A 56,253-nucleotide genomic window follows, 5' to 3' on the forward strand; every position below is an offset into this window, starting at 1 on the left:
CACCCCCGCACCCCCGCCAGTAGTCCGGCCAGCTAATCCCTTTAACCTCCGCCAACCCCAGCCCTATCGGCCACGCCCATTAAAGTGTGCTTCTTCGTCTACCCTCTCCCTATAATGTTCTAGCAGTTTCCATCTTCCCAACAGGCCTACTACTCACCAGTCTAGAACCGCACACTAAACCCGTTAAACGTATGAATGCCTGTGCCGAAAGAAATCAGATTTTTTTCTCTCAGTGTCTTAGCGGCGAGCTTTACCTCAACCAGGATTTCCGGTTCCAGTCCCAGCGTATTGTGAGAGCCGAAGACTTTAGTGACACCGGGGATGTCCGCGATTCGCTCCCACGAACGGACCAGGTCTGCGGGGCTTGTCGAAGGATAAAAGGCATAGACTGGCGTCTCATCATACAGCAAGTCACCTGTGAACAGATAACCGGAGGCTCCCTCGAAAAAGCACACATGTCCCGGTGAATGCCCCGGCGTATGATATACCTCAAGGCTTCGCCCGCCCAGATCAATGATCTGGCCATCCTCTAGCAGTCCGGCCGGCCTGCCGCAATAAGGGGTATAAGTATCTGCATTAAAGCCCTCCGGCAGCGACTGGCTCAGATCACGCACAAGATCCGCCCTAATGTGCTCAATCGATAAGCCCTGTATCCCGTGGACGAGCCAGTCACAATCGCCTTCATGCACATAAATTTCACTGAACAGCCCATGGCCCCCGATATGGTCGGTATGGACATGGGTGGTGAGGACAAAGACCGGGAGTGTAGTCAGCCGGGTGGTTACCTCCCGGATATTACCGATACCGAGTCCGGTATCAATCAGGGCGGCCTTCTGCTGCCCGAGCAGCAGGAAGGAGTGGACCTTCTCCCAGTGCCCGTATTCACTAATGGCAAAAGTGGATTCGTCTATGCGCTGCACCGTAAACCAAGGATTATTCATCATTTATGTCTCCCTTGAATAATGTTTGTCCTAAGCCGCATCTTCACAGTAGCATAACCGGACGCACTGCGAAATTCCAAGATTTTCATAAAAAACTATTGACGGTGGAAAAAACAGGACATATACTGTGTATATAGATATACACAGTAAGCACACAGTAATCACAATGTGCTGTATATCTGCTGAATTAAAGTGAGGTTAAAGCAAAATGACAAACTTAAGACAGGCTTGGATCATTGTAAGAAGCGATTTCAACGGCGACAGGCTAAAGTTATTATGGTCACTGCTGTGGGCTTTGCTGTTCATGGGTTATATGGGTGGGCTGACCAGCATGATCATTCAGGATACGCTGGGTAACGGAGACGGTAAATTTCTTGCCGACATCATGTTCATGACAGTCATTCCGATGCTCGGCTTCACCTTTTCCAAGCGGACGATGAAATACCTGACGGAGGATTCCTACACCCGGATGCTGGCCTATATGCGAACCTTGCCTATTCCCGCTGCTGTGATTCTCTGCAAAAGAAAGCTGCATGCAGTCTTTTCCATCGGACTGAACGGAGTGGTCTTTTTCGGACTTATCTATGCAATCAGCAGTAATCTGCGCCATGAGCTGCCGTTTCCGGATTATCTGGCGTTTACGCTAACCTGGATGGGTCTGGCACTTGTTATTTCAGGGCTTTATATTTTTATCGAGCTGCTGGCAAGCGGGAGAGCTTACTTTTTCTACGTGCTGCTCTTTACGCTCATTTACATCGGGACAGCACTGCTGACCTGGCTGGCTGGCGGAAATCTTATTTTGTACACTGTCAGCTGCTCCAGGGAGTGGGGGCTGCTCTCCCCGCTGATGTGGGGAACGCTGATACTCGGAACCCTGTCGGTTCAGCTCTTCTCCGCATGGACGATACACCGGCTGAAGAGCCGCGATCTCGTATGAGAGGGCGGGGGTAAGGATGTGGATACCCATTCAAATTAATGAAAACAGCGCCGAGCCGCTCTACTCGCAGATTGAGACACAGCTGCGGTCACTCATCATAGGGGGCAGTATTACTGAAGGAACGCTGCTTCCCTCCATCCGTGAATTTGCGGGAGAGCTGAAGTGCAGCGTCATTACAGTCCGCCGGGTCTATCAGGATCTGGAGAATGAAGGGCTGCTGCGGACAAGGCAGGGCACAGGCACATTTGTCTCTCATGTCGGAGCAGGTGCGATGGAGGAATATAAGCGGGAAGCGATCCGCAAAGCGCTTGAAGGTGCGGTCGATGTAGGATTGTCTGTCCAGTGCACTGCAGAAGAGCTGACCCGGATGTTCACAGAAATTGTAGAGAGTAAATACAACACACAGTCATGAAAGGTGGGGGCGTTTCATGGTACAGCAGGCCATAGAACTGCGGAATGTAAGCAAGAAGCGGCATAAGCGGACGGTCGGGCCGCTTAATCTCAGCCTTCCGCAAGGCTATATTACCGCACTGGTCGGACAGAACGGCTCCGGTAAAAGCACACTGCTGCATATGCTGCTGCAGCTGAGCTTTCCGGAGAAGGGGGAAATCCGCTGGTTCGAACAGCCGCATGCCGGAGGGCTGCCGCTTGCGCTCCGTCAGGGAATAGCCTATGTGCCGGAGACTTCACAGGCGGAAGAGAATTACTGGACGGCAGAGGAGGCGGCGGATTTCCGTCGGCAGTGGTATCCTTCCTGGGACCAGAAGTACTTTGAAGAGCTGGTCCGGAAATTCGAGATTCCGCAGGATGCCCGGCTGGGCAAAATGTCCAAGGGGGAACGGCGCAAATTCGAGATTGCTGCTGCGCTGGCCGCACGGCCCCGCCTGCTGCTGCTGGATGAGCCTTCTTCCGGACTTGATCCGTTTGCCTGGAAGATCATGATTGAAACGCTGCGCAAATTTATGGATGATACAGACGCAACTGTGCTGATCTGTACTCATATTGTTGAAGAAGTGCGGCGGCTTGCCGACTACATTGTGCTTATGCACCAGGGACAGCTGCTGGGCATGGCTGAGAAAGACAGCCTGTTCGGCTTATGGAACGAGGTCTGGGTGAATACGGCGGATGAAGAGGAGCTGCAGGAGCTGGCGGCGGAGCTTCCGGAAGCGTTGCATTTTGGCTGGGAGCAGCCTGGCGTAGCCTCTTTTATAATCCGGGAATTTTCCCGGAATGAGAAACGCATCCTGGATCTGGGCGTAAAGGTAATCAAGAGCCGGGCACTGGAGCTGGATGAAATACTTAGCCTATGGACACAAGGACATCGTCCGGTCCTGTTAGACCAGAAGAGAGGGGATTAACCAATGGAAGCTTTGAAGCTGGAACAGGTAGTGAAGCAGTACGGTGAAAAGACAGCGGTTAACGGTATTAATCTGAAGGTGGAGCAAGGCGAGATTTACGGGCTGCTTGGTGCGAACGGAGCCGGAAAAACAACAACAATGCGTATGGTGCTTGGCCTGATTTATCCCGATGAGGGGAAAATTCTCTACAACGGCAAGCCGTTCAGCAACGAGTTGCAGCATCTGATGGGTTATCTTCCCGAAGAACGCGGCCTGTATCCGAAGGTGAAGGTCAGCGATCAGATTATCTATCTTGCCCGGCTGCGCGGGATGGCTGCCGGCGATGCGGAGAAGAGCCTCCGTTACTGGCTGGACCGCTTCGAGGTTCCGGAATACTACAACAAGAAAATTGAAGAGCTGTCAAAAGGAAATCAGCAAAAAATGGGCTTTATTGCCGCCGTCGTCCACAAACCGCAGATTCTAGTGCTGGATGAAGCATTCAGCGGACTGGACCCGGTTAATGTGGAGCTGTTGAAAGATACGGTCAAAGAGCTGCGCGACCAGGGCACAAGTATTCTGTTCTCCACCCACCGGATGGAGCATGTGGAGGAGCTGTGCCGTCATATTACAATTCTCGACCGTTCCAATACAGTGGTGCAGGGTGAAATCCGTGAGATCAAGAAGAGTTACCCGCGTGAAGAGGTTATTCTGCGGACAGCCGGAGAGGTTCCGGGACTTGAGGGAATTGCGGGTGTGACTGCAGTCCAGCGGCAGGAACGCGGTTATGTATTATCAATCAGTGAGATTGGCGCTGCCCAGCAGATTCTGCAGCACGCCATTGTTGCCGGCGAGGTCGAGCACTTCGAGATTAAAGAACCGACACTAAACCAAATCTTTATCAGAGCGGTGGGTGAATCGAATGAATAAGATGGGAACGATTATTGGATTTACTTTTAAAAACAAGGTGAAGACCAAGGCTTTTCTTATAACAACGCTTATTATGGTTATTCTGCTGAGCATCGGAATGAACATTCCTTATTTTATTAAAGTGTTCAAGGGTGAGGATAAGGCTGATGGCGGAAACCGGAGCCAAATCGCAGTCATCGCTGAACCGGGTAATCCGGCGGCTGAGCTGCTATTGTCCTCTGCTGCACCTGCCGCACCTGCTGATCAGGAGGAAGATACGTTCGCAGTAACATTCGCGTCCTATCCTTCTGCCGATGATGCAGCGTTGAAGGAGGGCATGGATAAAGGCGATATTGAAGGTTACCTGACCTTCGGAGAGGCAAGCGGAGAAGGATTGCCGCCTGTAACCTACCACAGTGAGGACGGCGAGCTTGACGGTGAGCTGCAGACCTACCTCCAGAGCGCTTTACAGGCAGTCAACACACAGCTGATTGTCGGTGACAAGCTGACGGACAGCCAGGTTGCCGCCATGTATGCCCCGGTGACGATTGCTACCCAGGAGCTTAGCGCTGGCGGGACCCAAGGCGGGGAAGAGGCTGAGCAGACGGCCGCAACGATCAACTACGTCGTGGTATATGTCCTTCTGATCCTGTTCTTCATGTCCATTATGATGACCGGAAATATGATTTCAGCAGAAGTTACCTCGGAGAAAAGCTCGCGTATCATGGAGATTCTCATCACGAGCGCTTCCCCGCTTACACAGATGTTCGGCAAGGTCATCGGTATCTTCCTGGTCGGACTGATGCAGATTGCAATTATTGCGCTAAGCGTAACCGCCAATCTGATGCTGCCGCACAACTCCGGTATCCTTGCTGATTTTGAACTGGATCTGAGCCAGCTGAGCATCGGGCTGCTGGTCTACGGATTGATCCTGTACATTCTCGGTTACTTCCTTTACGCCCTGATTTATGCGGCAGTCGGTTCAATTGTCAGCCGTACTGAGGACCTCGGCCAGGCAGTAATGCCGATTATGATGATCGGCTTCGTGAACTTCTACGTTCCTTTATTCAGCATATGGTCTCCCGATACAACCTTGATCAAGGTAGCCAGCTTTATTCCGTTTACCTCACCGCTCAGCATGCTGCTGCGCATCGGGGTCGGCCAGGTGGCCTTCTGGGAGATTGCCGTCTCACTGGTTATCCTGCTGGTAACCACATTCGTGTTCGGCTGGCTGGCAGCGAAGATTTACCGCACAGGCGTCCTGATGTACGGCAAACGCCCTAGCATCAAGGAAATCAGAAAAGCAATGAAGGCTTACAAAATCTAATAATATAAAAATTAAAATGTGAGGAGCAACCCAATATGATGAACAAGAAAAATCAGAACATTCTATTTCTTGCAGTATGTGCCTGGAACATGATTATGTTTGGTCTTGTAATCGATACAGGCGGTTCTCCGGTGCGTGACTTCATCCAGGGGCTGACAGTAGGATTAAGCGGTGCAGCAGTCTTGGTTATGCTGTGGGGTCTGGCAAAGGAACGCAGAAGCAGAGCGTAACGTTCATCCTGTATTTATCATAGAAAATTCTATATGAAGCTGAAGGAGACAACGTTGATGAAGAATTGGAAGCAAATGCTATTCTCTCTTACTCTTTCCGCAGGTCTGCTTACCGGAGCGGCAGCTCCAGCTCTGGCTGCTCCGCAGCAGCCGGCAGTAAAAGTGAATAACCAGACCGTAGAATACAAGACAGGATCACCGGTCAACAATCAGGGTACCATGCTTGTTCCGCTTAGGGCTACGCTCGAGGCGATGGAGGCGAAGCTGCAGAATGCGGCTGGTGATACCATCTACGCAATCATTGACGGCAAAGCCATAACATTAAAAAGCAAGCTGACGGTAATCAACGGTGTAACGTATGCACCGGTCCGGGTTCTCGGTGATGCTGCAGGTTACGAGGTCAGCTGGGATGCCCAGACCCGTACAGTCATCCTAAAATCCAAGACTGCTGTAAATACTGCAGGCGGCCGCGGCTTCATGTGGGAAGTGGAAAGCAACGGCAATACCGTGTATCTGGTCGGCTCCATGCATATTGCCGATGACAGCTTCTACCCGCTGAGCCCGGAGTTTGAAGAAGCCTTTGCCGAAGCTGATTATCTTGGTGTAGAAATCGATATCAGCAAAGCAGCTGATGAAGCGCAGCAGAAGCTGGTGCTGGATATGGGGATGTACCAGGATGGCACTACACTGAAGGATCATATCTCCGGTGAGACGTATGCCAAGCTGGGCTTGGTGCTGAAGCAGGCAGGTCTTCAGGCAAATGCGCTGGATCAATTCAAGCCATGGGTAGCCGAATCAACGCTCAGCAGCCTGAAGTCAGCGACGGCCGGCTACGAGGCTTCCTCCGGAATCGACTTGTATTTTATACAGAAGGCGATTGAGCGCAAGCTTCCGATTGTAGAGCTGGAATCCTATGAGTCTCAGCTGGGCATGTTCAACAACTTCTCCAAAGAGCTGCAGGAGGCTAATCTGCTGGCTGCGATCGAAAACTACGATGAGATTGATGACAGCATCGATGTGATGGCCGAGATCTGGAAATCGGGTGATGATGAGCTGCTGCTGCAGCTGACCAACAGCTTTGCCGGGGATGCAGAATACTACAAGGCCATGCTGGTTGACCGCAATATCGGTATGGCCGACAAGATTGACGGATATCTCAAAAACGGCAAAAACGAGGAGTATTTCATCGTGGTCGGCGCTGCACATTATCTGGGTGAGCATGGCATTGTGAAGCTGCTGCAGGATAAGGGATATACAGTAGTCCGGAAATAGATGCAAGAATAGAAACGGGTGTCGTCCTGACGGGACGGATACCCGTTTCTATTTGGTGCAAATGACTTAATCTGCCGGGGGCTGGTGATCCGGCCGGCAATAGTGTACCTTTGTACTAAGGAGTGGTAATCTTGAACATTAATTTAAAAACACCTGTACTGGTCGCTGTTTCCGTCCTGCTGATTATAGCCAGCAGCCTGCTGCAGCCGGAAGGGAGCACACTGCTGGGAGCGCTGCAGACACTACTGCTGGGCCTGGGCATCCTTGGCTGTCTGATGGCTTTTCTGCGGTTTGCCAAGAGCAGTAAAAATAGCAGCAGCAAAGGGAAGGAAACGCAGAAATTTAAAGGACCGAAGAGAAAAGGATGAATGTAAGCGTTATTCGTAGAGTTTCTTCCCTTCCCGGAGGTTATTCCGCCCGGTTTGGCGATTTACAAGCGGATGCTCTTAAAGGTATGATACATCTGTTTAACCCCAATTAAATAGAATATCCGCTTAATTTCCGTCTACGGAAAGCGGGGGAACCAACAACCGGAGTCAGGGTGCAAGCAGGCCGGCCGGTTATGGGGTGAATCCTGGCAGCTGCGTGAGGTGTGAAATCTCAATGCAGCGGACAGGTAGGGCGACTCTCAACGCCCGAATCCGGCAGCTAACCTCGTAAGCGTATTGCAGAGAGGATCAGCGCATTGTGACCGTTAACTGGACCACAAAGGGAATCCTTTGTGGTTTTTTGCTGTGCTTTTATAGATTTGTTCAGATAGAGATGGAGTTGAGGGGAAAGGGGAGACGGAAATGGACGTTCAGGAAGAATATGTGCTCATCTGTGCGCCGACAAAGGCGGGAGAGCAATTTATCAAGCTGCTTAAAATGAAGGGCTGCAGATTTGCAGGGCTTGCCAATAATCCGGCTGAGAAGCAGCGGCTGGCGGAGCTGGGGGTTGAGAAGATTTTTGAGGTGGATACCCGGCATCTGAATACCTGGCTCAGACCGCCGTTTCCGGTAGGCCGGATCTATCTGTTCGAGAGCAGTGTCGCTTTATGCTGCCGTTATGTGCAGATGTGCCGCACGTGGACGAGCGGGCCGATATCCGTAATTACGACCTCCATGAGACCAAGGTTAGTCTATAAAGGGCTGGGGGCAGACAATGTCATCTACAGCCACAGCGGGCAGGTCAGTCATTTGGCTGCAGAGTGTGAATGAGGCGGAGCCTGAATGCCAGCGGCTTAACATTTAGCCCTTGACTTGGACCATACTCCAGCGGATATCATTCACCCTGTAAGCAGCAGACAGCCGTAGAGCCGGCAGAGAAAGGAGGCTTCCTCAGATGGAGTCTGTGTATACTATCGCTGAAGTGGCAGAACGCACAGGGTTAAGCCAGGATACCATCCGCTATTATGAAAAAATAAAGGTACTGCCTCCCCCTGGACGCAGCGGAAACGGCCAGCGCGCGTACAGCAAACCGGAGCTGGACCGGGTGCATTTTGTAGCCATTCTCAAAAGAACACATATGCCTCTGCGCAGTATCCAGGATTATATACAGGCTTCATCAGCAGCTGATTACGACCAGTGCTACAGCGTACTTGAAGAACATCAGCGGCTGATTGAGGACCAGCTTGCCGAGCTGACGACTGCACTGGAGCTTATGAAATATAAGCTGAACAACTTTCAGGAGCTGAAGGACGGCAAATTCCTGGATAAGTGAACAGGGAGGTAATTTCATGGAGACAGTAAGTAATACGGCTTTAAGACGGCAGCAGCCCCTTCTGTCCGGATTCGGCCCGCAATCAACAGCAGAGGAAGTGCTGGAGGGCCGTGACTTGAGCGGTAAAACAGTAATTATTACCGGAGGATATTCCGGACTTGGCCTGGAAACAACACGTGTGCTGGCAGAGGCAGGGGCTTCAGTCATCGTACCGGTGCGGACGCCAAAAAAGGCGGCTGAGGCATTGGCAGGACTGCCTAATGTTACGGCGGCTTCGATGGATCTGCTTGATCCGGGATCTATTGATGCCTTTGCGGAAGGTTTTATGGCGGATGGGCGGCCGCTTGATCTGCTGATTCTCAGCGCAGGCATCATGGCAACACCGCTTGTCCGCGATGTGCGCGGATATGAATCGCAGTTCGCGGTGAATCATCTGGGGCATTTTCAGCTGACAGCAAGGCTCTGGCCGGCCCTCCGCCAGGCGGTTTCAGCGCGGGTAGTTGTTGTTTCCTCACGGGGTCACCGGATCAGCGGCATCGATTTCGCAGACCCGAATTTTGAGCAGAGGGAATATGAGAAATGGGCGGCATACGGGCAGTCCAAGACCGCAAATATCTTATTTGCGGCAGAGCTGGACAAGCGGGGGAAGGAGTATGGCGTCCGGGCTTTCTCGCTGCATCCTGGAAGCATTTTGACGGATCTGTCACGTCATCTGAGTGAAGACGAGCTGCGTGCGATGGGAGCGCTGGATGAAACGGGCAAGCCTATTCCCGCCAGCCGGACAGCAGGGCGGTTGAAGACGGTCCAGCAGGGTGCGGCGACCAGCGTATGGTGTGCGGTCAGTGAATTGCTGGCTGACAAGGGCGGGGTGTACTGCGAGGATGCCGATGTCGCCGGTGTGGCTTCGCCTGAATCACGCCAGTCCCCCGGCGTAGAGCCATATGCGGTTGATCCGGACAACGCCCGGCAGCTGTGGACGCTAAGCGAAGACATGGTTGGTGTAAAGTTTGAATTTTGATCCTACAAAAAAAGGTATTCCCCGGGCTTCGGACCAGGGAATACCTTTTTTTATTTATACTGCAGCCACCAGATTATCTGGCGGCGGCAATCAGTTCCTGAAGCTCAGGCAGATTGAAGCCTTTAACGGCACGGTCGCCGGATACCGTTACCGGGATACCCATAAAACCGAGCTTTTCGACTTCCTCCTGGTATACTGAGCTTGCCATAATATCGCGCACCTCAAAAGGAATGCCCTGATTGGTGAGCAGCTGCTTGACCTGATTGCAGTCACTGCAGCCTGCGGTGGAATAGACAATTACCGGCTGGCTCATTGCTCAACGGCCTCCTTGATGGCACCCCGGGTGATTTTCCAGTGGGAGGTGTTCCAGCTCACTTCGCTGCCGTCCAGCAGGAAAATCTGCGGGGATTCATGCTTGATGCCGAACTCTTCGGCAATCTGATTGGAGACCGGACGGTCCTCAATGACATGGACAATCGCTGCCGGTGTATCCGAGCTTTGGACATAAGCCTGGAACTCCTCATGCGCTTTGGCGCTGATCGGGCAGGTTGTGCTGTGCTTGAAAAGCAGTTTTTTGCCGGGTTGCCCGACATATTGGTGCAATTCGTCAGAAGTATGCAGCTGTTGAATAGACATCGAATATCGACCTCCTGGGATACAAGATTAGTGAGCAGTACTGCCGGTTAAGAATAGCTGTTAACCTGTAACTATGATTGTAGCATAGTTCAAAATTAAAGCAAAAAGGCTTTTTCCCGGGTTGATGTCCGGAACGTTGTAAAAACCCGAGGGCCATGCTAAGGTGAGTGAGACAGGCATAACGGCCAAAACAGACCTGACATGAAAGAGGTGTAATTTCTGATGCCAGAATTGAAAGCCCTTGCACTGGGCAGTTACAGCGAAGTGAAATATCATCCTTTTGCCGGAGTGGATCAGGCATTTCAAGAGATTTTGTCGCCAGCGTTTACGGTCGAGCCTTCAGAGGATTACGGGCTGCTGAATCCGCAGACACTGGCTGACTATTCGCTGGTTGTGTCTTACACTGAGTTTTCTGATCACAAAATTGCTCCGGCCCACAGCGGGGCCCTGCTGTCTTACATCGCCGGAGGCGGCGGCCTGCTGGTGGTTCATAACGGAATCTCCATGCAGCGCAATCAGGAGCTGGGAGTGATGCTGGGCGGGCATTTCACCCATCACCCTGACTATACAGCGCTCGGGATCAATATACCGGCGGCCGTACGGGAGCATCCGATTGTCCAGGGGATGGAGGATTTTGTGATTGAGGACGAGCCGTATTATTTTGACATGCAGCCGTATTTCGAGACTAATGTACTGGCGGAATATCTGCACGGGGGAGCGATGCGGCAGGCGGCCTGGTGCCACGAATTCGGGCTTGGACGGGTTGTCTACCTGATGCCGGGGCATCATCTGCCCTCCTTCTCCGTTGAACCGTTCCGCAGACTGATCAGCAGAAGCGCCCAATGGGCAGCCAAGCTGCTGTAATTCCGACTGGCATGGCCTGAAACAGGGGCTAAGGGTAAAGTAAAAAGCGGGAAGCGGCATGTTAATCATGCGCTTCCCGCTTCTTTTATAAGAGACGGATTATTAAGCTTCACTTGAAGGAGGCTGAAGCTTCCCGGTAACCGGTACAACCTCATTATGATATAGCGCTTCCAGCACTTCGTTCTTCAGGCTGTCGGTGAAGGAGCTCCAGGTTTTTTTGCCTACACCCAGCTCGTCGCGTCCAATGGACTGCAGCGTATCCAGCCAGACCCGTTTATCGTTAATAATGCCAAGCTGCTCCTGAATGTTCTTATAGTATTCCTCATGGGTATGAAATTTCTGATTGAGTGCAAAAGAGGCCGCATTTGCGGTGTAGCGCAGCTCCTTGGCGGCAATTCTCAGGTCATGCAGGGCTTCAAAGGCTTCGGCCGATACGGCATCTGGTCCCTTGAACAATGTCTTGCAGGTTTTTTTCTTCTGATCGAAAGCAACCTCAAGCTCGCGCATAACGACGTTGGCATCCTTTTTCAAGACCAGGGACTCCAGCGGTCCTGCCAAAAAATCGTTCCACAAGCCGTCCAGTTCCTTCCCGGCCAGCTGCGGAAGCTCGGCTTCCAGCTTCTTGCGGTGCTTTTTGCGCTGATCCTTCTGGTGCTTAATGACCGCCTTCAGCAGTCCGGCAGTCTTGTCATCGCCGTCCTTCTTGGCCACCTTGCGCCGTTCCTTGAAGGATTCGATCAGGACATCGGCATCCCGGACCTTGCCGAGCCGCTTCTGGGCTTTTTTGAAGCGGAAATAGAGCTCCGAGGCGGCGGAATGGCCCGGGTCAAGGATGGACAGCAGCGTCAGCAGCTTCCGGCTGTTCACTCTCGCCTGGTGAATATCCTCCTCGCCGAAGCCTTTGAGCGCATCCTTGCTGTAATCTCGGAAATTCACGTACAGCTTGATCATTGCCTGTTCCCACTGCCGGGTTTTATTCGTCTGCTTGTCCTTTGCCAGTTGGTCTACGGTCATGCGGCATCACTCCTATACGTTGTGTATTGCTGTTGCATGAGCTTTGGCACAGCCTCGTTCTAATGCTGGGACCTTCTTCCTTGATATAAGGATAACGGTTGCCGGAGCGGAATTCAAATGACTTCACAGCTCTTTTGTGGGCGCGGACGGGGGGATAGGGTACAATAGAGCAAAACTGGTAAAGGCTGAGGAGTGCCGGGCTTGCAGCGTGCCAAATCACATTATAAACAGGAAAAGGGGAAATCATCAGTGGGTTCATATGAAGAAGCAGGGGAAATTGGCAAACTGTTTGAAGGGCAAAAGCAGAGCTCTGCAAGTGAGCTTCCTTCCCGGCTGGTACTATTCGAGCATCCGGCGGAGGAACTGACAGCCGAAGAAGCCGGTGATATGCTGATTCCGTTCGCGTTCGAGGAGGCGCTGTGCCGTGATGTCGGAGCCGGACTGGTCCCGCCGTGCCTCCATATCTGGAGCCATCCCGGCGGGGTGGTGCTCGGACTGCGTGACAGCAAGCTGCCCCATGCGGCGGCGGCGATGGCCGGGCTGGAGCAGGCCGGCTACCGCACGGCTGTCCGCCATTCCGGAGGGGCGGCTGTGCCGCTCGACACAGGCATTGTGAATGTGTCGCTAGTGTTGCCGAAAGCTCCGGGCAAGCTGGACTTTCACGATGACTTCCGGCTGCTGGCTTCGCTCATTGCCGAAGCCGCAGCTGCCAGCAATCCGCAGGCGGCTGCACAGATCAGGGCAGGCGAAATCGCCGGCTCGTATTGCCCCGGCGATTTCGACCTGGCCATCGGCGGCCGCAAATTCTGCGGCATCGCCCAGCGCAGACAGAGCGGCGCGTACTTCGTGCACGCGTTCGTGGTGGTCTCCGGCTCCGGGCGGAAGCGCGGAGAGCTGATCCGCGGATTCTATGAGACTGCGTCCGGAGGGGACGAGTCGCTTGACTATCCGCGGGTCCGCCCGGAGACGATCGCCGCGCTGGGCGAGCTGGGCGGACCGGATGCGGCGGCCGTGTACGCCGCAGGCATCCGGCAGGCTGCCGAGCGCCGGGGCGTACAGCTGACTCCGGCCGGCAGGCTGCGGCAGGAGACCGGCTATGATCTCCAGTACAGCGATCCGCGTGTACTGGAGACGGCAGCGACGCTGCGGCAGCGCTATGCCCGCTGAGAATGCGGGCGTAGCGCTATGCGCTTGCCGTTAGCGCTCCTGAGGGTCTTTTGCATTTGCTTTTATAGTCCCGTAAGGGCCTCGCACGTTCTACATAGTCCCCCGGAAAGTCTCCGGAACTTTCGGAAAAGTTACTGTTAGTAAAGCTAAGTGGAAAAACGCCACCTATTTCACCGAAGATTCCGGCTACCAAGAAACTAAGTAGAAAAACGCCACTTAATTTCAGCAGAATGTTCTACAAAGCGATAAAAGGCCCGAAATAAGTGGCGGTTTTCCAACTAATCTCCACGGTTGCGGCAAAATATTGGAATTAAGCGGCAAAAATCCAACTAATCGCCGATCACCCCAAGTCTGCCGCGCCCGCAAGCCCGCCAGTCTGCCGCGCCCGCAAGCCCGCCAGTCTGCCGCGTCCGCAAGCCCGCCAGTCTGCCGCGTCCGCAAGCCCTCCAGTCTGCCGCGCCCGCCGCGTCCGCAAGCCCGCCAAGTCCGCCACACCCGCAAGCCTGCCAGTTCGTTACGCCCGCCAAGTCCGCCACACCCGCAAGCCTGCCAGTCCGTCACGCCCGCCAAGTCCGGCTAATGCATTGCTCAGACAGTTACCCCGATTACAAGTCTACAAGTACAGCTCCGGCCGCCGGTCGGCAAAGACCGGGATCTGCTTCCGCACCTCACGGACTTTGTGCAGGTCAATTTCGCCCGTTACAATCTCTTCTTCCTCTCCGGCTTCACATATCACCTCACCCCAGGGATCAATGATCATGGAATGCCCGGCGAATTGGTTCGCCGGATCGGCGCCAGCGCGGTTGCAGGCGATAACATAGCACTGGTTCTCGATGGCCCGGCTGATCAGCAGGGCGCGCCAGTGGGCAAGCCGCGGCTCGGGCCATTCGGCACTGACGAACAGGAGCTCAGCCCCCTGGGCCGTATGGGCACGGACCCACTCCGGAAAACGGATATCGTAGCAGATCAGCCCGGCACACCGGGCATTGTCCAATGTGAACAGCCCTTTGGCTTCACCGGGCTGCAGGTACAGATGCTCATCCATCAGCCGGAACAGATGCAGCTTGCTGTATTCACCGGCCAGACCGCCGCTGCGGTCAAAGACGTACATACTGTTGGTAATTCCGGCAGGACGGCTGCTGGCTACTGAACCGGCGACAATATGAACGCCGAGCTCCTTCGCTAAGGCAGACATTAAAGCTTTCGTTTCCTGGCCGTCAGGATCGGCGATGCGCTCCAGCCGGGTGAGATCATAACCGGTCGTCCAGAGCTCGGGCAGGATCAGGCAATCCGGCCCGGCTGCAGCAGCTTCACGGATGCGCTGCTCTGCAGCCGCATAATTTGCAGCGGGATTGCCGAATGCTATATCAAGCTGGATCAGGGATATTTTCATGCGTCAGCCTCCTCAGACAGAACGTGAGTGTATAGTTCGAAATTATAGTTGGATCTGCTGATAAAGCAACCTGCAGTTTGGAGTTACAAGAAAATTAAAGAAGGATAGTTGACGGGTCAATTAAATAGGTGTAAACTAATTTTCGTCAACAAGATTTTGTGCAATCTAATGTTTGGAGGAGGATGCGATTGACGGGATGTCAGTCTGAGGATGATCAGATTCTTGAGCTGCTGCAGGCACTGAACAAGGGCGTCAGCCCGAAGTTTGAGCGGTGCGCAGGCATCAGTCCCACGCGGCTCCGCCTGCTTCACCAGCTGTTCCAGGTTGAAGAGATCAGCCAGATTTCGCTGCAGCGGGAGATTGATATTGACCCTGCCGCCATTACCCGGCACCTGAAGGGACTGGAAGAGAGCGGAATGATCAGCCGCCGAAACAATCCTGCCGACAACCGGGTCACTCTGGTCTCGCTGACACCGCAGGGGCGGGAACGGGTGCATAGCTACAAGGAAGAGAAGAAGCGTTTTATCAGCAGTCTGCTGGCCGGCTTTGATGAAGCCGAGCGGAAGACGCTTGAAGACATGCTTATCCGGCTGCAGCATAACATCAATGGAATGTAGCCTTATACCATACATTAACCAACTGAAGGAGCGTATTTTTCATGACTACAACAACAAGAACCAATGATTTCAATTCCATCATTACCGGCCGCCGCTCGGTGCGCCAGTATGATCCCAGTGTGAAGATCAGCAAAGAGGAAATGACCGAGATTCTTACCGAAGCTACACTGGCACCGTCTTCTGTTAACATGCAGCCTTGGCGTTTCCTTGTCATCGAAAGTCCTGAGGCCAAATCCAAGCTGGCTACAATCGCCAAGTTCAATCAGGTGCAGGTAGAAACCTCTGCTGCCATGATTGCTGTATTCGGGGATTTGAACAACTTTGACTATGCCGAAGAAATTTACGGTACTGCCGTAGAACGCGGACTTATGCCGCAGGAAGTCAAGGAAGGCCAATTATCCCGTCTGGCTGTACATTTTGCCAATCTTCCCGCAGATATTAACCGGGAGACTGTAATGATTGACGCGGGTCTCGTCTCGATGCAGCTGATGCTGGCTGCCCGTGCCCACGGTTACGATACCAATGCCATCGGCGGCTTTGAAAAAGATCAGATCGCTGAATTGTTCGGAATGGACAAACAACGCTATATTCCGGTTATGCTAATTTCCATCGGTAAAGCTGCAGCCGAAGGCTACCAGTCTGTACGCCTGCCAATCGACAAGATTGCCGAGTGGAAATAATAATATACACTCATATACAGGAGGATGAACAATGATTATTATTCATGCTACACTTCAAGTTAATCCTGAGCGCGAGGCACAGTTTCTGGCTGAAGCCGATGCTTTGATTGCTGCTACACACCAGGAGGAAGGCAATGTTTCTTATGAGCTCTACAGACACACCTCCCGCAGCAACGTATTCATTATGGTTGAAGAATGGCGTGATGCCGAGGCTGTAGCCGGCCATAACACAAGCCCGCACTTTACCGGCTTTGCCGCCAAGGCAGGAGAATTCCTGACTGCACCGCTTGATGTCAAGGTATATCAGGGCGAGCCGGTGGGCAAGTAACAGGGGCTGTATCAATTAAATAGCCTGATAGTATAACGAGAAGGTCATCCTGCATGAGGGTGGCCTTTTTAGGTTTAACAAACATCGAACTATTCACGGCCAAAGGGCTGGAATCGGGGGCATATACCGTTTCCCCTCAAGCGGCTTGGTATGGCCGGCGTTGTGAATCTATACCTCACCTAATTTATGCTCCATAAAATATAGCAGTTGCCCCGCTAACACCGAACCGCTAGAATAAATGCAATATGTAACATGATAAAAGGAACAGCGGAGAGGATGAGCGGGGCAGTGACTACTTTTGAACCGTCACATTTGCTGAGTGCTTTGCCCAAACAGTTTTTTGCTGCACTGGTTGCCAGGGCTGCACAAGCTGCAGCGGAAGGGCATGATGTGATCAATCTGGGGCAAGGAAACCCCGACATGCCGACACCGGCACATATCGTTGAAGCCTTGCAGGGAGCGGCGCTTAATCCGTCCAACCATAGATATCCGCCGTTCCGCGGGCATGACTATCTGAAGGAAGCGGCAGCTGCATTTTACAAAAGAGAGTACGGGGTGGAGCTGGACCCGCAGCGTGAAATCGCCATTCTGCCCGGAGGCAAGACCGGTCTGGTTGAGGTGGTGCAATGCCTGCTGAATCCCGGTGATACCGCGCTTGTTCCGGACCCGGGATACCCGGACTACTGGTCGGGGATCGAGCTGGCCCGGGCGGTTATGGAGCTTATGCCGCTCACGGAAGCACGCGGATTCCTGCCGGACTACGGCACGATAAGCCCGGAAGCCGCAGCGAGAGCGAAGCTGATGTTCCTCAATTATCCGAACAATCCTACCGGAGCTGTGGCTGACCAAGCATTCTTCGCGGAGACCGTCAGCTTTGCAGCAGCGAATACTATTTGTGTGGTGCATGATTTTGCCTATGCGGCAATCGGCTACGAGGGACTGAAGCCGGTAAGCTACCTGCAGACACCAGGGGCCAAGGATACCGGCATCGAAATTTACACGCTGTCGAAGACCTATAATATGGCCGGCTGGCGGGTAGCTTTTGCCGCCGGGAACGCCAGTGTGATCGAGAGTCTGAATCTGCTGCAGGATCATATGTATGTCAGCCTGTTCGGGGCGGTGCAGGAGGCAGCGGCAGCGGCCCTGCTCGGCCCACAGGATAGTGTGCGGGAGAACATGGCGCGTTACGAAGCCCGGCGGAACATCCTGATCGGCGGGCTCCGGGAAGCCGGCTGGCAGGTGGAGGCCCCGCGCGGCTCCTTTTTCGCCTGGCTTCCTGTCCCGCCCGGCTATACCTCGCAGAGCTTCGCTGATTTGCTGCTGGACAAGGCGCATGTGGTCGTGGCTCCGGGCATCGGTTTTGGCGCTTACGGAGAGGGCTATGTCCGGATCGGCCTTGTCAGTGATGAGGCCCGGCTGGCAGAGGCGGTGCAGCGGATTGCAGGGCTGCAGCTTTTTGATTAATATACCGAAACTAAAGGGATGGCGGGGCTATAGAGATGAAGATAACAGTAACGAGACAGGGAATCCGGAAAAATGAGGTGTACTTTACAGCAGACTGCGGCGAAGGCAAGGGAATCTGGTGCGGCAGTACCCCTGTCCTCCCCGGAGAAGCACTAGAGGTGGAATTTGAGCTGCCCGCACTGTTTATGCGCTGGGTGGATATTGTTCCGGCTGCTCCAGGCGGGAATGCCATACGGGTGGACGGGGAACAAATCCTGTTAACAGGTATTCTGGAGAATATTGAGGAGGACGGAACGGGGTATCTGCGGCTGGGGAACGGGCTGATCATGTTTGAATGCCTGGGTGAACCGATGGCGCTCGGCGGCTGCGTAGAGATCAGAACCCGGGAGCTGATGATTTATCCGGTAAATCTGTAGGCGCAGGCTGCTTCCCGCCGCAGGGATAGAAATGCTGCACAGCCATAGCCACCCCGTGATAAATAATGCTAAGATAAGCATAGAATTGAAGTACAGCTATAAGGAGCAGAAGTCCAATGAACAGCGATATTCAGCAATTCAAGACGGAGTTTTTCAAGGCGCTGGCTCATCCGATGCGGATCCGCATCCTGGAACTGCTGAGTGATGGCGAGAAGAATGTGAATGAGCTGCAGGCGATTCTCGGATCGGAAGGCTCTGCCGTCTCCCAGCAGCTGGCTGTCCTTCGCGCCAAAAATGTGGTTGCCAGCGTCAAGGAGGGCACTACCGTAATCTACTCTCTCCGCGATCCCCTGATCAAGGATCTGCTGGCAGTAGCCAGGCAGATATTCGATAATCACCTCGTGAATGCGATTTCTATCCTGGAGGGCATCCGCAGTGAATAGAATCCGCCCCTGAGCGGGCGGATTTCCCGTTGACAAGAACGGCGGGCAGGAGTAATGTTGCTCATATATTCAAATAATCAGATATTCAAAGAAAAGAAGGTTAGATGATGACAGGGTGGGGCCGTTTCCAAGGCTACAACATTGCTTTGCTGCGCAGGGATATCGTTTCAGGGACGATTGTCGGCGTGATTGCCATCCCGCTGGGGATGGCATTTGCTATTGCTTCCGGTGTCAAGCCGGAGTACGGGATTTATACAACCATTGTAGCGGGAATCCTGATTTCCCTGTTCGGAGGTTCGAAATTCCAGATCGGCGGACCAACCGGCGCATTTATTCCGATTCTGTTCGCCATTGCGATGGAATATGGATATGAGAACCTGCTGATTGCCGGGATGATGGCCGGGGTTATTCTGGTGCTGATGGGCCTCTTCAGGCTCGGTGTGCTGATCAAATTTATTCCGAGGCCGGTCACCATCGGCTTTACCACCGGGATTGCCGTTATCATTTTTACCGGGCAGATCGGGAATTTCCTCGGGCTGCAGGGGGTTAAGCGCCATGAGGCCTTCATTGACAATATGAAGGAGCTGGGCCTGCATATCTCCACAATCAATTTGTACAGTGTGCTGACGGCTGTTATCTGTCTGACAGTAGTTATACTTGGTCTGCGGTTTGTCCCTAAGGTACCGGGTTCACTGATCGGGCTGCTGTGCGCTACACTGGTTGCGGCGCTGTTCTTCAGCGGCAAGGTTACAACCATCGGCTCTGCCTACGGTGATATTCCGAATACGCTGCCGAGCTTTCACTTTCCGGTAATCACCTGGGAGCGGATCAGGCTGCTGCTCCGTCCGGCGTTTGTCATCGCCATGCTGGGAGCGATTGAATCCCTCCTGTCTGCGGTAGTGGCCGACGGCATGTCCGGCAGCCGGCATAACAGCAACCGTGAGCTGGTCGGACAGGGCATTGCCAATATTGCCGCTCCGCTGTTCGGCGGTATTCCGGCTACGGGGGCGATTGCCAGAACGGCCACGAATATCCGCAGCGGGGCGGCTTCTCCGCTGTCGGGCGTCATTCACGGTGTGGTGGTGTTCCTGATCCTGCTGCTCTTTGCGCCGTATGCCTCCAGTATTCCGCTTGCAGCAATGGCACCCATCCTGATGGTCGTCGCCTGGAACATGAGCGAGCGCAAGCAGTTCCTGAAGCTGCTGAAGCTGAAGACGGGAGATTCCCTGGTCATGTTCATTACCTTTCTCCTGACCATATTCGCTGATCTGACAGTAGCTGTGGAGGCAGGGCTGGTTCTTGCCGTCATCCTGTTCGTGAAACGGATGGGCGAGACCCACCTGGTCGCCAAAGTGCTGCCTGATCCGGAGTCGGTGAAGGTGGCTGCGCATATGGTAACCGACAGCCATGACTGTCCGCAGGTCGGAATCTATAACGTGGAGGGGCCGCTGTTCTTCGGCGCCGCCTACCGGTTTGGCGATACGATGCCGGAGCCGGGACCCGGCAAGCCCAAGCTGATTATTCTGCGCATGGGCAAGGTGCCGTTCATGGATACAACCGGCGAGGCCAATCTGGCTGAGCTGGTGAAGCAATTGCAGGCTGACGGCGGGAAGCTGCTGATCTCCGGCATGGAGCCGCAGCCGCTGGAGCTGCTGAAACGGACCGGCCTGTACGACAAGATCGGGGGACAGCAGTTCTTCCGGCATACCGGGGATGCGATAAATACCGCACTGGCCATGATTCAGACAGAACGCTGTGCAGGCTGCCGGCATGCCGCGTTCAGGGAATGTGCGGCGCTGGCCGGTGTCCAGGAAGCGCCGGGCAGAACAGGCTTCAAGAGTCATAAGCCTGCTATCGCCGGCAAGCTCAGCAGCGGCATCTGACCGTTAAGTTTTCGTCATAGCAAATAAAAATTAACAGCCCGGGTGCATCCAGACGCCCGGGCTGTTATATTTAGTATGGTTGTTCCATTCTAACGGATAAGGAGAATATTCCCTGATGAAGGAACTGAATTATACGAAAGTGTTTGTGCTGTTAGCCGGCTTGTCCCTGGCAACTTTAGGGGTGTACCGGGTAGTTTCGCTGCGGACCGATACATACTTTGATTTTTTACTGTGGAACCTCTTTCTGGCCTGGATCCCTTTCTTGTTCTCAAGCGCCGCATATGTACTGGATAAACAGAGATTCAGCAGCATGCTGCTGCTGCCGCTGGGGATCGCCTGGCTGCTGTTTTTTCCGAACGCGCCGTATCTGATGACAGACCTGCTGCATCTGACTGCACGCAAAAGCATCTATATCGTCAGCGGAGAAGTACAGAGCCGGTTCTGGTATGATCTGGTTACCCTGCTGCTGTTCACCTGGAGCGGCTGGCTGACAGGCTTCTTCTCGCTGTACCAGTTTCAGAGTGTCATTTCCCGCAAAAGCAATCTGTTCTTCTCCTGGATTTTTGTACTTGCCGCCTGTGCACTTGGCGGCTACGGGGTGCTTCTCGGCCGGGTCTACCGGCTGAACAGCTGGGATGTGCTGACAGACCGGCATCAGCTGATTCAGCTGGTTAATGACAGCTTAAACCGGCAGTCGCTGTTCTTCAGCCTGTTTGTTGCGGTTGTACTGCTAGTTATCTATGCTACGCTGTACTTTTTGCTGAACGGGCTGGTCAGCAGCGGCGGGAGAGGCTACTCCAGAGGAGGCAGGAAATAATTCTCCGGGTCAGCTTCCGGTACGTACAGGTACAGCTCCAGATTGATGGCCCCGTCCGGCTCAAACTCTACGCCCTCGCCCGACAGGTACAGCCTCTGGACCGATCCGGATTCATCATCCAGGGCAATCCTGCCCTTGGCATTAATGACCCTGTGCCACGGCAGCCTATACTTCCGGCTCATGGAATGCAGAATCCGCACCACCTGTCTGGCGGCCCTGGGGCTTCCGGCAGCCTTGGCTACGCCTCCGTAGGTCATAACCTTTCCCTCTGGGATGGCCTGGATGACGGCAATAACGTTTGCTGTAAATGGTGTCATAGGTTCTCCTTAAACGTCAGTGGACTTTCTAACGGATGATATAAACCAGATTATAACAGAGGATGTGCTTGTTTTGGGAACACGTATCCCCGGTAAAAAAGGAATGGGGCTGTCGCCGGACCATCCGAAAGGGCTTGGCGGCTGGCTGGCGCTTATCCAGATTGGTCTTTATGTTACGTTTATCAGATCGTTTATACTGGTCTACGATTTCTTTACTAACACCCTCGGAAGCGAGGGCTGGTATGCCCTGACTTCCCCTGCTTCTGCAGATTATCATGCATCATGGAAGCTGGTGCTGATTTTTGAGGTAAGCGCGAATATTATTTTGCTGTCAGCTTCTGTTTATCTGCTCACTTTGCTGTATAACAAACGGGCGGTTTTTCCGCGCTGGCTGATCTTTTACTATATCATCGGCCTGCTGCTGCAGCTCGTCATCATTGTGCTGGTCGCGGGCATCCCGCAGTCATCGGAGCTGGCCGCAAGCGGCAATCTGCTGCAGAATGTTGCGCGGGGTCTGGTAAACGGCCTCATCTGGACTGCCTACATTTTGCGCTCTAAGAGAGTGCGGAATACCTTTGTTAACTAACTCTATATACAAGCCAGTAGAAAGCCGCCGCTGCGGCTTTTTTGCTGTCCCGGCAAACGGATATACGAATAGGAGTGCAGGGGTCGGGGGATAATCAGATAATCAGATTAAAAGAATAGACAGGAGTGACGGCTGTGACGAAAGCGGGAATTACGGAGAACAGCGAACATTCTGCCCCGAAGATTGATTCCTCCCAGCCTCTAAGCCGTTCTATGGAAGATACGCTGGCGCTGTTCCGGAAGATTTTCCGCAATGACGGCACGCTTAGAATACGGGTGATTGAAAATGAGCAGGACAAGCGCATCCGCTGTGCAGTGGTCTACGTTGACGGAATGATCGACCGGGAGCTGATTCAGAACGGAGTGATGAGACCGGTAATGACCTACGAGTTTCCGGACGGAGACCGGGAGAATCCGGAGAGCCTGATGGAACAGATCCGTACCCGGGTGATCAATATCAGTGATGTGATGGTCTCAGTGAAGCTGGATGAGCTGATCGGGGCCGTTGTCGGCGGCAAAACAGTCTTTCTGCTGGACGGCTATGCCGGTTCCTTGAACATTAATGCCCAGAGCTGGGAGACCCGTTCAATAGAAGAGCCTATGACCGAAAAGGCGGTGCGAGGTCCCCGGGACGGCTTTAATGAGTCGCTCCTGACCAATCTGACCCTGATCCGCCGCCGGGTGCAGAACTCTGACCTCAAATTTGTTTTTACCGACATTGGCACACGAACGAAGACCCAGACCTGTATCTGCTACATGGAAGGCCTGGCCTCGCCCGATATCCTGAAGGAGCTGCAGGGAAGGCTGGCCCGGGTGGAGATCGACCATCTGCTGGATACAGGCTACCTGGCCGAGCTAATCCGCGATGAGCCGTATTCCCCTTTTGAAATGATCGGGAGTACAGAGCGCCCGGATTCCGTTGTCGGCAAAATAATGGAGGGACGCATTGCCGTTCTGATCGACGGAAGCCCGTTCGCTCTGACCCTGCCGTATGTTTTCGTGGAAAACTTCCAGGCCAGCGAGGATTACTATATCAGTTATTTTTTCGCCACGTTTAATCGCCTGCTCAGAGTTCTCGGCGCATTTCTGTCGATCAGTATTCCTGCCGTTTATCTGGCGCTGGTCACCTACAGCCAGGAGATGGTGCCGACCCTGCTGCTGCTGAGCATCGCGGCCGCACGTTTGTCTGTGCCGTTTCCCACTGTAGTCGAAGCGGTGCTTATGCTGACGATCTTCGAGATTCTGCGTGAGGCGGGAGCGAGAATCCCCAATTCTATCGGACAGGCGGTCAGCATCGTAGGCGCACTGGTGCTGGGCCAGGCTGCAGTGGATGCGCGGATCGTCAGCGCACCGATGGTTATTGTTGTAGGACTGACAGGAATCACAACCCTGCTTAATCCAAGGCTTACCGGGCCTTTGATTATTGTCAGGATCATCCTGCTGCTCAGCGCCTTTATGTTCGGCCTCTTCGGCTATTTCTTCGGTCTGCTCGGGCTGGTTATCCATCTGATGAGCCTGCGCTCCTTCGGCGTCCCCTACATGCTAGGGGTAGGCTCTATCCGGCCTCAGGATATTAAAGACACGGCAGTGCGTGCACCCTGGTGGGATATGTACCTGCGTCCGGCGGTGATCGGGGCCCGCAATATGAAGCGTAAGGCTTCGCAGCAGAAGGGGGGAAGAAGATGAGCAGGACTGCCTTCAAGACAGCTTCGGCCCTGCTTGCCGCTATGCTCCTCTTTGGCCTGACCGGCTGCTGGAACTACTCGGAGATTGATGATATGTCCATTGTAGCCGGCGTAGCCCTCGATAAGAATAAAGCGGATAATAACATTCAGATGACCGTAGAGATGGTCGATACCCAGGGCGGGCTGCAGGATAATCAGACCGGCTTCAAAATGCTGAGCCTGACCGGCGATACCATTTTCAGTATTGCCCGCAGTATGATTTCGCTGACCGGCCGGAAGCTGTTCTGGAGCCATGCCAAGGCCATTATCATCAGCGAGGAGCTGGCCCGCGAGGGGCTGGTAAAGGTGGTTGACTGGTACAGCAGGGATACAGAGACCCGGGCCGATGTGTATATCTTTGTAGCCAGTGAAAAAAATGCCCGTGAGGTGCTTAATCTGAACCAGACGAATAAGACGATCATGTCCTTTGAGCTGGCGCAGATGATGAAGGATGAGATGTTTACGGGCACGGCGCCGGTTGTGGAAATTTGGGATTTTATCGACAAGCTGGAGACCCCCGGGAAAAGTGCGATTGCCCCGCTGATAAACATCAGCGAGATGAACGGGCAGAAGAACGGACGAGTTAACGGCACTGCGGTGTTTGCAGAGGACCGGATGGTCGGCAAGCTGGACGGAACAGAAACCCAATATGCTCTTTTTGTCAAAAATGAAGTGAAGGGCGGGGTGCTGACAATAGACAATGAGCGCGGCAGGCCCACCTACTCGCTTGAGATCTTATCAAACCGGACAAAGGTGAAGCCTGTCTGGGAAAACGGTAAGCTGCAGATCCAGGTGCATACGCTCACCCATACCGGGCTTGATGAAGTGATGAGCACGGTTGATCTAACCGGAAATGAGAGCCTTGCGGCTATTGAGAACCGGGCAGGCGCGCAAGTGCAGCGTAACATTCTCTCTGTCATCCGCAAGCTGCAGCGGGATTACCAGACGGATATTTTCGGCTTTGGCAAGGCAGTGCATGATACTATTCCGCGAAGCTGGCACAAGCTGGAGGAGAGGTGGCCGGAGGAATTCAAGGAGCTGGATGTGAAGGTCACTTCAAAGGTAATCATTCAGAGTACAGCCAAATCTTCGAGAACAATCAAGTTAGGAGATTAATGACCGTGCCCGTCTACATTGTACTGATTTACGCGTTTATTGTATGGATAGACCCTTACGGCCTGCTGAAGCAGGGGAAAAAGCGGGATTTTTACATGTGCTCTGCACTGTGCCTGATTTCCTTCTCGCTGGCCTTCAGCCTGGCGATGGACTGGGAGATTCCCAGTCCCTCACCGCCGATTGTCTGGCTTGTTAAACAGCTATTCTAAGAACCGTATAAAGGAGGGTGTGCATGAGCAAGGAGATTATACCGGGAGGGCAATCCATCAGTATCGTTATATTGTTCATCATCGGCAGCTCGCTGTTTATGGGTACTTCAGGCGAATCGGGCAACAGCATCTGGATTGCAATTATCCTGGCTGTACTGCTGGCAATCCCTCTGATGCTGATTTATGCGCGGCTCCATACGCTTTTTCCGGGGAAAAATCTGTTTGACATGCTCATTTCCGTCTTCGGGAGAGTCATAGGCCGGGTGTTCTCCTGTTTGTATATCTGGTATACCCTTCACCTGGGCTCACTGGTTCTCCGCAATTTCGGGGAATTCAGTAAGACAGTGGTCTTGACATCCACTCCCATGCTGGCTCCGATGCTGATTATCGGCCTGCTCTGTATCTGGGTGGTGAATGCAGGTATGGAGGTGGTCGGACGAAGCTCAAAATTTCTGTTGCTGTTCACTTTTGCCGTAATTGTTGTTGTCCAGCTGCTCTCTGTCCCCAAGTATGATTATCAGCATTTGAAGCCCCTGCTGCACAGCGGCTGGGGACCCGTATTCTCGGATGTGGCGGGCTCCTTTACGTTTCCATTTGCGGAGATTGTGGTTTTTCTGGGAGCCTTCACGGTTCTTCCGCGAAAAGGCTCGGCGGCACGGGTGCTGGTCAGCGGGGTGGTTATTGCAGGAGTGATCATTCTCGGCGTCTCTGTGCGGAATCTGCTTGTACTCGGTCCGGAAATTCTGTCATCGCTCTATTTTCCCTCCTATGTGGCGGTCAGCCGGATTAATGTCGGAGATTTCCTGACCCGGATCGAGGGCTCGTCCGCCATAGTTTTTATAACCTCGCTGTTCATAAAAACAAGTCTTTGCCTGTATGTAAGCTGCCAGGGCATTTCAAGAGTCTTCAACCTGGAAAGCTACCGCTCAGTAGTTCTGCAGATGGGGCTGATTATGGTTTATATGGCGGATTTTATCTATAAGGATATTACGCAGATGCAGTATTTTGCCTATCATATTTATAAAGTGTACGCTCTGCCTTTTCAGTTGTTCATTCCGCTGCTGCTGTGGATTACCGCCGAAATAACGGCGCGCAGGGCCGGAGCCAGGGAGGAGCCTTCACCATGATAAAATGATAAAAGCACCTCGTGCCTGACTTTCCGTTTACCGCCGGCGGGAGGTTTTTTGTTATTTCCAAGCGTTGCTGAAGATCGTTATAATGAGAGACAGAGAATACGCCTTTGCGGGCTGAATGAGTTTTACGTTTAACAAGGAGGAAGCTTATGAGTGTTTCGAGTATCATGATGTCCTCCCATTGGGGCAGAGAGGTCAGACATAAGTATGCAGCCCAGGGCTCCAAGGCGCTGGCTGTTGTTTTTCCGGGCCAGAATTATTCGGCTGAACGCTCACTGCTGGACTATGCAGGCAAGGTGGCTGCTGAGCACGGCTGTGATCTGCTGATTCTGGAATACGGCTATCAGAGCGCCCGGGCGGGATTCAAGCGGGAAGAGCTGGATATTGTCGTAGAGGAATGCAAAGCGGCACTGGGCGCGGTTGCCGAGTACGAGCAGCTGCTGTTCATCAGCAAAAGCATGGGGACCGTCATTGCCGGACGGCTGGCTGCAGAGCTGGGTGTGCAGCAGAAGACGGCTCATCTGTACCTGACTCCTATCGCCGAAACGGTACCCTGGATCCGCAAAAGCCGGGGGAGTGTTATCTATGGCGGCAGCGACCCGATGTTCAGCGGGCAGCATCCTGCCGAAATCAGCGGACTGCCGAATATCAGGGTGTACCGGATTGATGACGCCAATCATGCGCTTGAGGTGGGCAGTGTTAATGAATCGCTGGCAGTGCTGCTGGTGATTATCAATTTTTATCATGAGTTTTTCAATGATGCACTTGAAGCTTAAGGTTTGTTTTTAGTAAAGGGGAGAAGGAGGAAGTCAGATGATATTGGAAGCGGCCATGCTGCAGATTCAACCGGGGCTTACAGCGGAGTTTGAAGCCAGCTTCACCAAGGCCTCTCCGCTGATTGCCTCCATTGAAGGCTATTTGGGACATGAGCTCCAGCACTGTCTGGAGGATGACCATAAATATCTGCTGCTTGTAAAGTGGCGGGCACTTGAGGATCATACGGTAGGATTCAGGGAATCAGCCCAGTACCAGGAATGGAAGGCCCTGCTTCACAGATATTACGACCCGTTCCCGGCAGTAGAGCATTTCACCAGCGTGAATCTGGACTAAACGGGAGGAACGGCTATGGAGTATAACCGGCGGGTAGGTGCAGGCCGGACTGCAGAAGTGTTTGAGCACGGGGATAATACGATTGTTAAGCTATATCTGGAGGATTTTTCTCCGGCTGCAGTGGAGCAGGAATTCAGGGTAAGCTCATATGTGTATAACCAAGGCAGTGTCCGCACTCCCAGGCCTGTCGGGCTGACTGAAGCAGAAGGGCGCAGGGGCATTGTCTTTCAGCAGATTCACGGGCGTTCCCTGCTGGGCCAGATCAGCGGACAGCCCTGGCGTTTACCCGTGTATGCCAAGCAGCTCGCCTCCCTGCATGATCAGCTGCATCAGCTGGAGGGCAGCCCGGAGCTTGGTCAGCATAAGGAGCAGCTTCACAGACAGATTGTAGCCGCACCCATGCTGACCATGGAGGAGAAAACGGCTGTTCTGGAACATCTGCAGCGGCTGCCTGAAGGCAGTAGGCTGTGTCACGGCGACTTCCACCCTGATAATGTGCTTATTGATGCCGACGGTGCCTGGATTATCGACTGGATGAACGGCATTTCCGGGAATCCTGCGGCGGATGCCGCAAGATCAGTGCTGCTGTTCAGCATGGGGGCGATGCCACCGGGGAGCTCATTCACCGCACGGGTGGTCACCGGCTTCATCAGGCAGAAGCTTACGAAGGTCTATATCCGCGAATACCTCCGCTTGTCGGGCCGCAGCTATGCCGAGATCAATGCCTGGGTGCTGCCGGTAGCTGCTGCGAGGCTAATCGAAGGAGTTCCGGCCGCAGAGAAGGAGCAGCTGGCCAAAGAAATCCGCAGGCGTCTGAGATCATTGCGGAAGTCCTAGCACTTTTCTGGAGATGAGTGTTATACTGTACGACTGCAACTGTGTAAGGGGAAATATAAGATGGTCCAGGTCAGCCAGAGCTTCTGGCTGGCTTTTTTTGTGTGAAATCATGAACCATGAACCGCTAACGGACTGAAATGACCTTTTTTCTCTGAATTGGGGCATATAAGGCCGATGGTGTTCGTTAGGATGACTAAAGAACGGTTTAGCTGAAAATAAGCGCATTTGAGTCCGTTACAGGATGAGGTGTGTGTCTGGCGCGTTAACCTGTTGGGCATCCGCTGTAGCAGGAGATTTGAATTTATTATGGGGTGGCCGCAGAGTTCCTGAGCCGGCATCCATATTAAGTCCGCAATATATGCCCCGGGGCTTGCCCGGACCGGACCCTAAAATGATCTTGCCTTAGCCCAAAAACGTTCAGCAAACTTTCAGCCTGGCCTCATTGACGATTAAGGTACGGGTGCAATAATACGGCTATGCAATGCTTGACTCTGGGGAGAGAGCGCTGCCGAATGAGGTTCTATTGAAAGATGGGAGTGGAACAACTTGAATGATGTTAAAAAAACCGGCTCTGACGTGGTACTGCTGTTTATTCTGCTGCTGGCAGCCTTTCTTTACGGATTCGGGATCTGGAATGATCATTATGTAAATACGTATTACACCACTGCTGTCGGAAGCATGCTGCAGAGCTTCCACAATTTCTTCTTTGCTTCGCTGGATTCTGCGGGTTCTGTAACCGTGGATAAGCCGCCGGTGACATTCTGGATTCAGACGCTTAGCGCCTGGATCTTCGGGCTGCACGGCTGGAGTGTTATCCTGCCTCAAGCCTTGGCCGGCGTTGGCTCGGTACTGCTGGTCTACCTGCTGGTTAAGCCAAGCTTCGGCAGAACAGCGGCCCGCCTTGCCGCGCTGGCGATGGCTGCCACGCCAGTTGCAGCGGCAGTCAGCCGCACGAACAACATTGATGCCATGCTGGTCTTTACCCTGCTGCTGGCAGCCTGGTTTTTGTTCAAAGGGACCAGACAGCATAGAACAGGCAGTCTTCTCACCGCTTTCGGACTGATCGGGGTGGCCTTCAACGAGAAGATGCTGCAGGCCTATATGGTTGTGCCGGCTTTTTATCTGTTCTATATTGTGGCCGCCAAGGTCAACTGGAAGAAAAAAACCGGCGTTCTGGCCGCCTGCACCGCAGTGCTGCTGGTCATTTCGCTCTCCTGGGCGGTTATCGTTGACTCGATTCCGGCGGATAAACGGCCGTATATAGGCAGCAGCGGCACCGACTCTGTGCTGAATCTGGCCTTTGGATACAACGGGGTATCCCGTCTGACCGGTGACCGCAGCACTGGAGGCGGCATGCCGGGTGGTGGCGGCTTCGGCGGCTTCGGCGGCCAGATGCCGGGCATGAACGGTGAGATGCCGCCCTTTGGCGGGGGAATGCCGGGCCTGAATGGTGAGATGCCCGCTATGGATGGGGCCGGCGGGCAGGGCAGCCCGGACGGCCAGAGACAGGGCAGTGACGACGGTACCCGCGGCCAGCAGGGTACAGGCGGCGGAGCGCGCGGCGGCGACAGCGGCGCGGCATCCCGCGGCCAGAACGTGCCGGGCGCGGAGGACGGCGGCGGAATGCCTCCGGCACAAGGCGGAGGCCAAGGTGCGGGGGACGGCGGGATGCCGGGAGCTTGGCCGGACGGCGGAGGCCGGCAGTTCGGGGGCGCTGACGGCAGCCGGGGCATGCCGGGTGGCGGCATGTTCAACACCGGCACCGCCGGTCCGCTTCGGCTGTTCCAGCAGGAGTTGTCCGGCCAGTCCAGCTGGCTGCTGCCCTTTGTATTATTCGGCGTAATCGGTATTTTTACCAGTCTGCGCCGCAGGCATTTTACGATGCAGCACAAGGAAGCCCTGTTCTGGCTGTCCTGGCTGGTTCCGGCGATGGGCTTCTTCAGTATCGCCGGATTCTTCCACCAGTATTATCTGATCATGATGGCGCCGCCGGTTGCGGCGCTGGCCGGAGCAGGCTGGTTCAAGCTCTGGCACTACTATAAAGAGCGTTCCGGCTGGCTGTCCTGGCTGCTTCCGGCAGCTGTTCCGGCTACTGCAGCCTTCCAGTGGTACATTATTCGTCCTTATGACAGCACTATCGGCAGCGGCTGGTCAATCGGAGTGCTGGCTGCAGGGCTTGCAGCAGCCTTGCTTCTGATTGTGCTGCGGATGCTAAAAGGCCGGGGGAAGCCGGCCCTTGTCCATGCCGCAGCTGTAGCCGGGCTGCTGGTGCTGCTGATCGGCCCGCTGTACTGGGCGTTTACACCTATCACCTACGGCCTTAACAGTATGACTCCGGCCGCAGGTCCTGACAGCAGTAACAGCGGCGGCTTCGGAGTAGGCGGCGGACGAAATGCCAGCACCGGAGTGAACGGGGAGCTGCTGGCTTATCTGAAGGAGCACAATACAGGTGAAGAATATCTGTTCGCAGCCATGGATTACGGGACAGCAGGCCCTTATATTATCGATAAAGGTGAAAAAGTAGTTATTCTGAACGGCTTCAACAACTCCGATGTACCTTACACGACTGAGTCACTGCAGGCACTGGTGGAAAGCGGCAAGGTGAAATATTTTCTCGTTACCAGTGGCGGTATGGGCGGAGGAAGGGGCGGTAATTCCGGGATTACAAGCTGGATTACGGAAAATGGCACAGAGGTGCCGTCAGCCGACTGGCAGGGAACCGTGACGGGCGGAGCCGGAGGAACCCTGTATGAGGTCCATTTAGACTAAGCACATTTCATTTAAGGAGGAGCTGCCCATGAGTATGAACGTGCGCTATTCCGTCATTATACCGATGTACAATGAAGAAGCCGTGATTCAGGAAACTTACCGGCGGATCAAAAAAGTTATGGGAACAACAGGAGAGCCCTATGAGCTGCTGTTTGTAAATGACGGCAGTACGGACAACTGTGCGCAGATGATAGAGGAGTGCAGCTACTGGGATGAGAGCGTGAAGCTGATCGATCTGTCCCGCAATTTCGGGCACCAGATCGCCATTACTGCCGGGATGGATTATTCGCTGGGCGATGCGGTCATCATTATTGATGCCGATCTGCAGGACCCACCGGAGCTGATTCTGAAGATGATCGAGGAATGGAAAAAGGGCTATGAGGTGGTGTATGCCAAGCGGATTAAGCGTAAAGGTGAATCTGTATTTAAAAAATGGACGGCCAGCGCCTTTTACCGGATTCTCCGCTATTCCACTGACATCTCTATTCCGGTTGACACGGGGGACTTCCGGCTGATTGACCGCAAGGTATGCGAAGAGCTGAAACGGCTGCCGGAGAAAAACCGGTTTGTCCGCGGCCTGGTCAGCTGGGTGGGCTTCCGGCAGAAGGCGATAGAATACGAGCGCGATGAGCGGCTGGCAGGTGAAACCAAATATCCGCTGAAGCGGATGATCAAGCTGTCGCTGGATGGCATCACTTCGTTTTCATACAAGCCGCTGAAGCTGGCAGGTTATCTCGGAGGGCTGCTGTCAGCCGGCGGATTCCTGTACCTGATGTATGTGCTGTACCTGGCGCTCTTTACGGACGAGGTCGTTAAAGGCTGGGCGTCAATGATCGGCATTACCTTAACGTTCAACGGGTTCGTGCTGATCATGCTGGGTATTCTCGGTGAGTATGTAGGCCGGATTTATGATGAGACCAAGGGCCGTCCGCTGTATATTGTGCAGGATTTCTATGAGGGCAGGGCGCAGACTGTCCAGGAGCCCAGAGTAGCCCAGCTTAACAAGTGAACAGGGAAGAGAGACCTCTCCGGTACGAAAAAAAGCTATCTCTGCAGATATGGCCTCAGGCCAATCCGCCGGGATAGCTTTTTTGCTGCCCAATATTGCTGAGCCGTATATGAGTGCCCCTTACTAAGCCTTCAGCAAATCGTGGTCCACATATCTTGCACCGTTCAGCTCGCTGATGATGTTGATGGCAACCTTTGCACCGTCACCGGCAGTGATGATGGCGTGTACACTGACACCGGCAACTGTCCCGGCAGCCCAGATACCGTCAACATTGGTTTTGCCCTCTGCGTTAACGGCCACTACGGTTTTGATTCTTGGCTCGGTGCCGTCCTTCGTTTCTACTCCTGCTTTGGCCGCGAGGTCCGTCAGCACGCCTGTTGCCAGGATAACATGCTTCGCTTTGTAAGCAGAACCGCTTTCGGTTTCGATCGTAATGCCTTCGCCGCCCGCTATGAGGTTAACGGCCTGATCGGCAACCAGCTCTGCTCCAAATTTGACCGCCTGCTTATGGCCGGTTTCAACCAGGTCGGGACCGCCGATTTCGGCAATTCCATAATAGTTCTCATACCAGCCTCTGCGGGTCATGCCTTTGTCATTGTCAATCAACAGCGTTGTTTTGCCCGCCTTGGCAGTGAACAGGGCAGCGCTTGCACCGGCAGGGCCGGCTCCGATAACAGCAACTTCATACATAGCGATAACCTCCTGAAAGTTAAGTAAAGTTAAGTATGCTTACTATTATAACGTTAATTACGGCTTATAAGCTACCGGCCTGCCAGACAGGGTAAAGTGATCCTGAAGGCAGTCCCTTTACCAGGGACACTCTCCACACTGATCTCTCCGCCGTGCGCTTCTACAAGCGATTTGGTGATGGATAAGCCGAGGCCGGATCCGCCGTATTTGCGCGTGCGCGAAGAATCGCTGCGGTAGAAGCGGTCGAAAACATGCGGCAGATGCTCGGCTGAAATCCCCGAACCGTTGTCGCTCACAGTCAATTCTGCTTCCTTGTTTCGGGCATGCAGGGCAATATGGATAGCGCCTAGTCCGCTATCCGTATGCTGCACGGCATTATGAAACAGATTGAGCACAACCTGCTTGATTTTGTCAGGGTCATACATTCCGCGGATGCCCCTTGAACAGTCAAAGGTGACCCGGCGGCTGCCTGCCAGGACCAGCAGCTGCGCCTGCATCTCCTCGATAATCTCATCGAGCTGCAGCTCTTTGGCCCTGAGCTGGGGCGCTCCGTCCATCCGCGCCAGCAGCAGCAGATCCTCGACCAGCTTGTTGATCCGCCTGGATTCCCCGTGCATGCTGTTCAGCGCATTATAGAGCTGCTCTTTATTGTCCGCAGCCCCGCGCAGCAGTACCTCCAGGAAGCCGTGGATCGAGGTGAGCGGGGTGCGCAGCTCATGTGAGGCATCGGCTGCGAACCGCCGCATCTGCTCCTTGGCCTCGCGCTCACCCCGGAAGGAGATTTCCAGCCGCTCCAGCATTCCGTTGAAGGAATGGGAGAGCTTGTCGATTTCCGTCTGCCCCTGATTAACCGGGAAGCGGACATCCAGATTACCGGCATCTATACTCTGGGCGGCATCCCCCATGTTGGACAGCGGTACGAGCGTCTTGCGCAGTGCGGGCAGGTAGAGGAACAAGCCGGCCAGCAGAGCAACCATGGCGAGTACAGCAAAGATCATCAGCTGCTGCAGGATCACATCCTTCAGCGGTCCCGTCTCCACACTCATCTGCAGCAGAATTTTGTTCCCGCCGGGCCGTCCCAGATCCATGAAGACGGCCAGATGCTGGCTGCCGTCCGAGGCCGTAATCAGCCTGTAGCTTCCGGTCGCCTTATCTGTCGTATGAATGAGCAATTCATTGTATTGCTGATCGTTCAGCCTCGGGGCGGCAGAATCGGACAGCGTGTCCTTCTGCAGGTCCGTAAAGGTCCCGTCCGAGCTGTATGCAGCAATAGTCGTATGCGCATCCAGCAGCAGCGGTCGTCCGCCCTCACCGTTGCGCTGGCTGGACGGGCTGTTGCCCGGCATGCTGCCCATGCCGCCGCTGAAGGAATTCGAAAGATCCCCGTAAATGAGCCTGTAAAAAAAATCACGCGGCACAGACCGCAGCTGGGCCTCCATCGTTTCTGCCCGGTTGCTGTAAATAAAGTTGCGCATCAGCACATACTGCAGAACGCCGATGAGCAGCAGGAGACCGGAAAGAATGAGCAGGGAGGTCGCCAGCAGCTGCTTGCGCAGGGAACGCGGGGCGTGCAGCCTCTGCAGGAGGCGGGGTATCATAGCAGATCCACCCGGTAGCCTGCACCGCGCAGGGTGCGGATAATCCGGTGCTCCTTATCGCCGAGCTTCTCGCGGAGAGAGCGGATATAGACCTCGACGATATTTTCCTCGCCGCCGAAGTCATAGCCCCATACCTTGTCCAGAATCATCGGTTTACTCAGCACCAGGCCGTGGTTTATCACCAGATATTGCAGCAGCTCATATTCGGTAGGGGAGAGCTCAAGCACCTCGTCCCTGAACCGGATTTCCTTGCGTCTGCCGTCAATCCGGAAGGGGCCGCAGCGCACCTCGCCCAGCAGTCCGGGAAACTGGTTGCGCAGCCGTGCCTGGATCCGGGCCAGCAGCTCATCGAAGCTGAACGGCTTAACCATGTAATCATCTGCGCCGATGGACAGGCCCTTAACCCGGTCATCCACCTCGTCCTTGGCCGTCAGCATAATGACGGCAATCTCTGTTTCTTCCGAACGGAGATAACGGCATACCTCGAACCCGTCCATTCCGGGCATCATTACATCGAGAATCGCAACATGGGGCTTGAAATCCGCAGCGATGGCTATGGCGCTTGCGCCATCAGGTGCGGTTTTCACATCAAAGCCTTCATTGCTAAGTCCCAGTTCAAGGAACTGGAGTATGTGAGGCTCGTCATCAACGAGCAGGAGGCGTACGCCCTGGGTTGTTTTCATCGTCGGTTCCTCCATTTACACTAAGAGATAGCTATATTATGCCACATGAGGTTGAACGTTTGCTGAAAACTCTGCCCAGGCGATTCGAAATTGTCGTTCATGGTTAATCATAATGGTTAATCTATATGTATAGGATGTAAACGTCATTTTTTAAAAGGTAATTAGCGGGAACTTTAACTTTTTAAGGATGTAAAAAGGGTTTTGACGGCGGGCCTAGAACACTTTACAATAAGGGTACTAACCGGAGGATTACAGAAATTTTCTGGTTCCGGTATCGTGATACATATCCCTTTGTTTTCCCCGTTCGTCATCTTTTCAAATATCCTATCAGGCACCTTTCTTTTCATTTTACTTCTTTAGGTACACTTCTTTTTGGAATCAGATTCATTTAAACCTCATTTATTTCTTGTTTTATTACCCATATGTCAAGGAGGCTCTTCCATGAAGAAAAAAGAAATGGTAGCTATGCTATTGGCGGGAGGCCAAGGAAAAAGGCTGAAGGGTTTGACCAAATCGCTCGCCAAGCCCGCTGTGTATTTTGGAGGAACCTACCGGATTATTGATTTCCCGCTGAGCAACTGCTCAAATTCAGGAATCGATACGGTTGGCGTGCTGACGCAATATGAGCCGCTGGTTCTGCATTCATACATTGGAGTAGGCAGTGACTGGGATTTGAACCGCAAGGACGGCGGAGTATTTGTATTGCCGCCGCATGAACGGGAGAACGGAAGCAGCTGGTACCGGGGAACGGCCGATGCCATTTACCGGAATCTGAAGTTTGTAGACCAGTTCGATCCGGAGCATGTGCTTATTCTGTCCGGCGACCATATCTACAAAATGGATTACAACGCTATGCTGCAGTATCACAAGTCAAGAAATGCGGACTGCACGATCTCCGTCATTGACGTTTCCCTGGAGGAGGCAAGCCGTTTCGGCATCCTCAATACGGATGAAGACCTGAAAATTTACGAATTTGAAGAAAAGCCCGCTAAACCAAAGAGCACGCTGGCATCGATGGGTGTATATATTTTTAAATGGGAGGTTCTGCGCAAGCATCTGCTGGAGGATGGCGAGAAGCCGGATTCCTCTCATGATTTCGGGAAGGACATTATTCCGCTGATGCTGGCAGACAGCAATTCCCTGTATGCTTATCCTTTTGAAGGCTACTGGAGAGACGTCGGTACAGTAACCAGCCTCTGGGAAGCTAACATGGATCTCCTGAGCGACCATCCGCCGCTGAATCTGAATGATCCGAACTGGCGGATTTTTACCCGCAACCCGAACCAGCCGGCACAATATGTGGCTCCGGAAGCCAAAGTATCGAGCTGCATCATTAACGAAGGCTGCATTGTGCGCGGGGAAGTGAAGCATTCGGTGCTGTTCTACGGCGTGGAAGTGGGCGAAGGCAGCGTTATTACCGACTCCGTCATTATGCCGAAGGTGAAGATCGGCAAGAACGTAAGAATTCATAAAGCCATCATAAGCGAAAATACAGTGATCGAAGATTATATGGAGATCGGCAATGACCGGGAGAATGAGGATGAGATTCTGCTGATCGACAATCGTAGCAAAAAACGCAAATCAGTTGCAGCCAAAACCATATAATTTTAGAGGACGGTGACCGCGATGAAAGAGCTTATGGGCGTAATTAATCTTGATCATGAACTGGACAAATTGAACGAATTAACCTATTTCCGCTGCGGGGCAGCCGTGCCTTTTGCCAGCCGTTACCGGCTGATCGATTTCGTATTGTCCAATATGATGAGGGCGGAGCTGGAGAGTGTAGGGCTGTTCGTCCGCCGCAAATACCGTTCGCTGATGGACCATCTCGGTGACGGCAAGTCCTGGGATATGAACCGCAAGCATGGCGGGCTGTTCATTCTGCCTCCGGACTGGAACGATCCGACCGATACGTCAATTGGTGATCTGCAGCATTATCATAACAATCTGGACTTTTTCAAAAGAGCCTCCGCCAAGTACATTGTGTTCTCGGGCAGCCAGCATATTAATACTGTCGATCTGCAGGATGTCTTCCAGTATCATCTCGAAAAAGGCGCCGATGTCACGCTTGTCTACAAAGCGATCGACCAGCTTCAGCCTGAACATGACCCGTGCCTGCGGCTTGAATTAAATGAGGACAATCTCGTTACCGAGATTCACCAGGAGAAGCATCATCCCAATGTATACCTGGATATCTTCATCATGGAAAAGAAATTGTTCCTAGAGCAGGTGGAGTACTGCATTGCGCATGGAGAGAGCTTTTTCTTCCGTGATGTGATCCAGAAGAACCGGGCCAATTTCAAAATTGCCGGCTATGAATACAAAGGCTATCATGCTGTAATCAATTCACTGGAGAGCTATTACAAGAATAGTCTTGAGCTTCTCAAACAGGAGAATTATCTGGGTCTGTTCAAAGAAAATCCGGTGCAGACCAAGATCAAATATGAAGCGCCGACCCGTTATCTGGACAGCGCAAGTGTCACCAATTCCCTGGTAGCCAACGGCTGTGTGATCGGCGGAACCGTCGAGAACAGCGTGATTTTCCGCGGGGTGCAAATCCGTGAAGGCGCAAAAATCATCAATTCCGTCATCATGCAGAAATGTGTGATTGAAGAGAATGCTGTAATTGAGAATGTCATCATGGATAAGGACGTACACCTGAGCAAAGAAAGGATACTCGTAGGGGATAGCAAGCGTCCGTTTGTCATCGCCAAGAGCAGCAAAATTTAACCCCAGGATCAGCCGGACTGTGGAAGCATGCAGTCCGGCTGGTCCTGACTTTCCATAGAGGCCATGTATCTCACAAAAATACACATCCGACTGGAGGAACCTGCTGTTGTTTAACGACAAAGAAAGCTTCAAAAAAGTATTCCGCGAGACGCTTATCGGAAAATTGGGCAAGCCGCTGGAAGAAGCATCGAATGGTGACGTATACAAGATTCTGGGCAATATGATCCGTGAGAATGCGGGGAAGAACTGGGCTGAGACGAACCAGAAGTTTAAAATCAGCCAGCAGAAGCAGGTATACTACTTCTCCATGGAGTTTCTGATCGGCCGGCTGCTGGGCAATAACCTGCTGAATATGGGCGTGCTGGAGGTTGTGCGGGAGGGTCTTGAGGAACTGGGCTTCGATCTGCGTGCAGTAGAGGAAGAAGAGGCAGATGCGGGTCTTGGCAATGGCGGTCTGGGCCGGCTTGCAGCCTGTTTTCTTGATTCACTCGCCTCCCTGCAGTATGCGGGCCATGGAAGCGGCATCCGTTACAAATACGGCCTGTTTGAGCAGAAAATCGTAGACGGCTATCAGGTAGAACTGCCGGATTACTGGCTGCAGAACGATAATGTATGGGAAGTGCGCCGGGAGGACAAACAAGTGGAGGTCCGCTTCTGGGGCCGGGTGGAGACCCGCGAAGAGAACGGTGAGCTGGTCTTTGAGCATAAGGATTATGAAGCGGTTCGCGCAGTGCCTTACGATGTGCCGGTGATCGGCGCCGACCGCAAGCATGTCAACACGCTGCGCAACTGGAGTGCCGAGTCGATTACTCCGGCTTCCCGGATGTCAGGCTCGCTAACCGGTTCGGATTACCACAAGTTCCTGGAGTACAAACGTTCTGTGGAATCCATTTCGGAATTCCTGTACCCGGATGATTCGCAGTATGAAGGCAAGCTGCTCCGGCTTAAGCAGCAGTACTTCCTGTGCAGTGCGGGCGTGCAGAGTATCATGCGCACCTTCAGCAAGACCGGTGCGCCGCTTGAAGCACTGCCGGACAAAGTAGCGCTGCATATCAATGATACGCATCCGACGCTGCTGATTCCCGAGCTGATGCGCATTCTGATGGATGTGCACGGCCTGGGCTGGGATAAGGCCTGGGATATGACAACCCGGATGGTCTCGTATACGAATCATACCATTCTCAGTGAAGCGCTTGAGAAATGGCCGATGAATATGGTCAGGGAGCTGCTGCCGCGGATTTTCCTGATTATTGAGGAGATTAATGCCCGGTTCTGCGGTGAGCTGATGAGCAAATATCCTGGTGACCAGAACCGAATTAACCAGATGGCGATCATTCATGACGATCAGGTACGCATGGCCAATCTGGCCATTGTGGCCAGCCACAGCGTCAACGGGGTAGCCGCGCTGCATACAGAGATTCTGCAGAAGCGTGAGATGCGGCTGTGGAATGAGATGTACCCGCACCGGTTCAATAACAAGACCAACGGAATTACCCACCGTCGCTGGCTGCTGCATGCCAATCCCGAGCTGGCCGGCTTGATCAACGATTCTATCGGCACACGCTGGATTCATCACCCGCAGGAGATGATCGGCCTGATCAAATACTGTGAGGATGCCTCCTTCCAGGAGCAGGTTGCAGCGATCAAACGGCGCAATAAGCTGCGGCTGGCTGACTATATTACCAAGAAGCACGGTATTCAGGTCGATCCGGATTCGATCTTTGACGTCCAGGTCAAACGGCTGCATGCCTATAAGCGCCAGCTGCTGAATATTCTGCATATCATGCACCTGTATAATCAGCTTAAAGATAACCCGTCCATGGATATGGTGCCGCGCACCTTCATTTTCGGAGCCAAGGCAGCGCCGAGCTATCACCTGGCCAAACGGATTATTAAGCTGATCAATACTGTAGCTGATGTAGTGAACAAGGACCCGGATATCAAGGGCAAGATCCGTATCTTTTTCCTGGAGAACTATTCCGTTTCCCTGGCGGAGAAAATTATTCCGGCTGCCGATGTGAGTGAGCAGATTTCTACAGCGAGTAAGGAAGCCTCCGGTACCGGCAACATGAAGTTTATGATGAACGGGGCGCTGACCATCGGGACGATGGACGGGGCGAACGTGGAGATGCATGAAATGGTCGGAGACAACAACATGTTCCTGTTCGGGCTGCGGGCGGAGCAGGTTATGGATTATTACCAGTTCGGCGGATACCGCTCCCGCGACATCTATTACGGCGACGGGCGTGTGAAGGAAGTGCTGGATCAGCTGGTCACACCTGGTCCAATCTGCTGCAATACCCAGGAATTTGATACGCTGTACCAGTCGCTGCTTGATAATAATGATGAGTTCTTTGTCCTTAAAGATTTTGCAAGCTATGTCGAGACTCATGTCAAAATCGACCTGGCTTACCGCAACCAGCGGGAATGGCTGAAGAAGTCGATTGTCAACATCGGCCACTCCGGCAAGTTCTCCAGCGATAATACGATCAGCCGCTATGCGGCGGAAATCTGGAAGATCAATCCGGTCGGTTAAAAATAAGCGGAGCTGTCAGCAAAGAGGCCGCACGCAGATCCAGGTGACTCCTGGTCTGCGGCGGCCTTATGTGTGCCGGAGTAGTCTACAGCACGGCAGCAATCATCGCTGCGAAGCGCTCCAGAAAACGCCGTTCTTCATCATCGAAGCGGTGCTTGAGCGGGCTGTCAATATCGAGTACGCCAAGGAGCTGGTCGCCCTTGATGAGCGGAACCACGATCTCGCTGTTCGATGCGGCATCACAGGCGATGTGTCCGGGGAAGGCATGGACATCATCGACCACAAGCGTCCGGCGCTCTGCGGCGGAGGTTCCGCAGACCCCGCGGCCCAGCGGAATACGGATGCATGCGGGCAGACCCTGGAACGGCCCGAGAACAAGCTCTTTGCCGTCGAATAGATAGAATCCGGTCCAGTTGGTATCCGGCATAGAGAATTTGAGCAGCGCCGAGGCATTTGCCAGATTGGCGATTACACTTGGTTCGCCGTCGATCAATGCTGCAAGCTGTGAAAGCACGGCCTCGAACCGTTCGCTGCGTGTCCCGTCATAGGGCATTGCCTGAAACATGAAGTATCACCTTCCTGTACCTTAAATCAGTAATGAAATATAACTGTAATTAACAACATAGTACAGCCGGACTCGGCTCGTCAAGCATTACCGTAAATTTGCATAAATCACAATACGAACCTTAACTGGAGTCGTAACGGTGTTTCCGCTTCCGCCTGCCAGGGTAATGCTTAATATATCATAGGCTCTTGGCCGGAAGGAGTGGAATATGCGCGCCGATGTACAGAATTTGTTCATAGGAATCCATATGCTTTATATTGCACATGAGAGGGATTTAACATTGTCGGATATGCTGCCTGAGCTTGAAAACCTGGGATACCGGGTTGCAGAACGCGAAGTGAAGCAGGAGCTGGAACGGCTCACCCAGGAAAATTTCCTGACTGCCCATGGCGATGCGTTCAGTTTAACCGGTACTGGAATAGAGGAGTTCAAACATATTCAGGAGAAGCTGCAGGTGTTATGCGCTGAGGTGCTTACTCCGGCTCAGGCTGCGGCAAAAGCTTCGGGCTGATTCCGCCTTTAGGCCAGCACAGCCGCAGCGGTTATGCGACAGGCTGCAGCTTTTAATCAAGCAATGAACTGCGTCAGTATCAGGGCGGACTCCGCCCGGTGCGGCGCTTTTTGTCATGTACAGGCACTCTCGAATAATCAGGCCGGCAGATTTGCTAATTCCTTCGGGAAATCCTTACATATGGTGTATACTTAATGAATTGGAAAGGGGACGGATAGGGTGTACATATGCGGCGGGGTAACCCCGGAACTGCACGGAGCAAGAATAGAGCTGCAGGCAATAGCTGTTTGTCATGCACCTGCACTGTATGAGATATGGACCCATCCGGCTGTGGGTCCCTGGCTGAACGCCCCGCCGCTGGAATCAGCCTGTGATGCCGGGCAGCTGATTGAGCTGCTGCTGCAAATGTCGCGGGAGGAAGAGAGCCTGCGCTGGAGTATTGCCCTGCCGGACGGTAAGATTATCGGCAGCTGCGGCTATAACCAGTGGCAGCTGGCTGGAGCTTACCGGGGGGAGATCGGCTGTGAGCTGTCACCTGTTTATTGGGGGCAGGGGTACATGAGGGAGACGCTGGAGCTTATGCTTGATTTCGGGTTCGGCACAATGGGGCTTAACCGGATTGAAGCATTATGCCATCCCGGCAATACCCGGGCGGCGGGATTGTTCCGCGCGCTGGGCTTTTCTCAGGAAGGGCTGCTGCGTCAATACCGGCATACCGGTGCCGGTTTTCAGGACGCTGCGCTATTTGCGCTGCTGCGCAGTGACAGACAGAAATAGCAGCTCTTGAAGCTGCCTGAAATAACACGGAGAGGATCGGGATTTCATTGAGTACACCAGGAGCAACAGAGCGCAAGCTTATCTTAACCGGGGTTCTGCTGGCCACCTTCTTGGCAGCCATTGAAGGAACAGTTACGGGGCCGGCCGGGCCGGCAATCGTCGGCGAATTTCAGGGCATCCAATGGCTGAGCTGGATCTTTACCGCCTACCTGCTGACCATGGCGGTGACAACGCCGATCTTCGGCAAGCTGAGTGACCTGATCGGCCGCAAGCCGGTATTTATGGGGGGAGCGGTTGTCTTTCTGCTCGGCTCCCTGCTGTGCGGCATTTCGCAGAGCATGGGGCAGCTCATTCTGTTCCGGTCCATTCAGGGTATCGGGGCAGGTGCGCTTATCCCGATGACCTTTACGATTATCGGCGATATTTACAGTATTAAGGAGCGGGCCAAGACGCAAGGGCTGCTGAGCTCCGTCTGGGGGATCTCCTCACTTGTAGGCCCGCTGCTCGGGGGCTATGTGGTGGATTACCTGAGCTGGCGCTGGGTATTTGTGTTTAACCTGCCCTTTGGCCTGCTGTCGATCCTGTTTATTGCCCGTTACCTGAAGGAAGAAAAGGTAGAACGCGCGGCGAAGAAGATTGATATAACCGGAGTTCTGCTGTTCGCTACAGGGGTAAGTGCGCTGCTGTTCGGCCTTACGGCCGGCGGGCAGAATCTGGCCTGGACTTCTCCGCTGCTGATCGGCCTGCTGGGGGCGGCGGTTATTCTGCTGGTACTATTCCTGTTTGTGGAGCGGCGGGCACCGGAGCCGATGCTTCCGCTGTCGCTGTTCTCTATCCGCAATATTGCCGTGTCTACCGGGGCCAATCTCCTTGTCAGCACCTTGATAATTGGACTATCCACCTACGTGCCGCTGTGGGTGCAGGGTGTATTCGGCGAAAGTGCGGCGCTCTCCGGTCTGCTGCTGGCCCCGATGTCTGTGGGCTGGACACTGGGCTCCATAGCCGGAGGCCGGATGATTCTGCGCGCCGGCTCCCGCCGGACAGGCATGCTGGGACTCTCCCTGATTGCCGCTGGGGCAGTAGGCCTTACGTTTATGACCGCAGATTCCTCGCAGCTGCTGCTTCTCGTTCTGATGATGTTCTGCGGTGTAGGCTTTGGTTATGCGTCTACCGTATTCACGATTATCTCCCAGTCATCTGTCGGACATGACCAGCGCGGCGCATCGACGGCGCTGAATACCTTTACCCGCTCACTCGGTCAGACGGTCGGAGTGGCTGTATTCGGGTCCTGGCTGAATCTGAGCATCGACAGGCTGCTTGCAGGCCAGCCCGATGCGGTGGTTAGCGGGGCGGATATTAACAGCCTGCTGAACCCGCACGGCGGCAGCACCCTGACCGGCGACGCCTGGAGCAGCCTGCACGGGGCGCTGGAAGGAGGCCTTCATTCCCTGTTTATTTTGATGGCTGTACTGGCCATCCTGTCACTGATTATTTCCTCAGGCCTGCGACAGGGGTTACCTTCGCTCGGTCAGGAGAAGGCGAAGCTGAAGGAAGCGTAATATGGGGACACAGGCCTCTGTAGATAAAACTAGTGCAGCAGTTGTAAGTCCAGGCATTCCCTGGAGTCAAATCCCCAGACTGAATAATCAGCATAGGGCTTACATAGTACGTATACCTGTGCGTTCATCAGACTAAGTGAATTTACTCCATCTATTTTTCGGGTATAAGGGTGTTTTGAGAAATTAGGTGGAAAAACGCTACTTAATTTCTCCGGATTTGCTTCATAAGGCTGTTTTGCCCCGATATAAGTGACGTTTATCCACTTAGTTATCGTAAATGCTGCTAAAAGGGGAAATTAAGTGGCGATAATCCACCTATATTAATTGAGCTTGTGCGCAATCCTTACTATACATAATTACACACAGAAACGGCTGCACTGTCCATAAGGACGCTGCAGCCGTTTATTTGTAGAATTGTTTATGTAAGAGGCAGTTAAAGTGAAAGCAGAGATAGTGAATGAATTCACTATCTCTGCTTTGCCTGTAGGCTACTTGCGGGGCAGTGGCGAGAGCTTCTCAGCCTGCAGGCCCATCTTCTTGAGCAGGACAATCATCTGCTCCTTCTCTTCATCGTTCAATCCGCTGAAAGCCAGGTGCAGGCGTTCCGAATATTTCGGATACATTTCGCTCATCAGCTGTTCGCCTTCGGCTGTCAATTCAGCAAAGATCACACGGCGGTCATTGGCACAAGGCTTGCGCTGCAGGTAGCCGCGTTCCTCAAGCTTATCAATGACATAAGTGACGTTGCCGCTCTGCAGCAGCAGCTTGGCTCCGATCTGCTGAATCGGCTGAGGACCTTTGTAGTACAGGACCTCCATAACAGCAAAGGCTGTAGGATTAAATCCTTCAATCTTGCTTCCGGTAACGGCATGCTCGTTAATACTCTTGAAAGACTTGGCAAAAACCCGGTACAAATGCAGTGTTAACTGAGTGTCGCGTTCATAGGATTGTATCATGCTTCTCCACCCTCTATCGTTATCGTTAGTCGCACAGGTCGCCCCGTACGTAAGGAATCATGGACCCGGCTGCACCTTAAATGTGCAGTTAAATTTGAGATACCCTTACAATACGGCAAACAATGGCTTCAAGAACATGTGATTTGTCACAATGAGCACACTTTTAATTATTAAAAATCAAACATTTTTTTGGCGGTGACTCTATTTTGGGCAAAAGAGTGTCAAATTTGCGATCCGCCCCAGGCAGGAAAGGGGGTTCCGCCCCGGGAACCACCGATATTTACAGCCGGGGATTGATGAGGGACGCACCTGATTCCCGTACTATTAATTCAAATATGCAGATACGGGAGGATAAAATAATGAAGGAACCAAACAACGCAGCGCTGGCGGATGAAAAGCTGACCGCTAACCGGCCGTTTATGCTGCTGATTGCTGCACAGCTGATTTCCAATATAGGCGATTGGCTGCATTTTCTTGCCCTGTTGACCATGGTCGGCCTGAAATGGCAGGCCAGTCCGTGGGAGATCACGGCAATTTCTCTGTGTATGGCAGTGCCGATGCTGCTCGGGGGAGCACTGGGCGGATATCTGGGCGATACCTTTGACCGCAAGGCTATCATGATCGGCTCGGATCTGGCCCGTGCCGGGATAGTAGCCAGTATTGTGTTTGCCGGCTCCCTATGGCAGGTTTACCTGCTGCTTATAGCTAAAGGAATGATGGATGTCCTGTTCTCTCCGGCCAAAAGCGGCAAGCTCAAGGAGCTTGTCCCCTCTGCCCACATGGACCGTGCTGTTGCTCTAAGCTCGTCCATTGAGCAGATTACCAAAATTATCGGTCCGGCATTCGGTGGTTTGCTCGTCGCGGCATTCGGAATTTCTGCCTGCTATCTGCTGGATTCGGCCACCTATCTGCTCTCTGCAGCCATTCTGCTGGCAGTGCCGCGGGCAGGGAAATACAAGACAGCCCGCGGGGCGGAAGCTGCGCCGAAATTGCCGGGCCGCGCATCCTTTCTCAGGGAAGCAGGTGCCGGACTCCGGCTGATTACCGGAATGCCTGCTGCATTAGGGGGGCTTGTCATGCTGGTGACAGTGCTGCTGGTGCTGCAGATTGCTGACTCCCAGACGGTAACGCTGTTCCGGGACATTCCCGGCATCAGCGGCGATATGCTCGGCTGGTGTCTGGCTGCCAGCGGACTTGGTACGCTGCTCTCAGCGCTTGCCGCAAGACGTACAGGCAGGCGGCCGCTGATCTTTATGAGTGCAGGAGCCATCCTTATGGGCTCCGTATTTACCGCCGCAGCAATCGTAACTGCACATGGGGAGGCGGGATTGTGGATGAACATTATACTGTTCGGCTCATTTGCGGCGGCGGGAGCAGGGGCGGGGCTTGTGTTCATCCCATTCTATGCGATGCTGCAGCGGCGGACACCTGAAGCCTACACAGGGCGGGTATTCGGTACGGTGAACAGCCTGACCAGCGCTGCAGCCATTCTCGGACCTGTAGCAGGCGGTGCACTTGTGACAGCATCCGGAGCAGTTCCCGCCTTTATCTTGTCCGGTGTACTGTCAGCCCTGCTTGGCCTTGCCATGCTGCTATTGTGCGGACGGATCGAGGCCAGGGACAGGATGGCCGGAACGGAGCCGCAAGTAATGTTTGAAGTCTCCCAGCCATAGTCCTTATAATGGTAAAAAGCCCGGTTAACAGCCGGGACAAAGTGTATTCAACATTAGGAGATGGAAAGCGGAATGGAAGAGATAGAAGAGTTGGGGGAAGAGCGGGAAATTGTTCTGGATGTCGATATTGAAGAGGCCGGGTATGAGGCGGGGGACAAACGGATTTCCGACATCTTCTTCCAGGTCCGGCGCGGAGAGCTGCTGGGACTGATCGGCCCGAATGGTGCCGGCAAAAGTACGACGATTAAGACGCTGCTCGGCCTGCTTAAGCACGCCAAAGCTAAAGTGACGATTGGCGGAGCGAATAAATCCTATGCCTATGTGCCGGAACAGCCGGTATTCTACGAGGATCTGACACTCTGGGAGCATTTGGATCTGGCTGCCGCAGCTTACGGCCTGCCATATGACCAGTTTGAGCCGGCTGCAGAGAAGCTGCTGGTGCAGTTCGGCATGAGTCATGTGCGTGACGATCTTCCGGCAGGCTTCTCCAAGGGCATGAAGCAGAAAATGATGCTGATGCTCGGCTTTCTCGTTCAACCTGACGTATACATCGTCGATGAGCCGTTTATCGGGCTGGACCCGCGGGCGACGAAGGATTTCCTGCGGCTGCTGGAAGCTGAGCGGAAGCGCGGGGCAGGCGTGCTCATGTCTACGCATGTCCTCGACACGGCGGAGAAAATCTGTGACAGCTTCGTGCTGATCTCCGGCGGCGAAATAGCAGCAACAGGCACGCTGGAGGAAATCCGCGATATTGCCGATCTGCCGGAGGGGTCGTTGTTTGATTGCTTCGACGAATTGACATGAGGGGGCGGGAGCATACGGCTGCAGATAGCAGTCCCCGCTCAGCAGGAAGAGGCTACGCATTCCCTACCGGGCCGCGCCTGTTCAAACGGCGGCTGTTCTCGCATTGGCGCGAGCAATCGGCCATTATCCGGACGGCTGCGGACTGGACGGTGCTGCTCTATATTGTGATTCCCGGCGGCCTGCTGGGCGGCCGGTTCTACTATGGCTTCTGGTCGGGCGCGGTCCCGGCCTGGACGACAGTCCTTCCTTTCATTACCCTTCTGCTGCTGCTTGCAGTCCTGCTGCTGACCGGCGGAATGGTACTGCTGCTGCAGGAAGGCGATCTGCTGTTTCTCAGACAGCGGCAGAACTGGATAAGAAGCATCCTGCTGCGCGGGATGATTTACAGCATGACCGTAACTGCGCTCAAAATAGCCGCTGTATACGCTGTTCTGCTGCCCTTTATTATCCGCGGCTACGGGATCAGTCCGGCAGCGGCCGGAGCGCTGCTGCTGCTGACAATCACTGCCGGGTGGAGCATCAAGCTGCTGGGGCATATCGTCAGGGTACAGCGTCAGGGCTTCCGCCGCTGGCTGCGGCTGCTTCCCGCTGTTACAGTGCCCGCCGGGCTGTATGTATGGCTGGCACTGCTCTGGCAGAACAGCCCCTGGCTGCTGCTTGCGTCCGCCGCTATATACGCAGCAGTAACCATCTGGGCTCTGCGTTACCGTCTCAGTCTGCAAGGAACCTTCCTCAGCGATGTACGCGAGGACTACAAGCAGCGGATGCAAATTGCCGGCCTGCTGCTGCGGGGCGTGCTGGATAAGCCGCGCCCCACCCGGTACAAGCCTTGGATCTTCCGCAGATCTCAGCCCCTGCTGTCCTCCAGGCAGCCGGAGAGCCGCTTTACTGCTGCCGGAATCAAGGCGCTGGTACGCAATCCGGCTCACCTGAAGCTGTATTTATCGTTTACGGGCGTATCGATGAGTGCACTCCTTATTGCTCCGGCCTTCCTAAAATGGTTCCTGTTTATCGTGCTGGCTTTATTAATGTGCTACTGGCTGAGCTCCTTCTGGCTGCTCTTCGCCGGGGATGATTATATCGGCATCCTGCCGTTTACGAAGGCTCAGAAGGCCGCAGCCGGCTCCAAGGCTATGCTGATTCTGGCTATTCCGTACACCGTCCTGTGCTCCGCAGTCGTCTGTATTCCGCTGTACGGCTGGTGGGGGCTGCTGCTGTTTGCCCCGCTGGGCTTTGGTATCGGAACATTCATCGCCCGGATTTACAGCACAATCCGTCTGACAGAGCATTAAACGCTCTGAAACCTCAAAAAAGCGTTGCCGCGCATAGGACGCAGGCAACGCTTTTTGGCACCTCTAGAGAAGAAGTGCTCCTATCCAAGCCGGGTCGCGGCGTTTTCTCCGGCCATATAGCCTGTAGAGAAAGCCGCCGTAATGTTGTAGCCTCCGGTGTAGCCGTGAATATCAAGGATCTCACCGCAGAAATACAGGCCCTCCATCAGCTTGGACTGCATCGTTTTTGGATCAACCTCTTTGAGGTTAATGCCTCCGCCAGTAACAAAAGCCTCCTCGATCGACAGAGTGCCGTATACCCTGATCGGAAACCGTTTGACCAGCTGGGCAAGCTGCTGCCAGTCCTGCTTGGGGATATTGTCATAAGTAAGATTATCCGGCAGCCCTGCCCTCTGCAGCAGAATCGGGATAATCCGCTCAGGCAGATAGCCCTTCAGTACATTTTTGACCGATTTTTTTGATTCATTGGCGGCGAGCCTCAGCGTTTCGTTATACACATCTTCTTTACTCTTTTCGGGCAGGAAATCAATCGAGACTTCAATGTTGCCGCTGGCGTACTGCTTCAGGGCTTTGACGACAAACTGGCTGCAGCGCAGGGCAATCGGTCCGGAAATGCCAAAGTGGGTAAACAGCATATCCCCCTGGTGCTCAATAAGCTTTTTGCCTTTGGGATTCCATACGGACAGGGATACCTCTCGCAGAGAGAGGCCCTGAAGCTCCTTGCTCTGGATAAAAGGTTCATTGGAGGTAAGCGGAACCTCGGTCGGGAAAAGCTCTGTGATCGTATGACCCGCCTGTTCAGCCCAGGCATAGCCGTCTCCAGTTGAGCCGGTCTGGGGTACAGATTTGCCGCCGGATGCGACAATGACACTGCGGGCCTCTATAACCTCGCCGCTTTGCAGGCGGACACCCTCAACCCGTCCTTCCTTGTAGAGAAGCTCGCGTACCGGTGCGTGCAGCCGGATCTGCACTCCCTGCCCCCGCACCTGATTGACCAGGGTGTCCACAACCGTTTTCGCTTTATCGCTTACCGGAAACATCCGCCCGTTGTCCTCTTCCTTCAGCCGGATTCCTAAATTCTCAAAAAAGGCGATAATGTCTTTATTGTTGAACTGGGAAAACGCGCTGTAAAGAAACCGGCCGTTTCCCGGAATATACTTGATCAGCTCATCAATCTCTTTATTGTTGGTGACATTGCAGCGGCCCCCGCCGGAGATGCCCAGCTTGCGCCCCAGCTTGTCCCCTTTTTCCAGTAAAAGCACCTTCCCGCCCTTGCTGCTTGCTGCAATACCAGCCATCAGACCGGCAGAGCCCCCGCCGATTATGATTACATCGTATCTCATTTATTTTACTCCCAAACTGTTTGTTTCCTTTAATTTTACCATGTCAGCCGTTTCAATGCAGCGCCCGGATCTATGCTGGATTTCCGTTGTCAGAACGGCCCCGGCTATGCTTTAATCTTAAGTAGAAAGGGTATTTTGTCTAACTCAGGGAGTGATTGCAATTATTGAGGAGATTAAGGATATTCTATTGCAGATATCGGCAGCCGGTTCCTTTTTGTTGGTGTTTCAATGGTGGCTGGACCAGGGTCAGATGACCCGCAGGAACAGCCGTCTCCCTGATGATTTGTCCCTTCTGGTTATCGGCTGTGCGCTCAGCGTTGCTGTCTGTACGATCCTTTCCTCGTCACTGGCCGGAGGGGTCTATCTTAATCTTGCGGTCCTGCCGGCTTTTATCGGCATCCTGTATGCGCCTTTCCGTTCCGGGCTGAGCCTGGCAGCATTCTTTCTGCTGAGTACCGCCCTGTCCTCTGAGCCGGCGGGTCTGAGCGCCATCATCATTAATTCTGGGGCTTTGCTGTATCCACTGCTCTTTGGATTAGCGCGCCCTTTCAAACAGGCTAAATGTTTGGAAAAGGTAATGCTGCTGTGGGCAGTATTGTTCCCGTGCATGTTCTTCATTGTCATGGTGCCCAATATGCAGAAGATCCGTGAGGCGCAGACATTCAACTCTGAGGTAATACTGGTTACAGCCTACCTGTTTGTTGCTGTAATAACAGGCGCTCTGCTGATCTTTTGCATCGAAACCGCCTGGGATAAGGTTCTGGTAAAAGAGAAGATGGAGGGCCTGTCGGAACGGTTTATGTGGGAATCCAAAAAACTTGAGCAGGTCACAGATATTGTCCAGCTTAACATTATGTCGATGAATGAACTCGGCTATATTACAGAGCTCAATGAGTTCATGCTGAAGCTGATCCGCAGGCACTATCCAGATTATACAAGAGAGCTGATTCTTTCCCGGCAGGCGGCGCTGCTGTTCGCAGACTGTGTGGACAAGCAGACCTATATGCAGCTGAAGGCCATTTTTAATAATAAACAGCGCTCCAATGCCAAAATAAACTGCGGAGACTACATTTATCAGGTATACACGGCTCCGGTTCAGCAAGGTTCGGGTTTTCCGGACGGCGTGGTAATGATTGTACAGGATGTGACGGAGGAAGAGAAAATCCGCACGGAGCTGGATCATGCCGAACGGCTGACGCTGGTAGGGCAGATGGCGGCCGGCATCACTCATGAGATCCGTAATCCCATGGCCGTAGTGCGCGGGTTCCTGCAGCTCATGCGGGAGAAAAGTCCGGAGGAGCTTGATTCCTATTACCAGATCGTAATGGATGAGCTGGACCGTGCCAACGGAATCATTGATGATTTTCTGTCGCTGGCCCAAAGCAGGGTTTCGGACAAAGAACTGGTTCAGCTCCATCATATAATAGAAGAATTGTCTCCGCTGATCTGGGCGGATGCCAATCTGCGCGGCCAGAGCGTTGAGCTGAACACAGCTCCTGCCCTGCCTCTCCTCAGGCTGAATGTCCGGGAGGTCAAGCAGCTGATTCTGAATCTGGCCCGAAACGGAATGGAAGCCATGGAGGCGAAGGGAGTGCTGACTCTGGAGACCCGGGTGAACAACAGCAACATTGAACTGGTGATTAGGGATACCGGCAGCGGGATTGCGCAGGACAAGATAGTGAATTTATTCACAAATTTTTATACTACCAAGACACAGGGAACAGGTCTCGGCCTGCCGCTGTGTTTGAGTATTGTTGAGCGGCATAACGGTAGCATAAGGGTGGATTCTACAGTGGGGGAAGGAACTGCCTTTACCATAGTTCTGCCTTTTGAGGTCGCCGAAGACAACCTTGTGGGATAAGGGGGAAGTCCAGCCCGCATTCCTTGCTTTCACAGGGTATGTATGTATAATAAAGTTAGTGATTGCTGCGGTAATGCAGCCTAACTTTACATTCAAGAGGCAAAGGAGAGTGCAGAAGAAATGTCCATGTCATTTAATCAATATATGCGGGATTCGATTCAGCCTATGCGTGATGACCTGACCAGTATCGGGTTCCAGGAATTGTTGACTCCGGAAGAGGTGGAAGCTGCTCTTCCAGCTGCAAAAGGAACAGCGCTTGTTGTTGTGAACTCAGTCTGCGGCTGTGCAGCCGGCCAATGCCGTCCAGGCGTAGCCCAGGCTCTGCAGAATGAGATTCTGCCGGATCACCTGTTTACGGTGTTCGCAGGCCAGGAGAAGGAAGCAACCGCCAAAGCGCGTGAATACTTCGCTCCATATCCCCCTTCTTCACCTTCCATCGCGCTGATGAAGGATGGGGAGCTCGTTCATTTTATTGAGCGCCATGGTGTTGAGGACCGTTCGGCTAGCGAAATTGCTGCTGAATTGAAAGAGGTCTTCGACCGTTATTGCCAGTAAATTGAGGGTAATAAATCAGAGGAATCTCGCGGCGGCCGGAAGCCCGGCTCTGCGGGATTTTTTTTCAAATAAGGAGATGCAGAAACGGAGGAATGGTTATGAGCCTGCAAGAAGAGATTATTGCTGCCCTTGGCGTCAAGCCGGCCATTGATGTGGAAGCAGAGGTACAGAAACGTGTGGATTTCCTGAAATCTTATGTACGTCAGGCCGGTGCCCAGGGGCTGCTGATTGCAATCAGCGGGGGTGTTGACAGCGCAGTCGCTGCGGGATTGTGCAAACGGGCGACGGACGAGTTAACCGCCGAGGAAGGCAAGGAATATATGACGCTTGGCGTTTTTCAGCCTTACGGTGAGCAGGAGGATATCGAGCACAGCTATGCAGTGGCTGAGGCGTTTGGGCTTACCCGCAAAGTTGAGACCAATATTGAAGAAGCGGTTAATGAAATCGCGCTCGAAGTGGAGCACAGCCTCAAGGCGCTGGGGCAGCACCGTCATATTACGCATCAGGGCAAGGGGAATGTAAAAGCCAGAACGCGGATGGTGATGCAGTATGCGCTCGCTTTTGAGAATAATCTGCTGGTAGTGGGTACCGATCATGCTTCCGAGGCAATTACCGGCTTCTATACCAAGTGGGGCGACGGTGCGGTTGACATTACGCCGCTGAGTACACTTAATAAGCGTCAGGTACGCCAGCTTGCGGTCTATCTGGGAGTGCCGGGCGAGGTTGTGACCAAAGCACCGACAGCGGGCCTATGGCCGGGTCAAACGGATGAAACCGAGCTTGGCATCACGTACGATGAGAACAGCGACTATCTGGAGGGTAAGCCGGTCAGTCCGGAGGCAGCGGAGAAGCTTGAACGCTACTATAAGAGAACTGCTCATAAACGTAATGTCATACCGGGGATTTAACAGGGGCAGGCGCTGAAGATCCTACCCTAAGATTCATAGGTCAAAAATAACCGCCGGAGTCAGCCTGTACCGCTTTCCGGCGGTTTTGCTGTGCAGGTCAGAGAAGGCTGCTGTTATCCAGAGTGTGCCCGATAAAAGCCTCCGAAGCTGCAATCGCCTGCTCCAATTGCGGTGTTGTTCCGGCAAAGGGATGAACGGTGCAGAAGGTATGGTCGCCTCCGGCAATTTGCACCCAGCTGATATCCGGACGGAGCGTAGTTAACTGCTCAGATCCCTGCCGCAGCCTTGCGCTGTCTTCGGTTCCCTGTATCAGGACGACTGGGAAAGAGGCCGATTTCATCCGCTCTAGAATATTGTAACGCTCAGCCTGGCGCTCCAAATCTTCAAGGATCACAGCATCCAGCGGCATTTGCTGGCCGGTACGGCCGTTAAGTACATGGCTGCGGCCTAATGTTCTCATTTCCTGCTTTTGCTCCCCGGTGAACAGATCAAGGTCGGTGATCCCGTTCCAGGAGATGACTCCGGCAACCTCATCCGGATGGTCCAGCGCGTAGAGCAGACTGTCGCCGGCTCCCCGGCTGTGTCCCAGCAGAAACAGGGGCAGAGCTCCGAATTTATGGTGCTGGCTGAGATAGGAGAGCAGGATCTCCATATCTTTGATCTCCCGGTTATAGGTGTTGCGGGCAAACTTCTCAAGCTCGGTGAAATGCTGCAAATCCTCACCGATCCCCGCATGGGAAAAGTTGAAGGAGATCACTTCATGTTCATGGCTGAGTGCGGCTGCGGTATAGGGGAACATTCCCCAATCCTTGAATCCTTTGTAGCCGTGTGCGATGACAATCAGGCTCTTGGCCTTACTGCGGGCAGGGAAATGGGAGCATCGCAGGACTGAGTCCTCTCCGGCAGGCAACTGGAAATGACGGTTCATCGGGTGAATCCCCTCTCTTTAATCAGAGATAATATGACAGAATCTAAAAGCCGGACTATAATCATTTCATAATACCCAGAATGTATATGAAGATAATACCATTATTAAAGCGGTTAAAGAAAGATGGCAGATGAATGTGTTTAAAGGCGTCAAGCTCATAAGGAGTGTGAAATTGTGATTTATGGAATCGGCCATGATGTGCTGGAGATCGGCCGCATGAGGCGAATACTGGCCAGGGAATCCGGCCCCAAATTTACCAGGCGTATCCTTACACCGGCCGAGCTGCAGCTGGCAGAAGGGCGGACAGGCAGGCTGGCTGAATTCGTCTCCGGCCGTTTTGCTGCCAAAGAGGCAGTTGTGAAAGCGCTGGGCTGCGGAATCGGCAGCGAAGTGGGCTTTCAGGATATAGAGATACTGCCGGAAGGCTTCGGCAAGCCGTCCGTCACGCTCTCGAAGGCGGCCTGGTCAAGGCTGGGCCTGGACGGGGCAGCGTATATTCTCCATCTGACCATCACCCACAGCCAGGAATTGGCTTCGGCCTTTGCGGTTGCGGAGCGCAGGGACTAAGGCTTAATGAAAAGTTAAGGACAGCCTTTTTATATAAATAGAATTTATAGCAAGGAGATAAAGAATGACAACGCATGAACAGCAGGAGCAGGAGGTAAAACGGTTTTTCAGCACGAATCTGCTGGAATGGTATAAGGTTCAGAAGCGTGATCTGCCATGGCGGCGCCACCGTAATCCGTATTATATCTGGATTTCGGAGATCATGCTGCAGCAGACGAGGGTGGATACGGTCATCCCCTATTTCAACCGGTTCATCGAACGGTTTCCTACGGTAGAGTCGCTGGCGGATGCGCCTGAGGAAGAGGTGCTCAAATGCTGGGAAGGCCTCGGCTACTACTCACGGGCCCGGAATCTGCAGCACGCGGCCCGGCAGGTCAAGGAGCTGTACGGCGGGGAGGTCCCGAATGACCGGGATGCGGTATTCGGACTGAAGGGAGTGGGGCCGTACACAGCCGGGGCCATCCTCAGTATCGCCTTCAACCGGCCTGAGCCGGCGGTGGACGGCAACGTCATGCGGGTGCTGTCCCGCTATTTCCTGCTGGAGGATGACATTGCCAAGGTTCCGACACGGGTGAAAATGGAGCGCCTGGCGGCCGAGCTGATCCCGGAGGGAGAGGCCTCGCACTTCAATCAGGCGCTGATGGAGCTGGGCGCGCTGGTCTGCACGCCGAAATCACCGCGCTGCCTCATCTGCCCGGTGATGGAGCACTGCGCCGCGCGCCTGGCGGGCTGCGAGACCTCGCTGCCCGTCAAGACCAAGGCCAAGCCGCCGCGCCCGGAAGAGCGGCTGGCGGCCCTGGTCACCGGCAGCGGCGAGCACGCCGGCCGGGTGCTGATCCGGCAGCGGCCACAGAGCGGGCTGTTGGCCCGCATGTGGGAGCTGCCGCATTGGCCTGCGCCGCCTGCTGAGGGCGGCGGCCCCGGTGCGCTGCCGGAGGCGGCAGCGCTGGACCGGCTGCGCCGGTCCCTGCGTCAGGCCGGGATTCTCGCCCGGCCTGAAGGGCACTGGACGGCTGCGGAGCACACGTTCAGCCACATTGTTTGGACCCTGCAGGTGTACATCTGCAGGGAGGAGGACGCCCTGGCGCTGCCGCTGGCGGCAGAAGCGCGGGCGTCCTATGCGGCGGCGGCTGCGGTCCCGGCCGCCGCAGACGGCGCAGCCGGCACGGGCGCGGCTGCGGAGCTTGCGCCGGCGGAGCCGTTCGCGGATGGAGGCCATCCGGAGGACGCCGGCGCCGTGCGCTGGATCCGCCGTGAGGACATGGCGGACTACGCGTTTCCGAACGTTTTTCTCAAGCTGCTCAACAGCTACTTCGATGAGGCGGAGAAGGAGCAGCTGTAGGCAGCTGGTAGTCGCATATGCTGCTTACGTTAGCTGCAAGGGGAATGCGAGCGCTGCTAAGGAAGCTTAATGAGTACAGCGGCTGTGAAGCGAATGCACTGTGGATGCTTCTTCATTATTGTAGCTATAGCAGCAGCCTCAACAAGATAAAGGCCTTGCCGTGTGCTGCGGCAAG

Annotated in this window: 59 protein-coding genes and 1 riboswitch; of the genes, 45 read left to right on the forward strand and 14 right to left on the reverse strand. The window is 53.8% G+C overall.

The annotated features are described in order from the left end of the window. Positions 1-161: 161 nt before the first annotated feature. Positions 162-944, reverse strand: a complete 783-nt coding sequence (locus BLR64_RS14225; protein WP_090715086.1) for an MBL fold metallo-hydrolase — start codon at positions 942-944, stop codon at positions 162-164. A gap of 205 nt (positions 945-1,149) precedes the next feature. On the opposite strand from BLR64_RS14225, the gene BLR64_RS14230 reads away from it, so the two are divergent. The 11 genes from BLR64_RS14230 to BLR64_RS14280 all read left to right on the forward strand — a co-directional run bounded on the left by BLR64_RS14230 (position 1,150) and on the right by BLR64_RS14280 (position 9,669). Beyond that, positions 1,150-1,878, forward strand: a complete 729-nt coding sequence (locus BLR64_RS14230) for a hypothetical protein (RefSeq protein WP_090715089.1) — start codon at positions 1,150-1,152, stop codon at positions 1,876-1,878. 16 nt (positions 1,879-1,894) lie between these two features. Continuing rightward, positions 1,895-2,290 carry a GntR family transcriptional regulator gene (locus BLR64_RS14235; RefSeq protein ID WP_068723127.1) on the forward strand — a complete coding sequence of 132 codons (396 nt, stop codon included), beginning with the start codon at positions 1,895-1,897 and terminating at the stop codon, positions 2,288-2,290. Positions 2,291-2,306: 16 nt separating this feature from the next. Next, positions 2,307-3,236, forward strand: coding sequence for an ATP-binding cassette domain-containing protein (locus BLR64_RS14240; RefSeq protein ID WP_090715090.1), 930 nt, complete (start codon positions 2,307-2,309; stop codon positions 3,234-3,236). A 3-nt stretch (positions 3,237-3,239) separates the two neighbouring features. After that, the gene (locus tag BLR64_RS14245; RefSeq protein ID WP_090715092.1) at positions 3,240-4,142 is read left to right on the forward strand and encodes an ABC transporter ATP-binding protein; all 903 of its coding nucleotides are present in this window, start codon (positions 3,240-3,242) and stop codon (positions 4,140-4,142) included. Next, positions 4,135-5,448, forward strand: coding sequence for an ABC transporter permease (locus tag BLR64_RS14250; RefSeq protein ID WP_090715094.1), 1,314 nt, complete (start codon positions 4,135-4,137; stop codon positions 5,446-5,448). Before BLR64_RS14245 ends, BLR64_RS14250 begins: the two co-directional genes overlap by 8 nt. A gap of 35 nt (positions 5,449-5,483) precedes the next feature. Then, positions 5,484-5,678, forward strand: a complete 195-nt coding sequence (locus tag BLR64_RS14255) for a hypothetical protein (protein ID WP_090715095.1) — start codon at positions 5,484-5,486, stop codon at positions 5,676-5,678. A gap of 57 nt (positions 5,679-5,735) precedes the next feature. After that, complete coding sequence (locus tag BLR64_RS14260) at positions 5,736-6,950, forward strand: TraB/GumN family protein (protein ID WP_090715097.1); 1,215 nt, start codon at positions 5,736-5,738, stop codon at positions 6,948-6,950. A gap of 131 nt (positions 6,951-7,081) precedes the next feature. Next, the gene (locus BLR64_RS14265) at positions 7,082-7,318 is read left to right on the forward strand and encodes a hypothetical protein (protein WP_090715098.1); all 237 of its coding nucleotides are present in this window, start codon (positions 7,082-7,084) and stop codon (positions 7,316-7,318) included. A 113-nt stretch (positions 7,319-7,431) separates the two neighbouring features. Then, positions 7,432-7,630, forward strand: a riboswitch (cyclic di-AMP (ydaO/yuaA leader). Positions 7,631-7,741: 111 nt separating this feature from the next. Further along, entirely contained in the window at positions 7,742-8,149 is a 408-nt protein-coding gene (locus BLR64_RS14270; protein WP_090715099.1) for a hypothetical protein, read from the forward strand. Positions 8,150-8,273: 124 nt separating this feature from the next. Next, the gene (locus tag BLR64_RS14275; protein WP_090715101.1) at positions 8,274-8,651 is read left to right on the forward strand and encodes a MerR family transcriptional regulator; all 378 of its coding nucleotides are present in this window, start codon (positions 8,274-8,276) and stop codon (positions 8,649-8,651) included. Positions 8,652-8,667: 16 nt separating this feature from the next. Further along, a complete protein-coding gene (locus tag BLR64_RS14280; RefSeq protein ID WP_090715102.1) occupies positions 8,668-9,669 on the forward strand; it encodes an oxidoreductase in 1,002 nt (333 codons plus the stop codon). Between the two features lie 73 nt (positions 9,670-9,742). Here the strand turns inward: BLR64_RS14280 and BLR64_RS14285 are convergent, their stop codons facing one another. Both BLR64_RS14285 and ytxJ read right to left on the reverse strand, forming a co-directional pair. Then, the gene (locus BLR64_RS14285) at positions 9,743-9,982 is read right to left on the reverse strand and encodes a glutaredoxin family protein (RefSeq protein ID WP_090715104.1); all 240 of its coding nucleotides are present in this window, start codon (positions 9,980-9,982) and stop codon (positions 9,743-9,745) included. Continuing rightward, positions 9,979-10,305 carry a bacillithiol system redox-active protein YtxJ gene (gene ytxJ / locus BLR64_RS14290; protein ID WP_090715106.1) on the reverse strand — a complete coding sequence of 109 codons (327 nt, stop codon included), beginning with the start codon at positions 10,303-10,305 and terminating at the stop codon, positions 9,979-9,981. Before ytxJ ends, BLR64_RS14285 begins: the two co-directional genes overlap by 4 nt. A gap of 222 nt (positions 10,306-10,527) precedes the next feature. Between ytxJ and BLR64_RS14295 the strand changes: the two genes are divergently transcribed. After that, positions 10,528-11,169, forward strand: coding sequence for a ThuA domain-containing protein (locus BLR64_RS14295; RefSeq protein WP_244157708.1), 642 nt, complete (start codon positions 10,528-10,530; stop codon positions 11,167-11,169). A 102-nt stretch (positions 11,170-11,271) separates the two neighbouring features. Here BLR64_RS14295 and BLR64_RS14300 read toward each other — a convergent pair whose 3' ends face one another. Further along, a complete protein-coding gene (locus tag BLR64_RS14300) occupies positions 11,272-12,183 on the reverse strand; it encodes a CHAD domain-containing protein (RefSeq protein WP_090715107.1) in 912 nt (303 codons plus the stop codon). 249 nt (positions 12,184-12,432) lie between these two features. Between BLR64_RS14300 and BLR64_RS14305 the strand changes: the two genes are divergently transcribed. After that, positions 12,433-13,350 (forward strand): lipoate--protein ligase family protein, encoded by a 918-nt coding sequence (locus BLR64_RS14305; protein ID WP_139171977.1) that lies wholly within the window; start codon positions 12,433-12,435, stop codon positions 13,348-13,350. A gap of 329 nt (positions 13,351-13,679) precedes the next feature. Here the strand turns inward: BLR64_RS14305 and BLR64_RS14310 are convergent, their stop codons facing one another. Beyond that, positions 13,680-13,886, reverse strand: coding sequence for a hypothetical protein (locus tag BLR64_RS14310; protein ID WP_090715110.1), 207 nt, complete (start codon positions 13,884-13,886; stop codon positions 13,680-13,682). A gap of 77 nt (positions 13,887-13,963) precedes the next feature. Further along, entirely contained in the window at positions 13,964-14,743 is a 780-nt protein-coding gene (locus BLR64_RS14315; protein WP_090715112.1) for a carbon-nitrogen family hydrolase, read from the reverse strand. A 182-nt stretch (positions 14,744-14,925) separates the two neighbouring features. Between BLR64_RS14315 and BLR64_RS14320 the strand changes: the two genes are divergently transcribed. The 8 genes from BLR64_RS14320 to BLR64_RS14355 all read left to right on the forward strand — a co-directional run bounded on the left by BLR64_RS14320 (position 14,926) and on the right by BLR64_RS14355 (position 21,391). After that, positions 14,926-15,360: a MarR family winged helix-turn-helix transcriptional regulator gene (locus tag BLR64_RS14320; RefSeq protein WP_090715113.1), complete on the forward strand. Its 435-nt coding sequence runs from the start codon at positions 14,926-14,928 to the stop codon at positions 15,358-15,360. Positions 15,361-15,401: 41 nt separating this feature from the next. Next, positions 15,402-16,040 carry a nitroreductase family protein gene (locus tag BLR64_RS14325; protein WP_068723156.1) on the forward strand — a complete coding sequence of 213 codons (639 nt, stop codon included), beginning with the start codon at positions 15,402-15,404 and terminating at the stop codon, positions 16,038-16,040. 31 nt (positions 16,041-16,071) lie between these two features. Further along, positions 16,072-16,368, forward strand: coding sequence for a putative quinol monooxygenase (locus BLR64_RS14330; protein ID WP_090715115.1), 297 nt, complete (start codon positions 16,072-16,074; stop codon positions 16,366-16,368). Positions 16,369-16,656: 288 nt separating this feature from the next. Next, on the forward strand, positions 16,657-17,832 hold the full coding sequence (locus tag BLR64_RS14335) for a pyridoxal phosphate-dependent aminotransferase (RefSeq protein ID WP_090715229.1): 1,176 nt from the start codon (positions 16,657-16,659) through the stop codon (positions 17,830-17,832). Between the two features lie 35 nt (positions 17,833-17,867). Further along, complete coding sequence (locus tag BLR64_RS14340) at positions 17,868-18,248, forward strand: hypothetical protein (RefSeq protein ID WP_090715117.1); 381 nt, start codon at positions 17,868-17,870, stop codon at positions 18,246-18,248. Positions 18,249-18,364: 116 nt separating this feature from the next. Continuing rightward, positions 18,365-18,691, forward strand: coding sequence for an ArsR/SmtB family transcription factor (locus BLR64_RS14345; protein WP_068723164.1), 327 nt, complete (start codon positions 18,365-18,367; stop codon positions 18,689-18,691). A gap of 107 nt (positions 18,692-18,798) precedes the next feature. Then, complete coding sequence (locus tag BLR64_RS14350) at positions 18,799-20,574, forward strand: SulP family inorganic anion transporter (protein WP_090715119.1); 1,776 nt, start codon at positions 18,799-18,801, stop codon at positions 20,572-20,574. A 115-nt stretch (positions 20,575-20,689) separates the two neighbouring features. Beyond that, positions 20,690-21,391 carry a DUF1361 domain-containing protein gene (locus BLR64_RS14355; RefSeq protein ID WP_068723167.1) on the forward strand — a complete coding sequence of 234 codons (702 nt, stop codon included), beginning with the start codon at positions 20,690-20,692 and terminating at the stop codon, positions 21,389-21,391. Here BLR64_RS14355 and BLR64_RS14360 read toward each other — a convergent pair. Further along, positions 21,367-21,708 (reverse strand): MGMT family protein, encoded by a 342-nt coding sequence (locus BLR64_RS14360; RefSeq protein WP_090715120.1) that lies wholly within the window; start codon positions 21,706-21,708, stop codon positions 21,367-21,369. The two genes, BLR64_RS14355 and BLR64_RS14360, sit on opposite strands and share 25 nt — an antisense overlap. 73 nt (positions 21,709-21,781) lie before the next feature. Here BLR64_RS14360 and BLR64_RS14365 point away from each other — a divergent pair, with 73 nt between their 5' ends. The 10 genes from BLR64_RS14365 (at position 21,782) to BLR64_RS14410 (ending at position 32,200) form a co-directional block, all read left to right on the forward strand. Further along, complete coding sequence (locus tag BLR64_RS14365) at positions 21,782-22,294, forward strand: DUF2569 domain-containing protein (RefSeq protein ID WP_090715122.1); 513 nt, start codon at positions 21,782-21,784, stop codon at positions 22,292-22,294. Between the two features lie 134 nt (positions 22,295-22,428). Beyond that, positions 22,429-23,979 (forward strand): spore germination protein, encoded by a 1,551-nt coding sequence (locus BLR64_RS14370; protein ID WP_208607181.1) that lies wholly within the window; start codon positions 22,429-22,431, stop codon positions 23,977-23,979. Continuing rightward, a complete protein-coding gene (locus BLR64_RS14375; protein ID WP_090715124.1) occupies positions 23,976-25,133 on the forward strand; it encodes a Ger(x)C family spore germination protein in 1,158 nt (385 codons plus the stop codon). The genes BLR64_RS14370 and BLR64_RS14375 overlap by 4 nt, the downstream gene beginning before the upstream one ends. Before the next feature lie 5 nt (positions 25,134-25,138). Continuing rightward, on the forward strand, positions 25,139-25,342 hold the full coding sequence (locus BLR64_RS14380; protein WP_139171979.1) for a hypothetical protein: 204 nt from the start codon (positions 25,139-25,141) through the stop codon (positions 25,340-25,342). 23 nt (positions 25,343-25,365) lie between these two features. Beyond that, a complete protein-coding gene (locus BLR64_RS14385; RefSeq protein WP_090715127.1) occupies positions 25,366-26,469 on the forward strand; it encodes a GerAB/ArcD/ProY family transporter in 1,104 nt (367 codons plus the stop codon). Between the two features lie 155 nt (positions 26,470-26,624). Continuing rightward, positions 26,625-27,251 carry a BTB/POZ domain-containing protein gene (locus BLR64_RS14390; RefSeq protein WP_090715129.1) on the forward strand — a complete coding sequence of 209 codons (627 nt, stop codon included), beginning with the start codon at positions 26,625-26,627 and terminating at the stop codon, positions 27,249-27,251. Positions 27,252-27,288: 37 nt separating this feature from the next. Continuing rightward, on the forward strand, positions 27,289-27,585 hold the full coding sequence (locus tag BLR64_RS14395; RefSeq protein WP_090715130.1) for an antibiotic biosynthesis monooxygenase family protein: 297 nt from the start codon (positions 27,289-27,291) through the stop codon (positions 27,583-27,585). Positions 27,586-27,600: 15 nt separating this feature from the next. Continuing rightward, entirely contained in the window at positions 27,601-28,422 is an 822-nt protein-coding gene (locus BLR64_RS14400) for a phosphotransferase family protein (protein ID WP_090715132.1), read from the forward strand. 546 nt (positions 28,423-28,968) lie between these two features. Continuing rightward, positions 28,969-31,191 carry an ArnT family glycosyltransferase gene (locus BLR64_RS14405; RefSeq protein ID WP_090715133.1) on the forward strand — a complete coding sequence of 741 codons (2,223 nt, stop codon included), beginning with the start codon at positions 28,969-28,971 and terminating at the stop codon, positions 31,189-31,191. A gap of 28 nt (positions 31,192-31,219) precedes the next feature. Beyond that, positions 31,220-32,200, forward strand: a complete 981-nt coding sequence (locus tag BLR64_RS14410) for a glycosyltransferase family 2 protein (protein ID WP_090715135.1) — start codon at positions 31,220-31,222, stop codon at positions 32,198-32,200. Between the two features lie 123 nt (positions 32,201-32,323). On the opposite strand, the gene BLR64_RS14415 is transcribed toward BLR64_RS14410, so the two are convergent. From BLR64_RS14415 to BLR64_RS14425, 3 genes are all read right to left on the reverse strand, one after another. Beyond that, a complete protein-coding gene (locus tag BLR64_RS14415; protein ID WP_090715136.1) occupies positions 32,324-32,890 on the reverse strand; it encodes an FAD-dependent oxidoreductase in 567 nt (188 codons plus the stop codon). A gap of 71 nt (positions 32,891-32,961) precedes the next feature. Continuing rightward, positions 32,962-34,488 (reverse strand): sensor histidine kinase, encoded by a 1,527-nt coding sequence (locus BLR64_RS14420; protein WP_090715138.1) that lies wholly within the window; start codon positions 34,486-34,488, stop codon positions 32,962-32,964. Continuing rightward, on the reverse strand, positions 34,485-35,171 hold the full coding sequence (locus tag BLR64_RS14425; RefSeq protein WP_090715140.1) for a response regulator transcription factor: 687 nt from the start codon (positions 35,169-35,171) through the stop codon (positions 34,485-34,487). Before BLR64_RS14425 ends, BLR64_RS14420 begins: the two co-directional genes overlap by 4 nt. Before the next feature lie 441 nt (positions 35,172-35,612). On the opposite strand from BLR64_RS14425, the gene BLR64_RS14430 reads away from it, so the two are divergent. The 3 genes from BLR64_RS14430 to BLR64_RS14440 all read left to right on the forward strand — a co-directional run bounded on the left by BLR64_RS14430 (position 35,613) and on the right by BLR64_RS14440 (position 40,437). Beyond that, positions 35,613-36,776, forward strand: coding sequence for a glucose-1-phosphate adenylyltransferase (locus tag BLR64_RS14430; RefSeq protein ID WP_090715142.1), 1,164 nt, complete (start codon positions 35,613-35,615; stop codon positions 36,774-36,776). A 21-nt stretch (positions 36,777-36,797) separates the two neighbouring features. Next, complete coding sequence (gene glgD / locus BLR64_RS14435) at positions 36,798-37,901, forward strand: glucose-1-phosphate adenylyltransferase subunit GlgD (protein ID WP_090715144.1); 1,104 nt, start codon at positions 36,798-36,800, stop codon at positions 37,899-37,901. 106 nt (positions 37,902-38,007) lie between these two features. Next, positions 38,008-40,437, forward strand: a complete 2,430-nt coding sequence (locus tag BLR64_RS14440) for a glycogen/starch/alpha-glucan phosphorylase (RefSeq protein WP_090715145.1) — start codon at positions 38,008-38,010, stop codon at positions 40,435-40,437. 85 nt (positions 40,438-40,522) lie between these two features. Here the strand turns inward: BLR64_RS14440 and BLR64_RS14445 are convergent, their stop codons facing one another. Beyond that, positions 40,523-41,002: a GAF domain-containing protein gene (locus BLR64_RS14445; RefSeq protein ID WP_090715147.1), complete on the reverse strand. Its 480-nt coding sequence runs from the start codon at positions 41,000-41,002 to the stop codon at positions 40,523-40,525. Between the two features lie 208 nt (positions 41,003-41,210). On the opposite strand from BLR64_RS14445, the gene BLR64_RS14450 reads away from it, so the two are divergent. The 3 genes from BLR64_RS14450 (at position 41,211) to BLR64_RS14460 (ending at position 43,849) form a co-directional block, all read left to right on the forward strand. Next, positions 41,211-41,513, forward strand: a complete 303-nt coding sequence (locus BLR64_RS14450) for a hypothetical protein (RefSeq protein WP_090715148.1) — start codon at positions 41,211-41,213, stop codon at positions 41,511-41,513. 219 nt (positions 41,514-41,732) lie between these two features. Continuing rightward, a complete protein-coding gene (locus BLR64_RS14455) occupies positions 41,733-42,290 on the forward strand; it encodes a GNAT family N-acetyltransferase (protein ID WP_167360682.1) in 558 nt (185 codons plus the stop codon). Positions 42,291-42,337: 47 nt separating this feature from the next. After that, complete coding sequence (locus BLR64_RS14460; RefSeq protein ID WP_090715151.1) at positions 42,338-43,849, forward strand: MDR family MFS transporter; 1,512 nt, start codon at positions 42,338-42,340, stop codon at positions 43,847-43,849. A gap of 488 nt (positions 43,850-44,337) precedes the next feature. On the opposite strand, the gene BLR64_RS14465 is transcribed toward BLR64_RS14460, so the two are convergent. Beyond that, positions 44,338-44,805: a MarR family winged helix-turn-helix transcriptional regulator gene (locus tag BLR64_RS14465; RefSeq protein ID WP_039869523.1), complete on the reverse strand. Its 468-nt coding sequence runs from the start codon at positions 44,803-44,805 to the stop codon at positions 44,338-44,340. 359 nt (positions 44,806-45,164) lie between these two features. Between BLR64_RS14465 and BLR64_RS14470 the strand changes: the two genes are divergently transcribed. The 3 genes from BLR64_RS14470 to BLR64_RS14480 all read left to right on the forward strand — a co-directional run bounded on the left by BLR64_RS14470 (position 45,165) and on the right by BLR64_RS14480 (position 48,574). Then, entirely contained in the window at positions 45,165-46,478 is a 1,314-nt protein-coding gene (locus BLR64_RS14470; RefSeq protein WP_090715153.1) for an MFS transporter, read from the forward strand. A gap of 72 nt (positions 46,479-46,550) precedes the next feature. Beyond that, positions 46,551-47,282 (forward strand): ABC transporter ATP-binding protein, encoded by a 732-nt coding sequence (locus tag BLR64_RS14475; protein ID WP_090715154.1) that lies wholly within the window; start codon positions 46,551-46,553, stop codon positions 47,280-47,282. Continuing rightward, positions 47,261-48,574, forward strand: a complete 1,314-nt coding sequence (locus tag BLR64_RS14480) for an ABC transporter permease (RefSeq protein ID WP_139171981.1) — start codon at positions 47,261-47,263, stop codon at positions 48,572-48,574. Before BLR64_RS14475 ends, BLR64_RS14480 begins: the two co-directional genes overlap by 22 nt. Positions 48,575-48,654: 80 nt before the next feature. Here BLR64_RS14480 and BLR64_RS14485 read toward each other — a convergent pair whose 3' ends face one another. Beyond that, positions 48,655-49,917: a BaiN/RdsA family NAD(P)/FAD-dependent oxidoreductase gene (locus BLR64_RS14485; protein ID WP_090715157.1), complete on the reverse strand. Its 1,263-nt coding sequence runs from the start codon at positions 49,915-49,917 to the stop codon at positions 48,655-48,657. A gap of 187 nt (positions 49,918-50,104) precedes the next feature. On the opposite strand from BLR64_RS14485, the gene BLR64_RS14490 reads away from it, so the two are divergent. The 3 genes from BLR64_RS14490 (at position 50,105) to nadE (ending at position 53,241) form a co-directional block, all read left to right on the forward strand. After that, positions 50,105-51,778 carry a two-component system sensor histidine kinase NtrB gene (locus BLR64_RS14490; RefSeq protein WP_244157709.1) on the forward strand — a complete coding sequence of 558 codons (1,674 nt, stop codon included), beginning with the start codon at positions 50,105-50,107 and terminating at the stop codon, positions 51,776-51,778. Between the two features lie 120 nt (positions 51,779-51,898). Further along, a complete protein-coding gene (locus BLR64_RS14495) occupies positions 51,899-52,333 on the forward strand; it encodes a BrxA/BrxB family bacilliredoxin (protein ID WP_090715159.1) in 435 nt (144 codons plus the stop codon). A gap of 98 nt (positions 52,334-52,431) precedes the next feature. Next, complete coding sequence (gene nadE / locus BLR64_RS14500) at positions 52,432-53,241, forward strand: ammonia-dependent NAD(+) synthetase (protein ID WP_090715160.1); 810 nt, start codon at positions 52,432-52,434, stop codon at positions 53,239-53,241. Between the two features lie 97 nt (positions 53,242-53,338). Here nadE and BLR64_RS14505 read toward each other — a convergent pair whose 3' ends face one another. Then, entirely contained in the window at positions 53,339-54,169 is an 831-nt protein-coding gene (locus BLR64_RS14505; RefSeq protein ID WP_090715162.1) for an alpha/beta hydrolase family protein, read from the reverse strand. A 174-nt stretch (positions 54,170-54,343) separates the two neighbouring features. On the opposite strand from BLR64_RS14505, the gene acpS reads away from it, so the two are divergent. Together acpS and mutY are read left to right on the forward strand one after the other, a co-directional pair. After that, a complete protein-coding gene (acpS, locus tag BLR64_RS14510) occupies positions 54,344-54,736 on the forward strand; it encodes a holo-ACP synthase (protein WP_090715163.1) in 393 nt (130 codons plus the stop codon). 64 nt (positions 54,737-54,800) lie between these two features. After that, the gene (mutY, locus tag BLR64_RS14515; protein WP_090715165.1) at positions 54,801-56,078 is read left to right on the forward strand and encodes an A/G-specific adenine glycosylase; all 1,278 of its coding nucleotides are present in this window, start codon (positions 54,801-54,803) and stop codon (positions 56,076-56,078) included. The last annotated feature ends 175 nt before the right edge of the window (positions 56,079-56,253 follow it).

The sequence above is a fragment of the Paenibacillus typhae genome (assembly GCF_900099765.1).
GTDB classification, from domain to species: Bacteria; Bacillota; Bacilli; order Paenibacillales; family Paenibacillaceae; genus Paenibacillus_AQ; species Paenibacillus_AQ typhae.

Excerpts from the sequence above, each read along its gene's own strand:
- BLR64_RS14225 (WP_090715086.1), bottom strand. The coding sequence starts at position 944 with ATGATGAATAATCCTTGGTTTACGGTGCAGCGCATAGACGAATCCACT.
- BLR64_RS14230 (WP_090715089.1), top strand. The coding sequence starts at position 1,150 with ATGACAAACTTAAGACAGGCTTGGATCATTGTAAGAAGCGATTTCAAC.
- BLR64_RS14235 (WP_068723127.1), top strand. The coding sequence starts at position 1,895 with ATGTGGATACCCATTCAAATTAATGAAAACAGCGCCGAGCCGCTCTAC.
- BLR64_RS14240 (WP_090715090.1), top strand. The coding sequence starts at position 2,307 with ATGGTACAGCAGGCCATAGAACTGCGGAATGTAAGCAAGAAGCGGCAT.
- BLR64_RS14245 (WP_090715092.1), top strand. The coding sequence starts at position 3,240 with ATGGAAGCTTTGAAGCTGGAACAGGTAGTGAAGCAGTACGGTGAAAAG.
- BLR64_RS14250 (WP_090715094.1), top strand. The coding sequence starts at position 4,135 with ATGAATAAGATGGGAACGATTATTGGATTTACTTTTAAAAACAAGGTG.
- BLR64_RS14255 (WP_090715095.1), top strand. The coding sequence starts at position 5,484 with ATGATGAACAAGAAAAATCAGAACATTCTATTTCTTGCAGTATGTGCC.
- BLR64_RS14260 (WP_090715097.1), top strand. The coding sequence starts at position 5,736 with ATGAAGAATTGGAAGCAAATGCTATTCTCTCTTACTCTTTCCGCAGGT.
- BLR64_RS14270 (WP_090715099.1), top strand. The coding sequence starts at position 7,742 with ATGGACGTTCAGGAAGAATATGTGCTCATCTGTGCGCCGACAAAGGCG.
- BLR64_RS14275 (WP_090715101.1), top strand. The coding sequence starts at position 8,274 with ATGGAGTCTGTGTATACTATCGCTGAAGTGGCAGAACGCACAGGGTTA.
- BLR64_RS14280 (WP_090715102.1), top strand. The coding sequence starts at position 8,668 with ATGGAGACAGTAAGTAATACGGCTTTAAGACGGCAGCAGCCCCTTCTG.
- BLR64_RS14285 (WP_090715104.1), bottom strand. The coding sequence starts at position 9,982 with ATGAGCCAGCCGGTAATTGTCTATTCCACCGCAGGCTGCAGTGACTGC.
- ytxJ (WP_090715106.1), bottom strand. The coding sequence starts at position 10,305 with ATGTCTATTCAACAGCTGCATACTTCTGACGAATTGCACCAATATGTC.
- BLR64_RS14295 (WP_244157708.1), top strand. The coding sequence starts at position 10,528 with ATGCCAGAATTGAAAGCCCTTGCACTGGGCAGTTACAGCGAAGTGAAA.
- BLR64_RS14300 (WP_090715107.1), bottom strand. The coding sequence starts at position 12,183 with ATGACCGTAGACCAACTGGCAAAGGACAAGCAGACGAATAAAACCCGG.
- BLR64_RS14315 (WP_090715112.1), bottom strand. The coding sequence starts at position 14,743 with ATGAAAATATCCCTGATCCAGCTTGATATAGCATTCGGCAATCCCGCT.
- BLR64_RS14320 (WP_090715113.1), top strand. The coding sequence starts at position 14,926 with ATGCGATTGACGGGATGTCAGTCTGAGGATGATCAGATTCTTGAGCTG.
- BLR64_RS14325 (WP_068723156.1), top strand. The coding sequence starts at position 15,402 with ATGACTACAACAACAAGAACCAATGATTTCAATTCCATCATTACCGGC.
- BLR64_RS14330 (WP_090715115.1), top strand. The coding sequence starts at position 16,072 with ATGATTATTATTCATGCTACACTTCAAGTTAATCCTGAGCGCGAGGCA.
- BLR64_RS14340 (WP_090715117.1), top strand. The coding sequence starts at position 17,868 with ATGAAGATAACAGTAACGAGACAGGGAATCCGGAAAAATGAGGTGTAC.
- BLR64_RS14345 (WP_068723164.1), top strand. The coding sequence starts at position 18,365 with ATGAACAGCGATATTCAGCAATTCAAGACGGAGTTTTTCAAGGCGCTG.
- BLR64_RS14350 (WP_090715119.1), top strand. The coding sequence starts at position 18,799 with ATGACAGGGTGGGGCCGTTTCCAAGGCTACAACATTGCTTTGCTGCGC.
- BLR64_RS14355 (WP_068723167.1), top strand. The coding sequence starts at position 20,690 with ATGAAGGAACTGAATTATACGAAAGTGTTTGTGCTGTTAGCCGGCTTG.
- BLR64_RS14360 (WP_090715120.1), bottom strand. The coding sequence starts at position 21,708 with ATGACACCATTTACAGCAAACGTTATTGCCGTCATCCAGGCCATCCCA.
- BLR64_RS14375 (WP_090715124.1), top strand. The coding sequence starts at position 23,976 with ATGAGCAGGACTGCCTTCAAGACAGCTTCGGCCCTGCTTGCCGCTATG.
- BLR64_RS14385 (WP_090715127.1), top strand. The coding sequence starts at position 25,366 with ATGAGCAAGGAGATTATACCGGGAGGGCAATCCATCAGTATCGTTATA.
- BLR64_RS14390 (WP_090715129.1), top strand. The coding sequence starts at position 26,625 with ATGAGTGTTTCGAGTATCATGATGTCCTCCCATTGGGGCAGAGAGGTC.
- BLR64_RS14395 (WP_090715130.1), top strand. The coding sequence starts at position 27,289 with ATGATATTGGAAGCGGCCATGCTGCAGATTCAACCGGGGCTTACAGCG.
- BLR64_RS14400 (WP_090715132.1), top strand. The coding sequence starts at position 27,601 with ATGGAGTATAACCGGCGGGTAGGTGCAGGCCGGACTGCAGAAGTGTTT.
- BLR64_RS14410 (WP_090715135.1), top strand. The coding sequence starts at position 31,220 with ATGAGTATGAACGTGCGCTATTCCGTCATTATACCGATGTACAATGAA.
- BLR64_RS14415 (WP_090715136.1), bottom strand. The coding sequence starts at position 32,890 with ATGTATGAAGTTGCTGTTATCGGAGCCGGCCCTGCCGGTGCAAGCGCT.
- BLR64_RS14420 (WP_090715138.1), bottom strand. The coding sequence starts at position 34,488 with ATGATACCCCGCCTCCTGCAGAGGCTGCACGCCCCGCGTTCCCTGCGC.
- BLR64_RS14425 (WP_090715140.1), bottom strand. The coding sequence starts at position 35,171 with ATGAAAACAACCCAGGGCGTACGCCTCCTGCTCGTTGATGACGAGCCT.
- BLR64_RS14430 (WP_090715142.1), top strand. The coding sequence starts at position 35,613 with ATGAAGAAAAAAGAAATGGTAGCTATGCTATTGGCGGGAGGCCAAGGA.
- glgD (WP_090715144.1), top strand. The coding sequence starts at position 36,798 with ATGAAAGAGCTTATGGGCGTAATTAATCTTGATCATGAACTGGACAAA.
- BLR64_RS14445 (WP_090715147.1), bottom strand. The coding sequence starts at position 41,002 with ATGTTTCAGGCAATGCCCTATGACGGGACACGCAGCGAACGGTTCGAG.
- BLR64_RS14450 (WP_090715148.1), top strand. The coding sequence starts at position 41,211 with ATGCGCGCCGATGTACAGAATTTGTTCATAGGAATCCATATGCTTTAT.
- BLR64_RS14465 (WP_039869523.1), bottom strand. The coding sequence starts at position 44,805 with ATGATACAATCCTATGAACGCGACACTCAGTTAACACTGCATTTGTAC.
- BLR64_RS14470 (WP_090715153.1), top strand. The coding sequence starts at position 45,165 with ATGAAGGAACCAAACAACGCAGCGCTGGCGGATGAAAAGCTGACCGCT.
- BLR64_RS14475 (WP_090715154.1), top strand. The coding sequence starts at position 46,551 with ATGGAAGAGATAGAAGAGTTGGGGGAAGAGCGGGAAATTGTTCTGGAT.
- BLR64_RS14485 (WP_090715157.1), bottom strand. The coding sequence starts at position 49,917 with ATGAGATACGATGTAATCATAATCGGCGGGGGCTCTGCCGGTCTGATG.
- BLR64_RS14495 (WP_090715159.1), top strand. The coding sequence starts at position 51,899 with ATGTCCATGTCATTTAATCAATATATGCGGGATTCGATTCAGCCTATG.
- nadE (WP_090715160.1), top strand. The coding sequence starts at position 52,432 with ATGAGCCTGCAAGAAGAGATTATTGCTGCCCTTGGCGTCAAGCCGGCC.
- BLR64_RS14505 (WP_090715162.1), bottom strand. The coding sequence starts at position 54,169 with ATGAACCGTCATTTCCAGTTGCCTGCCGGAGAGGACTCAGTCCTGCGA.
- mutY (WP_090715165.1), top strand. The coding sequence starts at position 54,801 with ATGACAACGCATGAACAGCAGGAGCAGGAGGTAAAACGGTTTTTCAGC.